The following is a 57,671-nucleotide window of genomic DNA, read 5'->3' on the forward strand; positions in this document are numbered from 1 at the left end:
CCAGAGTTTACTGCTCTAGAAAATGTATGTATTCCAGCTTATATAGCAAATACAGATAAAACAGTAGCAGAGAAAAGAGCAAAAGAACTTCTCTCCTATCTCAAATTATCAGACAGAATAAATCACAAACCAGGAACACTTTCTGGTGGTGAACAGCAGCGCGTTGCTGTTGCTAGAGCATTAATTAACAATCCTAAAGTCATTTATGCAGATGAGCCTACTGGAAATCTAGACAGTGCAACAGCAAACGATTTACACGAACTTATTTTTCAATTGAGAGAAGAATTTAATCAGACATTTGTTATCGTTACACACAATGAAGAACTGGCTAATCTTGCAGACCGCAAGCTGGTTATGAGTGATGGAAAATTCCTGTAAATGAACCGTAAAGAACTTAAGGAGTTTCTGGATGCAAAAGTGGTGCAATACAACACACCAGATTTTATTCCTCACGATCCTATACAAATTCCACATTTGTTTACCGACAAAGAAGATATTGAAATAGCTAGTTTTCTCGTAGCCACCATTGCCTGGGGAAATCGTAAATCTATCATTAATAACTCAAATAAATTAATGGATTTAATGGATAACGCACCTTCAGACTTTATTAAAAATCATGAAGAACAGGATCTTGATCGTTTTGACGGTTTTGTACACCGCACTTTTAATAGTGAAGATTGCAAGACATTCATGCGTTCATTACAATATTTAGATAGTAATTATGGTGGATTAGAGCACGCTTTCGCGAAAGCGTACAAAGAAAAAACAGACCTTCAAGAAGCCATTTCATTGTTCAAAACCATGTTTTTTGCAATAGATCACATGCCAAGAACCCAAAAACACGTTAGCGATCCAATGAAAAATAGTAGTGCAAAACGGATCAATATGTTTTTGCGATGGATGGTGAGAAAAGACAATGCTGGAGTAGATTTTGGGATATGGGAATCGATACCCATGAGTGCGCTGTCTTTACCGCTAGATGTTCACACAGGAAATGTTGCTAGAAAACTTAAATTACTGAAACGCAAACAAAATGATGCAAAAGCTGTGGCAGAATTAGGCAAAGTATTACGCAAGTTTGATGCAATCGATCCGATCAAATATGATTTTGCTCTTTTTGGGCTAGGTGCATTTAAAGAACTGTAATCCATCTATTCTTCTTTTAGAAATTATTAATATAAGTGCAAAACATAAGTAGAATCTATATTAATTACTTGATAATTAAATTAAAATAATAGAGGCATAAATATTGTCTGCAATGAGTCTTATTAATTTAAAAGTATAGAGAAAACAACTTGTAGATTTAAAACATAAAACAACTCATTTTTTTAAGCAAAGGCAGTATCTTTGAAAGGTAAATGTGATAGATGTTATTTAAAAACCCAATAATTCTTTACGGTCTATTCTTCTTGATAGTTCCTATTATTGTACATCTTTTTCAGTTAAGAAAATTTAGTAAAGTTGCTTTTACAAATGTTGCTTTTCTTAAACCATTAATTAATCAAACTAGAAAAAGTCGCCAGCTCAAAAAATGGTTGACTTTATTAGCGCGATGTCTAACTGTGGCTTGTATTGTATTTGCGTTTGCACAACCTTTTTTGCCAGGTAGTAATACCGCCACTCAAGAAAAACAAACTGCTATTTACCTGGATAATTCCTATTCGATGGAATTGAATGGTAAAAATGGACCCTTATATAAAAACGCAACTAGCCAACTATTAGAAAAATTACCGGCAGACAGAGTTTTTACACTTTTTACCAATGACAAGGTCTTTGCAAATACCAATAGACAGCAAATTACCAATGATTTACTAGCAAATACGTATTCAACAGAGTCACTTTCGTTTAACCAAATACAGCTCAAAGCCTCTTCCCTATTAGATGATAAAAATGCGGCAAAAGAGATCATAATCATATCAGATTTTCAGAATACAACAGGAGTAAATTTTCCAGATACATTGCAAAATATAAAAAGAGAACTGGTAAAATTAGAGCCTCAAGAAATGAATAACATATCTATTGATACTGCTTTTGTAGCAAATCAATCTGGATCGAGCTTAAAATTACAAGTAGATATTAGCGCTAATTACGAAGTCAATGAACCAGTTACTTTGACACTTGAAAACAACACAATCCTACTTGCTAAAACTTCCGTTCTTTTAGAAAACCAAAATGGTACAGCATATTTTGATATAGAAATAGACGAACCTATTATTGGTAAAATATACATTGAAGACAAAGGGATTTCTTTTGATAATGAGCTTTTTATAAGTACTGGTACTAAACAAAAAATTAAAGTTTTAAGTATCAACGGCGCCGATTCTAATTTTCTAGATCGATTGTACAATGAGGATCAGTTTGACTATTTAAGTGTTAAAGAAAGAGACGTTAACTATAATCTGATTAAAGATCAAAATTTAGTAATTATAAATGAAGTGGGAAATATTCCTGCGAGTTTAAGTATCGAATTGAATAAGCTAACTAAAAATGGTGGTTTCTTAGTCGTCATTCCTAGCTCTCCATCTTCTGGATATGAAACTATTGGACTAGCTGGAATAGAGTATAATGATGTTTCAAAAAAAATTACCCAAATTAATTTTAATCATCCTTTATTTAAAGGTGTTTTTAATAAACGTGTTTCCAATTTTCAATATCCTAACGTAAAAAGTGTTTTAAAAAGCACCAATGCCATTGACCCTATTTTAAAATATGAAGATGGAAGCAGCTTTCTATATAAAAATCAAAATACTTACATATTTACAAGTAGTCTTAATCTAGAGAATAGTAATTTTCAAAATTCTCCTTTGATCGTTCCGGTTTTATATAATATGGCAGTTAATGCATTACCTATATCGCAATTGTATTACGAATTAAACAGCAGCAATGCTATAGCTGTCAACACCGATATAAATCAAGATCAAATTGTTAGTTTGTCTAACGGTATTACTGAAGTGATTCCTAGACAACAGGCTTTTGATAATTATGTGCTTATTACTGCTGGACAAGATTTTTCTACTGCAGGTAATTATGATGTCCTATTGAAAGAAGAAAAGATTTCTAATATTAGTTTTAATGCAAAACGTCAAGAAAATAAATTGAATTATTACTCAAATACAGATTTAGGTGGCAATCTTTCAGTGTCAATTGACGATTTACTTTATAAATTAGATCAAGAAGAAAACATTCTTTCTTTTTGGAAATACTTTGTCATGGGAGCGCTATTCTTCCTTATTTGTGAACTATTGATATTAAAGTTTTTAAAATGATCCTACTCAAAAATGCTACTATTGTCGATGACAGTTCAAATTTAAACGGCCAAAAAAGAGATCTACTCATTAAAAATGGGAAGATTGAAAAAATAGGGGTTTCCATAAATGAAGAGAAAGCAAAAATCATAGAACGTGATAACATGCATGTTTCTATAGGCTGGATAGACACTAGTGTAAGTCTAGGAGAACCAGGGTTTGAAGAAAGACAGACCTTAGAAAATGGTGTCAAAGCAGCTGCCGCTGGAGGTTTTACTACAATTATGCTTAACCCTAATAACCAACCTAACCCACAAGATCAATCAGGTATAAAATACTTGAAAAACGTCACTGCAAATCAGGCGGTAACTGTTTTACCTGTTGGTTCTTTTTCTTTAGATCAAAAAGGAGAACATCTTGCAGAATTATATGATATGCAGCGAGCCGGCGCTGTTTCCTTTTATGATTATAAACATGAAATTACAAACGCAAACTTGCTTAAGGTAGGCTTACAATACACTTCTTCATTTAATGGTGTGGTACAGTCGTTCCCTCAAAACAAAGATATTGCAGGAAAAGGAATGGTAAATGAAGATATTATAGGTACTAATTTAGGGCTAAAGTCTATGCCTAGTCTAGCTGAAGAACTTCAAATAGCAAGAGATTTAAGGATTGCTAATTACACAAAAGGAAGATTACATATTCCAACGGTAAGTACCAACGAAGGATTAAACCTGATCAAAAAGTATAAAGAAACAGCTCAAAATGTAACTTGTAGCGTTTCCATACACCATCTGACAATGTCTAGTAACGAGTTAGAATCATTTGATGCAAACTTCAAAGTACAACCACCGTTAAGAGATGAAGAGGAAATGAAACAACTTTACAAACATTTATCTAGTGGAATAATAGATGTGGTTACCAGTGATCATATACCATTAACTATTGAACATAAAGATCTAGAATTTGATAGAGCAACCTCTGGAACTATAGGTTTAGAAAGTGCTTTTGGTGCTCTACATAATTTAATTGAACTAGAGAAAACTATTGAACTACTAACAAATGGGTACCATGTTTTTCATCAAAATAGACCAACGATTGAAGAAGGGCAATTTGCAAACTTGACCCTATTTGAACCTGAAACGTCTTATACGTTTGAACAGAAACATATCGTTTCTACTTCAAAAAATTCTGCTTTTTTAGGAAAGCAAATGAAAGGGAAAGTAATTGGGATCATCAACAATAAAAAAGCCATTTGGAATGAGTAAGAATCCACCAGCAAAGAACCTTGCCATACTTGCTTATGCTAGTTCAATCTTTTTATATATCCATTTAATGATTTTTATCGCTTTGTTCGGTATCTCTATTATTCTCAATTGGAATAAGGGAAATACATTTGCCACCTTTCACATTAGACAAATGTTTGGTATAGCTGTTATAGCTGTTATTATATCGGTCTTTGCAGGAAACATACCAGAAGATCAATTACTACTGCCTTTGATAATCATTACTTTAATGGTGCTACTTGCCTTATTAGGACTGGTTAGCGCACTGCGCAATCAACAAGATTTATTACCATATATAGGAAAACACTTCCAACAATGGTTCACTTTTATTAAATAGCAAATTTGAATACATCACTTACATTACAACATATTACTCGTCCCGCGAGCAAAGAAAATGCACCGTTACTCCTATTGCTTCACGGCTATGGCAGTAATGAAGAAGATCTATTTTCATTTACTCCAGAGATCAGTGAGGATATATTTATCGTTTCTGCTAGAGCTCCTTTTGATTTACAACCTTATGGACATGCCTGGTATGCTATCAATTTTGATGCTGCTGGTGGAAAGTTCAGTGATAATGATCAAGCTAGAGAAAGTATGGTATTGATCTATACTTTCCTCGAAGAACTTAAAGCAACTTATTCCATTGATCCTAATAATTTAAACGTTCTTGGTTTTAGTCAGGGCGCCATTCTTTCCTATGGTTTGAGCCTTTCTCAACCAGGCGTATTCCGTAATGTGGTGGCGATGAGTGGCTATATCAATGAAGATATAATTGCAGGTAGAGATGGATTGTCGGTCCGCTTTCGCGAAAGCGAGATCAAAACCAATTACTTCATATCTCATGGAACGGTAGATCAAGTCGTACCTTATGCATGGGCAAAAAAAGCACCTGCGATCCTAGAAGAAATAGGTGCCGATTATGTTTTTAAAGATTATCCAATAGGTCATGGCGTGGCAAGAGATAATTTTTATGATATGAAAGACTGGTTAGAGAAAAGGATTTTAAATTAATTCTTTGATTTAAATCTCCTTATCTTCAGAACTTGCATCCGACGAGCTTTCGAGAGAAGAATGCATCAGTGGGCAATGTGAATGAAACGAACATAGGTCGGAAAGGTTGAAAAGGTACTAGTGATCTCTAGAAAATTTATAGTTTTAGTAAATATTAAAATCAAATGAACAATTCCATAAAATCACGTCAGCAAATTCTAGATAAATTAGGAATTGTATCATTAAACGACATGCAGCAACAAGCTCATGATGCGATTACTAATCATCGTGATACCGTAATCATCTCTCCTACAGGAACTGGAAAAACATTAGCTTTTTTACTGCCCGTAATTGAACAATTAAATCCAGATCTTATAGAAGTGCAAGCTTTGATTCTTGTTCCTTCTCGAGAGCTTGCCATTCAAATCGAACAAGTGATTAGAGAAATGGGAACTGGTTACAAAGCAAATGCGATTTATGGCGGTCGTGCAGGTGCCAAAGACAAAGAAGACTTAAATCATACGCCTGCTATTCTGGTAGGAACACCAGGAAGAATTGCAGATCATTTACGTAGAGAATCTTTTGACCCTTCTTTTATTAGAACTCTTATTTTAGATGAATTTGATAAATCGCTAGAAACTGGTTTTGAGAAAGAAATGAAAGAGATTGTACACGCGTTGCCCAACATTGAAAGAAACGTTCTTACATCAGCAACCTTTAAAGCTGAAATTCCTTCTTTTGTAGGTTTACAAAATCCTCAAGTGTTGAAATTTGAGAAGAAGACAGATAGTGTACTACAAATCAAGACCATGGCGTCTGATTCTAAGAATAGATTTATAAATCTAGAACAAATCATTGCAAGAACTGGCAACGGCAACGGAATCATCTTCTGTAATTTTAAAGATTCTATAGAAGAAGTAAGTGAGTTTTTGAATAGTAGAAATATCTCGCATTCTGTATTTTATGGAGGTTTAGAACAAAGAGATCGTGAACGTGCTTTAATCAAATTTAGAAATGGCACACATCAGTTATTATTAGCCACAGATCTTGCTGCTCGTGGAATAGATGTACCAGAATTGGATTTTATTATTCACTATGAACTGCCATTTCATAAAGAAGAATTTACTCATAGAAACGGGCGTACCGCAAGAATGCATGCTGATGGAACTGCTTATGTTCTTCACAATAAAAAGCATCCTTTACCAGACTATATAGAAGAAAGCTCACCGCTAGAATATACAGAGCGTTTGAAGGTTGATAAAATACAAAGATGGGAGACCCTTTTTATTTCTGGTGGTCGAAAGGATAAAATCTCCAAAGGTGATATTGCTGGGCTCTTTTTTAAACAAGGGAATCTTGAGAAAAATGAATTAGGGACTATCGAATTAAAACAAGATTGTGCTTTTGTGGCCGTTCCTTTTGAAAAGTCCTATGATTTGTGCAAAGAGCTGAATAATTCTAAGATCAAAAAACGTAAAGTTAGAATTTATAGATTGGATTGATTATTTTCAGTATTTGAATCAAGATAGTATAAGAATGAGTGATAGGAAGATTAAAAAGATCAGAGGACAAAAAAACGCAGCTTTGTTTCTTACCAAAGGTGCTTTTTTGTGCGATGATGACCTATTTAAGGAAAGATACTTTTGATGCACATCAAACTCCGCATTATATAATTTGTGGAGCTTCTATCGCTCTAATGGTTATAGGTATGATGGCCTACAGAAAAAGTTCTCGCAAACTAAAGGATCTTGAAAACTAAATTTAACTAGCTTCTAGATAGTTTGAGAATATTATATTGGTATTATTATCGATCTTTATCAAACAATAAAGCTTTGATCGTTTCCATCTCTACTTGTTTTTCCTTGTTGATGTCGTAACGTATCAACACTTCACCCCAACGATCGTTATCAGTAAAGTTAGCTAGAACCCATTTATGGTTGATAAATTTGGTATCATTAATCCTGAAACCACGACCTTTTCCTACATAAGGAACCAATGGGTTACCACCTTCTTTAATGTTTAACTCTAGAAGTTGATCCTTCACTATACGCTCTACTTCAAAGGCATCTAGACCTAAGTTATAAAGATAATTCTCGGCTTCAGGATTTCCTTTCAGCGAAAAAACAGAATTTTCATAGTCGGCTTTCACTTGAACAGATAAAGCATCTTTCCTTGCTTGATCCGTTTCGTAAAGCTCTGTTCGCAAGCTTTGAACTTGATTCTCTAGCTTTTCATGGTATCTTCTACCATTTACGTAAATGACTAGTGCAATTAAAGCAGCAAAAATAAATAGGTATAAATAAAAACTTTTTCTCACAGGGATGTTATTTCAAGATTATCGTAAGCTAAAAATACGTTTTCAGGAAGTGATTTTTCTACTTCGTCATGAAAACCTAGATGATGACTTATATGTGTAAAGTAAGTACGTTTAGGTTGTAATTCCCTTACTAATTCCAGTGCTTCTTCTAGGTTTAAGTGCGTTGCATGTGGTTCTTCTCGTAACATATTTAGAATAAGTACATCAAGACTTTTAAGTTTCTCTTTTTCGCCTTGAGCTATAGTCTTCACATCTGTCATATAAGCAACATTACCAATTCTAAAACCATGAACAGGTATAAAGCCATGGTCTGCAAGGACAGGTATAACAGTAACACCGTTTACTTCAAAAGACTCGTTTTCAAATTCATGAACATCTAAAGTAGCTACTCCAGGATACTTATTTTTTGTTGTGAAAATATAATTGAATCTTTCCTGAAGTGCTTTATGTACTCTAGAAGTCATGTAACATTGTAAATTTCCCTGACGAAAATAAAACGGACGCAAATCATCTAAACCAGCAGTATGGTCTGCATGTTCATGTGTAAAAAGCATTGCATCGATAGAAGAAATTTGCTGTTTAAGCATCTGCTGACGGAAATCGGGACCACAATCAATAATAAAACGCTTATCATTTACTTCAATCATAGCACTTACTCGCAAACGTTTATCTTTAGGATTATCACTCAAACATACTGGATGTGAGCTTCCTATAACGGGAATACCTTGTGAAGTGCCTGTACCTAAAATTGTAATTTTTACTTCCATAATTGTTTCATAAAAGTATGGAGATTTTTCCATTAAAGTAGTGTTGTTTGCTACCTTTGTGTAAACAGAAAAATAGTTATAATGGGGATAAGTTTGCCAGGAGATCATGATTTTGAATCGGTACCATCAATAAAGAATAAAGTTCTAAGAGTTAATTTGAACCGTAATATTTATGGAACCTTTGCAGAGATAGGTGCTGGACAAGAAACCGTTAGAAACTTTTTTAGAGCTGGTGGCGCATCTGGAACCATTGCAAAAGCAATGAGTGCTTATGATAAAGATTTTTCTGATGCTGTTTACGGTATTCAAGATGATGGGCGCTACGTAACAGAAGGTAGGCTTAAAAAAATGCTAGAGCATGAGTCTAACTTGATTGAGGAAAGACTTTCTAGAGAAAAACATCCTGAGAAACTATTCTTTACTTACGCAAATACGGTAGCTACTATTGATTTTGCAAAACGATATTTAGGTCATGGATGGGTAGGAATTCGTTTTCAAGTATCACCAGAAGAAGCTTATTCAGAGATTATTTTACACGTGCGTTTTAAAGAACGTGATGCTCGTTTACAGCAAATTACTTTAGGTATCTTAGGAACTAACCTAATCTACGGAGCTTTTTACAAACATGATAATCCTAGAAAGTTACTAGAATATTTATACGATCATATTGACAAGGATAAGATTGAGATAGATATGATTAACTTTTCTGGACCTCGATTTGAAGAAGTAGACAATCGATTGATGAGTTTACAACTTTTAAAGCATGGAATGACAGAGGCCGTTATGTTTGGTCCTGATGGAAACAACATCTTAAGCGCTCGTATTCTTTATAAGAAAAACGTTTTGGCACTGCGCGGTAGTTTCCGTCCTGTGACAAAAGTGAATATGGACATGTTTGAAACCGCTCGTCGTAGATTCTTGAAATCTGGAACGGTTAAGGAAGAAAACGTAGAAACTATTTTTGAAATAACACTTTCTAATTTAAGAGCAAGCGGTGAGATAGATGAAGAAGATTTCATGCACCGTGCAGAACTGCTTTGTTCTTTAGGGCAAACGGTGATGATTTCCAACTTCAAGGAATATTATAAACTAGTAGAATATTTTAACAATTATACCAAAGCTAGAATAGGGCTAGTTATGGGAGTTAATAATCTCATTGAGATATTTGACACTAAATATTATACGCATCTTAGTGGTGGGATATTAGAAGCTTTCGGAAAATTATTTTTCAAAGATCTCAGAGTTTATTTATATCCTATGCTAGATCAAGAAACTGGGGAATTAACCACCAGTGAGAACCTAAAAGTACATCCACGTATGAAAGAACTTTATAAGTTCTTTAAATACAATGGTAAATTAAAAGATCTAGAAGATTACAATCCAGACATACTACATATTTTCTCTAGAGAAGTCTTGAGAATGATTGAAGAAGGTGAAGATGGATGGCAGGAAATGTTACCATCAGGTATTCCAGAATTAATGGAAAAAGAAAACTTATTTGGGTGCAATCTTCAAGAAAATGATAATAAAGAAAGTTCCTCTCATGCAGAAGACGCACCTTTATAAAAAGTTACAGAGTATATTAAAAAACTCCAATTACCAGAAATTTTTCTGATTATTGGAGTTTTTTTATGTTCAATAATTGGTGTTGTTATTACAAGATTTGTGCTGCGTGATCTTTAGTTTTCACTTTCTGAATCACGTCAGAAATTATACCATTCTCATCTATAACAAATGTAGTACGGTGAATCCCATCATACTCTTTACCCATAAATTTTTTAGGTCCCCATACTTGAAAAGCATTCAGTAAAGAATGGTCTTCGTCTGCTAGAAGATCATAAGGAAGTTCATATTTAGTCTGAAAGTTCTTTTGCCTCTTAGGACTGTCTGCACTTGCTCCTAGTATTTCGTATCCGCCTGCGCGAAAACGATCTACATTATCCCTTAAATTACATGCCTCTGCAGTGCAGCCTGGTGTACTTGCTTTAGGATAAAAAAATAAAACCAATTTCTTACCTGTGAAATCTGACAAAGAAACTGTTTGTTCATCTTGATTAAGAACCGAAAAATCTGGAGCCTTATCTCCTACTTTTAATGATGTCATATCGTATTTTTGTTTAAAGCATAAAATTAAAACATGAACAAACAGGAAAAGGTCAATTTTATCATAAATAAATTACAAGAATTGTATCCCACAATTCCTATTCCGTTAGATCATACAGATCCGTATACTTTATTGATCGCTGTTTTAATGAGTGCGCAAAGTACCGATGTACGTGTGAATCAGATCACTCCGCTCCTATTTGACCGAGCAGATAATCCTTATGACATGGTAAAATTAAGCGTTGATGAAATACGCGAAATCATTAAACCTGTTGGACTTTCACCCATGAAAGCAAAAGGCATACATGGACTTTCTCAAATGCTTATAGATCATCATAACGGTATTGTTCCACAAACTTATGAAGAGTTAGAAGCTTTTCCAGGCGTAGGTCATAAAACAGCGGCTGTAGTCATGGCACAATCCTTTGGTATTCCCACGTTTCCTGTGGATACTCATATTCACAGATTAATGTACCGCTGGAATTTGACCAACGGTAAAAACGTAGTACAAACGGAGAAGGATGCCAAACGTCTTTTTCCAGAGGAAACATGGAACGACTTGCACCTTCAGATTATTTGGTATGGACGTGAATACAGCCCTGCACGTGGTTGGGATCTAGAAAAAGATATTATTACAAAAACTGTAGGAAGAAAATCTGTACTTAACGAATATTATAAGAAGTTGAAGAAGTGATGAAGTTTTGAAAATTTTTATTGAATTTTTACACTAGTTGTATTATTAATAAGAATGCTATATCAGAATTAGATACATATAAACAGATTGCTGGGTTTCTTAAAAAGAATATGGACGAAAACTATTCATTTAAAGATGAAATTAGAAGTTAATTGAATTAGTGTTTAACCAATTATCATCTCCATGGAAAATTATAATTTCCTTTTGGAAAGAGCTTATCCTATTTAAGTTACTTAGGTAAAGTTTTATCAAATTTGAGAAAAATGAAAAGCGTTACAGATCCGCACAGTAATTATCATAAAAGTACAAAGTATTTCCCTTTTTAAAGGAAAAACAGGTTGGCGACGAATATAGCGCAGCCACATGAGCAACCAAAAGGGTTTAGCGGTTGAGAGATCTACAAACACTCAAAACAAACTCTAATAGATTCCGCTCTTCAGTGAATTGTCAATTAAGTTTAGATGAATTTTATACTTTTTTGTATCTCACTTTAGCGAAAGCGTAATTAAAACTAAATTCATTACACCATTAAAAAGAAAATCCATTCTCAGTAGCTTTGAGAATGGATTTTCAAATTGAAAACAAAGTATTGATATTAGGCTGATTATATCAATTGTTAAGTGTTTCAAACGTCATGTTCTTGTATCGTGTAACACTTAATGCTTTTGAAAAGTTGAGAAGAGATTTTACCGTCTCATCTTTGGGACCTGTAGGTTTCACTGGTTCAGGAAATGATTCATTGTAAAGTTTAGCCATGTTAGAGGTATGTTTAGTTTTGATATAAACGTACTTTTTTGGACTATATTATAAGAATCGATTGAAATAATTAAATTATCTAGTTAATATGATATTATTTTTATCAATAATCTTGCGTAAGTTGATCAAAGCATAACGCATTCTACCTAGTGCGGTGTTAATACTAACATCAGTTGAATCTGCTATTTCTTTAAAAGACATCTCTTTAAAAATGCGCATGATCAATACCTCTTTTTGATCAGTAGGAAGTTCATCTACTAGTTTACGTACATCTTCATGCATCTGACTAGTAATCATTTCATATTCCATACTTTCTTCTCCGTCGCTTATAACATCAAAGATATCAAAGTCGTTACGGGACTGAAACTTAGGCATACGTTTATTACGGCGAAAGTGATCAATAACAAGATTGTGTGCAATACGCATTACCCAAGGAAGAAACTTACCTTCTTCATTGTATTTTCCTTTCTTAAGGGTACGAATCACTTTAATGAAGGTATCCTGAAAAATATCTTCTGTAATGTCGCGGTCCATTACTTTTGAAAAAATAAAACTGTAGATTCTTTGTTTGTGACGTGTAATAAGAATTTCTATACCTCTTTCATTACCATCAATGTACTGCCTAACCAATGCAGCATCTTGAACATTTTTCATTTCCATAATATAACAACTTAGTTGACCTCAGATAAGAGTCCTTGATCGATTTTTAAAGTAATATTATAGTATAGGCGTTGTGTTTAAAAAATGTTAACGGTATAAATATACCAACATTTATTCCACAAATGCAAAATTTAATAACATATTTTAACATTTAAATTACAATATTCCATTCTTTGAAGGGCAATGACACTCTTATCTTTGTACTTATGCCTGAAACAAAATTGTTTGCCAATATAGACCAGTTAAGCCCTAAGAACAATATTCTAATCAAAGGTGCTGAGCTTCATAACCTTAAAAGTTTAGATGCTGTTATCCCTAGAAATAAGCTTGTTGTTATCACTGGCTTATCAGGAAGTGGTAAGTCTTCCCTAGCCTTTGACACACTTTATGCAGAAGGACAACGACGCTATGTAGAAAGCCTATCTTCTTATGCAAGACAGTTTTTAGGACGTTTAAACAAACCAAAAGTAGAATACATCAAAGGTATTGCTCCAGCTATAGCCATTGAACAAAAAGTAAATAGTACAAATCCACGATCTACTATAGGAACCACTACAGAGATTTATGATTATTTAAAATTATTATTTGCTCGTATAGGTCGCACCTACTCGCCTCTTTCTGGTGACCAAGTGAAAAAAGATACTGTTACCGATGTTGTCAATTACGTAAAAGAACAAAAAGAAGGTTCTAAATTATTATTGACTACTAGACTTATAGTTAAAGGGAAACGTGACATTGAAGAGCAGCTACAGGTATTACAACAACAAGGTTACACACGTATCAAAATTAATGAATCAGTTCATAGAATTGATGAAGAAAACTTGACCTATTCTAAAAAAGACGAAGTTAAAATAGTCGTAGACCGTATCATTGTGCGTGATGATGAAGATTTTTACAATCGCCTTGCAGATGCCATTGACACCGCTTTTTTTGAAGGAAAAGGTGTTGCTTTTATAGAATATATGGATGGCAGCAAAGTACGAGAGTTTACTAACAAATTTGAACTGGATGGTATTGAATTTCTCGAGCCTAATCCACATTTGTTTAGTTTTAATAATCCTTACGGTGCGTGTCCTAAATGTGAAGGTTATGGCGATGTCATAGGAATTGATGAAGATTTAGTAATTCCTAACACCGCTCTTTCTATTTATGAACAGGCGGTTTTCCCATGGCGAGGTGAGAGCATGTCTTACTATAATAATCAACTCATAAAAACTGCTGGTAAATTTGACTTTCCTATTCATAGACCATGGTTTGAATTAACGGATAAACAAAAACAACTAGTTTGGGATGGTAACCAATATTTTGAAGGAATTCACTCCTTTTTTGAAGAGCTAGAGGCAAAAGCTTATAAAATTCAAAACCGTGTCATGCTTTCTAGGTATCGTGGCAAAACAAAATGTAGTAATTGTAATGGTGCTCGGTTAAGAAAAGAAACCAATTATGTAAAGATCGCTGGTGTTACCATTACCGATTTGGTAACGATGCCTATTAAAGAGTTGATTCCGTTTTTTGAACAACTAGAATTGAGTCAAAACGATCAAGATATTGCTAAAAGGTTACTAATTGAAATCAACAATAGATTGGCTTTTTTATCGGATGTAGGATTAGATTACTTGACTTTAAATCGTAAGTCTAACAGCCTTTCTGGTGGAGAATCACAGCGTATCAATCTGGCTACATCATTAGGCAGTAGCCTTGTAGGTAGTATGTATATTTTAGATGAGCCTAGTATAGGGCTGCATCCTCGTGATACTAAGAGATTGATAAAAGTTCTCAAAAACCTCCGTGATTTAGGAAATACTGTAATCGTAGTAGAACATGATGAAGAGATCATGCAGGCCGCAGATGAAATTATAGATATAGGTCCTGAAGCAGGAACACACGGTGGTGAAGTTGTTGCCGCAGGAAACTTAGACGAGATTTTAAAATCCACTAGTCTTACTGCACAATATTTGAATGGGTCTATGGAGATTCCGCTTCCGCGAAAGCGAAGATTACACAAATATTATATTGATATTAAAGGAGCGAGACAAAATAATCTTAAAAATATAGACGTAAGGTTTCCATTAGGCGTCTTAACCATGGTTACCGGTGTTTCTGGTAGTGGAAAATCTACCTTAATCAAACAAATTTTATATCCAGCCATCTTAAAAACATTAGGTGGTTATGGTAAAAAAGCTGGTCAGTATACCGAGATTTCTGGAAAATTCGAAAACATAAAAACAGTCGAATTTATTGATCAAAACCCAATAGGAAGAAGTTCGCGTTCAAATCCTGTCACATACATTAAAGCTTATGATGACATACGTAATCTATTTGCAAATGAGAAAGTTGCAAAAATAAGAAACTATAAACCCAAACATTTTTCTTTTAATGTTGATGGTGGACGATGTGACACTTGTAAAGGTGATGGAGAAGTAACTATCGAGATGCAATTCATGGCAGATGTTACACTAACGTGCGAAACTTGTAACGGCAAAAGATTCAAAAAAGATATACTTGAAATCAAGTTTCATGATCATAACATTGATGACATCTTAAACCTGACAATTAATGATGCTATTGACTTTTTTGACACTAATAAAGAAGCAAAAATAACGAGAAAATTAAAACCTTTACAAGACGTAGGTTTAGGTTATGTGACCTTAGGACAAAGCTCTTCTACCCTTTCTGGTGGTGAGGCACAACGTATTAAATTAGCTAGTTTTTTAGTTAAAGGAACCACTAGCGATAAAACACTATTTATTTTTGACGAACCTACAACTGGTTTACACTTTCACGATATCAATAAATTATTAGACAGCTTTAATGCTTTAATTGAAAAAGGCCACTCTGTAATTGTTATAGAACACAATATGGATCTGGTTAAATGTGCTGATTATGTGATTGATCTAGGACCTGAAGGCGGTAAATCTGGAGGTAATTTAATTGCAACTGGAACGCCAGAAGAAGTGGCTAAAATAAAAGACAGTTATACAGCGCCTTACATTGCAGAGAAGTTGAAGTAAATTCCTAGTTTAAGTTTAAACTTATTACTTTTGATTGTGAAGCAATTCACTTAACCAGCCGTTCTATGAAAAAAATAAATCTTAGACTAAGACGTAAAGCAACGCCTAAATCTACCAGCACAGTTTTTCAACCGCCAGGAACCATATCCTACGTAGGTGAAGAAAGGTCTGGTGAGGTTACTACAGAGACCATTCTTTACGATGTCGATCATTATTCTAAACAAGACGGAATCTTTCTAGATCAACTTAAGGAAGATCGCGTCAACTGGTTCAATATTGACGGAGTTCATGATATAGATCTATTAGAGAAAGTAGGTGATAAATTTCATTTACACCATCTACTTTTAGAGGATATTGCAAACACAACACAACGTCCCAAAACAGAATTTTACGGCGACTACATTTATCAGTGTATCAAAATGATATCTTATGATGCAGAGAATCATGAATTGAATGAAGAACAGGTTAGTATCATACTTACTGAAGATGCAGTAATTTCCTTTCAAGAAAAAACTGGTGATGTTTTTGAAAACATGAGAGATCGAATTGAAAACAGTCGTGGTCGTATAAGAGGAGTTAAAAGCGATTATTTATTCTATGCTCTGATTGATAGTATTATTGATCATTACTTTTTGGTTATAGAACAAATAGGTGAATATCTAGATCAGTTAGAAGATGAAATTTTTGATAATCCACAAAAAGACTCGCTTAATCAAGCTCAAAAGAATAAAAGAATGCTTTTAAAATTACGTCGAGCCATATTTCCTTTACGTGAGTCCATTTCTAGATTATTAAAAGAAAATAGCAATTTGATTGAATCAAAAACCCATGCCTATCTACAAGATGCTTATGATCATTGTATTCAAATTATAGAAAGTGTAGAGACCTACCGAGAAATAAACGCTGGCTTACGTGACATGTATTTATCCAGTGTGAGTCACAAAATGAATCAGATCATGCAAGTTCTCACTATTGTATCCTCTCTTTTTATACCCATGACATTTGTAGCTGGTATTTATGGGATGAATTTTGAACATATTCCAGAATTGACCTGGGAACATGGCTACGAGTATTTTTGGATTATTAATGCGGTTATCTTCTTTGCTCTACTCGGTTTTTTCAGATGGAAAAAATGGATATAGCTATATGACAACCATTTTAAGAATAAGTCTTCTCATAATAATTCTTTCCAGCTTGATGGGCTGCAAGAACTCTTCAGAAATAGATAAAACTTCATCTATAGAATCAAAAATTAAAAAGGATACCATTCTTTCCACTACTTCACAAATAAAAGACACAAAAGCAAAACCACATTCTAACAACACGTTTGAAAACGCTTTAGTTTACAAATATGTAGATGCGCCATCTGGTCTTAATTTTAGAGACGTTCCAAAAGGAAAAATCTTAGGTAAACTTCCTGATAATTTAAGAATACAAATACTAGAAGTTACCGATGTTACCAGTGATATTGAAGATTCAGGTAAAAGTATCTCTGGAAACTGGGTTAAAATAAAAGCTGAAAGAGCGGTAGGTTATGTTTTTGACGCATTTCTAAAAGATGAATATAGAGAAATAGAATACAAAGATACCATCAATGAACTCTCCATCTTTTCATTAAGTATGTATTATGATGAAGAAAACAACTACTACCCTTTTGTCTCATTGACTGATGATTTTTGGAATATGAGATTTCCTGAAGTTGCAAAAGAGTATGAAGAAAATGATTATCAAGAAACTAATAAAGAATACTCCTACCCAGTAAGAGATAAAGAAAGAAGCAAGTTTTTAAACAATCGAGAAATTAAAGAAACAGATTACTTATTTATTTATAATTTCAGAAAGAATCAATTGAAAACATTCAAAGTAAAGAACTTGTTGCTTTTTTCTCATGAAAGTATTTATGGTGGATCCTATCTTACAGGTTTTGATTTAAAAGATTTGATCGATACTAGTGAAATCTCTTATGAGAATACATTTGCCCATATAGGAAAAGAAAATCCTTTTGAAATAGGAAAAGTAAAATCAATCCAGTGGAAACTTATTGATAATAAAAAAGTTCCTAAAATAGAACTTGTGTACAATAGCTTTTATAAAAGCTCAAATTATATAGTAGAACTAGCTTATCATGATACACAAGAAGAGAATGATTATTACTATGTAAATCTTAAATTTTTAGATAACGATTATAAAGGTACCTTTTTGTTTGTAACCTCACCATTTAAAAAGTTGTTATATGAAACTGAAATAACATCTGGTGAAAGCCGCAGCGCCAAATTTTATATGGATGATCTTAAAAGTGACAACATAAATGTAGGTCATTATACTGGTCAACTCTTCAAGAATAAAGCACCGGTAATATATGGGTTATATGATATTAGTTTTGGTTGTCCAGGTATTGATTTCATAGATAAAGACGAAAAGACTATATACATTCAATGTGACAATCGTCATTAGTGACATTATGGCATTTATTATATTCTTAGTTAAGAAACTATTGGAATTTTAAAATAAAAGCTTGTTGAATCTCAAATTCGTTTTTTTTATGGAATACAACAAAATTACTGTGCGTGCACAATAATTTGGCACATGTATTGCTATTCATTATATGAAAATTATAGAGAGTAATTTTCATAAAGTTTTTTGGTTGGTTAGTAAGAAATCCTGAGATGTCATTTTTGACTACTTGGGATTTCTTCATTTATAATGGTTTGTTATCTCGCTTTCGCGAAAGCGAAACAAATAAATGCTATTTTTGAAATATGAGAAATAGTATATTATTAGGCTTACTATTGATTACAATAGGATGCAGACAAGAAAAGCAACAAACATTAGTTGAAGAAGTTCCTCCAATCAAACAAACAGAAAACGTTAAAAAGGATCTAATTTTTCCCACAGATTTTTTAGGTGTTTATAAAGGGAATTTGCAGATAACATCAAGCAATGGAACAGAAGAAATACCGATGGAGTTTCATTTACTAGCAACAAACGAAAGTTTTAAATTTGATTATAAAATATTTTATGGAGATGAAAGATCTGAAAGAGCCTATACTTTAATTCAAACCAAAAATCCTAATATTTATGAATTGGATGAAAACAATGGTATCATCTTACCTATTGCCTGTTCTAATCATACCCTATTTAGTACTTATGAAGTTGCAGGCAACTTACTAAATAATAGTGAAGTGTTTTATGAGGACCGAATGGAGTTTATGATAACGATGTCCACTTTAGCCAATAAGGAGGAGACTGGAGAATCGGCTGGATATAAGGTTAATAGTTATCCTATTAGTGTGATGCAACAGGCTACTTTATTAAAGCAATAAAATATAACATTACTTGATCCATCAAAAATATTTCAATTTACAAACTTGATAAAGGGTAGATATCAAGGTAAACTTGCAAATATTTGCAATCATTCTGTCAGCAATCAATTACTGATTTTTAATAAAAAAAGCTCCCAATAAGGGAGCTTTTTTTTATAGTAATTAATGAATAGTTTAAGCAAAAGCCGCAGCAACGCTAGCGCTTAATCTTTTATAAACACCACCATCTAATCTTTCACGTATTCCTTCAAAGGCTGTCAAAGTTTCTTCTATGTCTTCCATTGTGTGTGAAGCAGTAGGAATTAACCTTAGCAAAATTAGACCTTTAGGAATCACAGGATACACTACGATAGAACAAAATATTCCAAAGTTTTCACGTAAGTCTTTTACAAGAGCCATTGCTTCAGGAATACTACCTTTTAAATATACAGGTGTTACACAAGATTGTGTTGTTCCTATATCAAATCCTCGCTCTTTCAAACCATTTTGCAATGCGTTTACGTTTTTCCATAACTTTTCTTTAAGTTCTGGCATACTACGTAGCATATCAAGACGTTTTAAAGCACCTAATACAAGTTGCGACTGCAGGGACTTAGCAAACATTTGAGATCGTAAATTATATTTTAGATAATCCATGATCTCTTTATCTGCAGCGATAAAAGCACCAGTGCTTGCTAGAGACTTTGCAAACGTTGCAAAGTATACATCGATCTGATCTTGCACGCCTTGCTCTTCACCTGCTCCAGCACCAGTTTTACCTAATGTACCAAAGCCATGTGCATCATCAACAAAAAGCCTGAAGTTATATTTCTCTTTGAGGGCTACAATTTCTTTCAATCTTCCTTGCTCACCACGCATTCCAAAAACTCCTTCAGAAATCAATAGAATTCCTCCACCGGTTTGCTCAGCTAATTTTGTAGCACGCTGTAAATTTTTCTCTATGCTTTCAAGGTCATTATGCTTGTAAGTAAAACGCTTTCCTTGATGCAAACGAACTCCATCAATGATACATGCATGAGTATCTACATCATAAACAATCACATCATCTTTAGATACTAATGCATCAATAGTAGACATACAACCTTGATAACCAAAGTTCAATAAGTAAGCAGCCTCTTTATTTACAAATGCAGCAAGTTCATTTTCTAATTGCTCGTGTAATGAAGTATGACCACTCATCATACGAGCACCCATTGGGTATGCACTTCCGTATTCGGCAGCAGCTTCAGCATCTACTTTTCTTACCTCTGGATGATTTGCTAATCCTAAATAATCATTTACGCTCCAGGTAATTACTTCTCTACCATTAAAACGCATACGATTAGAAATCGGTCCTTCCAGCTTTGGGAATACAAAATATCCTTCAGCAACACTAGCCCACTTTCCTAGAGGTCCTTTGTCTTTATAAATTTTATCAAATAAATCTTTCATAAGAATAATCTAAGCTGCAAATATACAAATCTCCTGATAAACTGCCTATTCATTATGCGTGCACAGCAAATAAGTTCATAACAATAATCTGTTGATAAATAGATAGTTAGTATTATCAGGAATCTAATTTTTTAAATAGGAAAAGAAAAAGCCACTATCTATTTCAAAGACAGTGGCTTAAAGTATGTTAAATCTTTCTTTATACTATTTTATATACTCAATATGCGGTTGGTCTGCCACTGTTTTAGAATCAAAAAAGCCTTGATCCTGCATCCATTCATCATTATAGATTTTACTCATATAACGAGATCCGTGGTCAGGAAAAATTACGACAACTTTAGAATTCTTATCAAATTCACCAGAAGCAACTAATTGTTTTACTGCTTGCATAGCTGCACCACTAGTATATCCTACAAATAATCCTTCTGTCTGGGATACTTTTCTAGCCATATGTGCTGCGTCCTCATCTTTCACTTTGGTAAAACTATCAATAACATCAAAATCTGTTGCTGTAGGAATCAAATTCTTACCCAATCCTTCTATGCGATAAGGATATATTTCATCTTTATCAAATTCTTGCGTTTCATGGTACTTTTTCAAAACACTGCCATAAGCGTCTACTCCCAAAATTTTAATGTTAGGGTTTTGTTCCTTTAAGAATCGAGCAGTTCCAGAAATGGTACCACCAGTTCCACTACAGGCTACCAAATGCGTAATCTCTCCTGCAGTTTGATTCCATATTTCCGGACCTGTAGAAAGATAATGTGCTTCTGTATTTAGGTCATTAAAATATTGGTTAATGTAGATGCTGTTTTTAATCTCGTCATGTAATCTTTTTGCCACTTGATAATAACTGCGTGGATCGTCAGCACTAACATTTGCTGGACATACATAGACTTTTGCACCCATAGATTTTAGCATGTCTATTTTATCTGCACTGGATTTAGAACTCACAGCAAGAATACAATCGTAACCTTTGATACGGCTTACCATTGCAATACTAAAACCAGTATTTCCTGATGTTGTTTCTATTATAGTATCACCAGGTTTTAATATGCCCTTACGCTCTGCCTCTTCAATAATATGAAGAGCAATACGATCTTTTGAAGAATGTCCAGGATTAAAAGACTCTACTTTGGCGTAATAATTACCAGGAAAATCTTCAACCGTTTTAGATAGTTGAATTAAAGGTGTTTCTCCTATTAATTCCAATACATTACTATACGCTTTAATGTTGTCGCTCATATTTAGATATTTGCTTTAAATACCTTTCCACATTAACTTAAAGTCTTATCGAGGTTTCAAGCTAGAGAGAGGTATTACTGTGCACGTTAAATTTTAGCACAAAACAATGCAAATCTACATAAAATAATCTATCCGTTAATATTTTCAAGGTCTAACAAGAAAGCGAAATCGATTGCGACTTCTTTAAGTGCATCATACCTTCCTGATGCGCCACTGTGACCGCTTGACAAATCTGTTTTAAACAATAACAAATTGTTATCTTTTTTCAACTCTCTCAATTTTGCGACCCATTTTGCAGGTTCCCAGTATTGAACTTGTGAATCATGATAACCTGTAGTGACTAACATATTAGGGTATTCATGTGCTTTAACTTGATCATAAGGAGAGTAGCTTAGCATATACTCATAGCTATCTTTATTATTGGGGTTTCCCCATTCATCATATTCTCCAGTGGTTAATGGTATACTATCATCTAACATTGTAGTAACCACATCTACAAAAGGTACAGCACTCAATATACCATTATATAATTGCGGTGCCATGTTAATAATGGCACCCATTAATAATCCACCAGCACTGCCACCTGATGCATAAAGGCTATTTGATGTTGTATATTTTTCTTGAATTAAATACTCGCTACAAGCGATAAAATCTGTAAACGTATTTCTCTTTGAAAACATTTTACCATTTTCATACCATTCTCGACCCAAATACTCGCCACCTCTTATATGCGCTATAGCAAATACAAATCCCCTATCTAATAAACTTAATCTAGATATGGAAAAATATGGATCTATCGTGCTACCATAACTACCGTAACCATATTGTAATAAAGGATTTCCCTTAGGTTTTTTTAAATTCTTTCTATAAACTATACTGATAGGAACTTTTGCGCCATCCTTTGCCGTTGCCCAAACTCGTTCTGAAGTATAATTAGCAGGATCAAAATTAGCGTCCTCAATAGGTTGAGTTTTTAAGATCACCTCTTCCCTAGTTTCCATATCAAATTCTATAACTGATGGTGGCATTGTCATCGAGTTATAATTGTAACGCAATTTATTGGTCTTAAATTGAAAATTTGCACTGGTAAAAGCCGTGTAGGTTTCATTATCAAAAGGCAAGAAATAATCAACCGTATTATCCCAGGCTTTGATTCTAATTCGATTCAAACCATTGAATCGATCAGAAATAACAAAATAATTTTCAAAAAGATCAAAATCCTCTAATAAAACTTCTGGATCATGCGCTATAAAGTCTACCCAATTTTCCATTTCTGGCGTTTCTATGGCCGTTTTCATGATTTTAAAGTTGGTAGCTTTATCTTTATTGGTCATGATATAAAAACTATCCTTATAGTGGGATACACAATACTCCAATTCTGGTTGTCTTTCTTGTATCATTTTAAACTCACTATGAGGCAAGTCTGCATCAATGAACATTACTTCATCAGATAATGTTGCAGAAGATTTGATCATTATAAAACGCTCTGACATAGTTTTATAAACAAAGCAATTAAAAATCTCGTCTTTTTCCTCATAAACCAGTTGGTTAGAAGCTGCAGGTTGCCCTAACTCATATTTGTATATCTTATCTGCTCTTAAAGTTTGAGGATCCTTTCTAGTAAAAAAAAGAGTTTTATTGTCATTTGCCCATACAGAACCACCAGTAGTTAATTCTAGATGGTTAGAGAGCAACTCGCCAGTTTTTAAGTTTTTAATATAAATACTATACTCTCTGCGTCCTTTAGTATCTACTCCATAAGCTACCAGATTATTATCTGGCGATATATTCATAGAGGTTAACTTGAAAAAGTCATGGCCTATTGCCATTTCGTTTACGTTAAAAAGCAATTCTATCTTATCAGTACCATCCTTACGTCTGTAGTAATAAGGATAGCTCTCACCTGTTTCCATCTTGCTTATGTACCAATATCCATTTAATAAATAAGGTACGGACTCATCATCTTCTTTAATACGACTTTTTATTTCTTCAAAAAGATCGTTCTTTAATCCATCAGTATGCTTTGTTGTTGCATCGTAATAATCATTCTCTTTTTTCAGATAATCAATTACTTCTGGAGCATCGCGTTCTGTCATCCAGTGGTAATTATCAATTCTTTGATGACCATGCATATCATGTACATGAGGTATTTTTTTTGCAATTGGAGCTTTGAGAGCCATAGATATCTTTACATTTAAAAGCGCCGCAAGATATAAAATAGCGATCCATTTGTTACTATTTGAATGAGATAGTTATTTTTGTTCTCGCTTTCGCGAAAGCGGAATCACTATTAACAATTAAAAGCAAAACTATGTTTGGAGATATTTCAGGAATGATGGGAAAACTTAAAGAAACCCAACAGAAAGTAGAGGACACAAAAAAGAGAATGGATACGGTTTTAATCGATGAACAGTCTAGCGATGGCCTATTGAAAGTAACCGTTACTGCTAGCCGTACTATTAAAAACATTGCTGTTGCAGACGAGCTTCTTGAGGATAAAGAACAATTAGAAGATTACCTTGTAATGGTCACCAATAAAGCACTTACAAAAGCAGAAACTATTTATGAGGCCGAAGTTGCTGCGGTTACAAAAGATGGTATGCCCAACATTCCAGGAATGGATATGTTTAAATAATAATAGTATTAAATTATAGGCTGCATCATTTACAAATGAAGTATTTCATCAGTTGATATAAAAAAAGCCTCGCAAATTGTGAGGCTTTTTTTATATCAAAATCTAATCTGATTACATATTGGGAATTACTAACTCCTGTCCAGGATGAATCAAATCTGGATTTTTTAATTGATCTATATTTGCTACAAAGATTTGTTTATACTTCATTGGATCTTTGAAATAATGCTTTGCAATAAGACTTAATGATTCACCACTTTTCACCGTATGCTTTGCATAAATAGATTCGTCTGCAACTTTAATGTCTGCCATTAAATCAGCTGGATGATCACCACCTACTTTTTTAATCTCATCCCACAACAAGTCCTTGTGATATGGTGTAGCTGCTGTACCTCTTATTTCTAATTTATCACCATTAACCTGAACATCACCATTTTGAATACTCAATTTCTCTCCTAAGTCTAGAACGCTTTGATATTTTGCTTTTACCATTTTATTGTTAGATTTTATATTAATAATAGAAAGTTAAGAATATTAATAAGGTTTCTAGAATTTGAAATTTGATTTCAGGTTAAATCGATAAAAGGTTAATAAATGCTCTGTTTTGATAGCTATTACTACATTTTCAATTAAAACATTCTGCTATTTCTATCGAGAAATTATTCCTCTTCTTTCATCGTCGTATAAACGTTATTTACATCATCGTCCTCATCCAGTTTTTCAAGTAGTTTTTCAACATCTTCTCTTTGCTCTGAAGTAACTTCTTTTTGAATAGTAGGTATATACTCAAAGTCAGAACTTAAAATTTCTAGTCCCATTTCCTCAAGTCCTTTCTGAAGTGTTCCGTAATTTTGAAACTCTGCATAAATCATGATTCCGTCTACAGAGTTATCGTCATCATCATCCTTCTCATCTAGAAACAATTCTTCTGCACCAAAATCAATTAATTCTAGTTCTAATTCTTCTAGGTCCAAACCACCTGCCGGAACTCTAAAATGACATTTATGATCAAACATAAATTCCACAGATCCAGAAGTACCTAAATTACCATCGCATTTATTGAAGTAACTGCGCACATTTGCTACAGTTCTATTATTATTATCTGTAGAGGTTTCTACTAAAACAGCAATACCATGAGGAGCATAACCTTCAAAAAGTACGGTTTCAAAATTTGCTGTATCCTTATCTGTTGCTTTTTTAATCGCACGCTCCACATTTGCTTTGGGCATGTTAACCGATTTTGCGTTTTGGATCACCGCTCTTAATCTAGAGTTAGAATCAGGATCTGGTCCACCTTCTTTTACCGCTATAACTATGTCCTTACCTATTCTTGTAAAAGCTTTAGACATAGCGCTCCATCTCTTCATTTTACGCGCCTTGCGAAATTCAAATGCTCTACCCATTTCTAATTTTCTTTTTTTATATGCTGTAAAGATAAAATCTTGAATCTAGCCTCACAACTAGAAACAAAAAAAGCCACTTTAAAGTGGCTTTTTTTACTATTTCAGAATTACAAATAAGGGATCGTATTTGCTTCTGTATTGTACATATAGGTCAAATTGTGGTGGTGTTAATATTTCTTTCATTTCATTTGCCTGTTCTTGATAAAGTGCCAAAAGAATACCATTTATTTCTTTCTTAGAACGTTCACTATTTAAAACAGCTTCATTTGCGTAAACAAATTCTGCCTGTTTATTTTTAAACAACAATTCCTGTTTTTCCGTTAATGATAACACATCATCAAATTTTAAAACTATATCATCAGCTTTTTTTTCTTGTGCTGGCGTTGCCTTGTTAGTAGTATATCCTTGTGCAAAAGCGTTTGTTGTTATCAGGAGTGAAAAGGCAACGGTAATGAGTTGTATAAAGTTCTTCATGTTATATATTTTTATAGTTCACCTTTAATTTAAGATTAAAGGCAAGAATGAAGGCTTAAGAATTTGATAAGCTTTGTTAAAGGATCTTAAATAGAATTGATATGGTTTTTTAAAAATATAGGATAAATACTATTCCACTTTTGATAAATGAGCTGTCTATTCTGATTGGACCATTGTACAGCATCGTTGTAATTTTTAGTTTTGGTCATGATCTGTTCTCTATTTCCTATTTCTTGATCCTTTTTAATAATAAGAATAGCATTCAATCGGTTTTCCAAAGCTTCTTTAATGTGATCGTTCATTAACCTCAATACCTCAATTAAGGAGATATCGTCTTTGAATGAACCCAATTCATCAATAGCTTTTTCGGTTAACAATCGCTGTTGTGCATCTGCCATACTAGAATATAAAGTTGAAAGAGTTTTTTCATTCATTCCATTCCATAAATTATTTTCCATAGCCTGTAATTTGCTGAACTCTATTTGAATTAAATGGTAATAATCATATAATGCGATAGTATTTGCCATCTGTTTTGCTAGCAAACTATCGTTTGATGTTAGCTTGAGGTTATGAGTATGTCCATAGTCTTTAATAGCAAGATCATAGTCTTTTCTCAATTGTGCCATGGCTTTTCTTATCTTCTGCTTTAAAACTATTTGATCGACACTAACTTCTTTTTCATTTTTGATATTAATCAATTACACCAATAGATTTTTAATCATGATCAAATTACCTTCTAAATAATCTATCGCTGCTGTTTGTAATTTTTGATCATGCGCTTTGGCTTTATTGATTTTTCTTAGCGAAAACTTTAAAATATTCTCTAATCTTTTACGTTGCCCTTTAATTTTAAATTGATCATCACTAGTGGTGTAAGACTCCATATAATACCACGTTTGTTCTACGATTTTAGCATTATGGGAATCGATAAAACTAAAATAGGATCTGGCATTTTCAAACTGTTGGGCATTTGAAGAGTGCGGTATAAAAATGAAAAATAACAACAGAAGAATTGGGATGCTTTTATATCTTAAAATAAACATTGTGATGTTTAGTTAACATTTATTAATAAAAATAATTATAATTTTTAATTTTTAGTACCGTTCTTTATGCTGTAAAATGAAAGAATTAGATTCCTTTTTGGAACTAATTAAATATTGTATTGCTATTCCGCTTTCGCGAAAGCGAGAACAAACCAAAATCAAAATTAATCTAAAAACCAATACCAATGAAAAAAGTCTGGATTCCTTATTTAGGAGCACTTGCACTATTAGTGGCAGCCTGTGGTCCTAAAGTAACAAATAACAGTAAAACACCACCATTACCACCCAAGACGCCTACCGTTGTAGAAGCACCGATGGCAGCGTCAATGAATGAAGCGATTCCTATGGATCCTTCTGTACGTATGGGAAAATTATCTAACGGGCTTACCTATTATGTGAAAAACAATGGTAAACCAGAAGATAAAGTAGAATTAAGACTTGCTATCAACGCAGGTTCCATACTTGAAGATGACGACCAGCAAGGACTTGCTCACATGATGGAGCACATGAATTTTAATGGAACTACAAATTTCCAAAAAAATGAACTAGTAGATTATCTTCAAGGAATAGGTGTGAAATTTGGAGCCGATCTAAATGCTTATACAAGTTTTGATGAGACTGTTTATATCTTACCTATACCTAGTGACGATCCAGAAAAACTAGACAAAGGGTTTACGATTCTTTCTGATTGGGCTGGTGGAGCGTTATTAGAAACAGATGCTATTAATGATGAGCGTGGTGTTATCCTTGAAGAATCTCGTACAGGTAAAGGAGCAAATGACCGTATGAATAAAATCACTTTTCCAGTAATTTTTGCTAACTCTAGATATGCAGAACGTTTACCAATAGGAAAAGACGATATTATTGCAAACTTTGATCCTGAAGCAATACGACGCTATCAAAAAGACTGGTACCGTCCAGACTTAATGGCAGTAGTCGCTGTAGGAGATTTAGATCTTGATACATTAGAGGCTAAAATCATAGAACATTTTGGTGATATCCCTGCTTCTGTAAATCCTAGAAAACGTAAGGAATATGGAATGCCTAACCATGAAGAAACGTTGATTGCTATTGCACAAGATCCTGAAGCTAGTTTTGCACAAGTTCAAATTCAATACAAAGATCCTAAAATGGCAACACCTACAACAACAGTTGCTGATTTAAGAGAAGATCTAGTACACGGTTTATTCTCACAAATGATGAATGAGCGTTTACAAGAATTAACTACAAAACCAAATCCTCCATTCATTTTTGGATCTTCTAATTATGGCGGTACAGGAATAAGAGGTAAAAACGCATATTCCTCTTTTGCAGGTACCGCACCAGATGGTCAACTTAAAGCATTTAGAACCTTACTAGAAGAAAATAAGAGAGTTCAGTTATACGGTTTTCAACAAGGAGAATTTGAAAGAGCAAAAACAAACTATAAGTCATATTACGAGACCTTTTATAAGGATCGTGATAAGAGAGAAAGCAATCGTATAGTAGGTTCTTATGTCAACCAGTTTCTTGAAGGAAATATTGTTCCTAGTGTGGAATACAGCTATAATAAGGCTATGGAGTTAATGCCAACTATCACACTTGAAGAGATCAACGCAAAAATTCAAGATTATATAAGAGAAGATAATCGTACAGTGGTATTAACAGGACCAGAAACAGATGAGAAACCTACTAAAGAGCAGATTCTTAAAATCATGGATGAAGTATCCAGTAGTAAGGTAGCTGCTTATATAGATACTGAAGTTCGTGAAAATCTTATTGAAAAACTACCAGCTCCTGGATCTATTTCTAAAACAGAGACCAACGATAAACTAGGCACAACAACGTATACGTTAAGTAATGGTGCCAAAATCACCACAAAGAAAACTGAATTCAAAAATGATGAGATTTTGATGAGCGCTTTTTCTTATGGAGGAACCAGTCTATTTTCTGATGAAGATTATGCGGCTGTAAATCAAGCTATGGGTGGTGTTACAGAAGGTGGAATTGCAGGTATGGATCAAACTGAAATGGGTAAATATATGTCAGGTAAACTGGTTAGAGTAAGCCCACGAGTAGGTTCTATAAGTGAAAACTTTAGCGGTAGCGCGACACCAGATGATCTAGAAACAATGTTTCAATTGATTCATTTGTATTTTACAGATATTAATAAAGACACTGAAGCATACCAATCTTTTATAGATAAGCAAAAATCATTTTTAGGTAGTTATCTTTCAAGACCAGAGGCATATTTTAGCAACGAGGTTAATAAAATGAGATATGGTTCTAGTCCACGTTATACTGGTTTCCCTACACCAGAAATGATGGATGCGGCAGATTATAATCGCGCTTATGAATTGTTTAAAGAACGTTTTTCTGATGCTGGTGACTTTAACTTTTATCTAGTAGGTAATATTGACCCAACTCAAGTTCAAGACTTTGCAAAGAAATATATTGCAAGTTTACCTTCAACTGGTAAAAAAGAAATGTATAAAGTTAATCCATGGAGAGAAGATTCTAGTAAGCCACGCAAAAAATATGTAAAGAAAGGACTTGAAGAAAAAAGTACCGTTCAGATCGTTTGGACAGGTGAAGCAGATGCTTATAGCTCAAAGGAGAATATGGCGCTAGATGCTCTAGGAGAAATAGCTACCATAAAAATCATTGAAACACTTCGTGAACAAGAAGGTGGTATTTACGGCGGTGGCGCTCGTGGTTCTTTAAGTAAAATTACTTATCCACGCTACAACTTCAGTATCTCTTTTCCATGTGGTCCTGATAATGTAGATAAGCTAGTTGCAGCAGCACTTAATGAATTGGAACTTATTAAAAATAATGGTCCTACAGATAAAGACATGAATAAAGTAAAGGAAGCTTATTTACTAGAACATAAAGAAAGTCTAGAAAGCAATCGATACTGGTTAAACACTTTATATACTGCAGACTATGAGCAAAAAGATCCTAATAAGATGTTAGAATTTGAAGCAGCAGTTGCAAAATTGAGTAATGCAGATGTTCAAGCAGCTGCAAAAAAATACATTGACGAGAATTATTTATTAGCAGTTTTGTTACCAGAAGATAAATAAGAATCATATTCTTAAATTTAAAGTCCATTTCAAATTATTGAAATGGACTTTTTTTATTTCAACATATTGAAATACGGTATAATTAAAATCAGCCTATTTTTGATTTATTGTAAATTCAATTTGGAACCTATAAATACCTACCATTGTATAAATTAATTTTCTTTTTACTATCTCTACTCCTGCTTTCAGGTTGCAAAAACACAAAGATTAAAAAGGTTGAAATAATTCCAGTCACTAAAATAATTGACTCTTTAAATTATTCTAAAAGCGAGCTAACCCTATTAATTGACAAAAGTGATTACCAATTATCTGTTTTATCTGGGAAGAATGTAGTTAAAGTTAATCCTGTTGTTTTTGGAACAGATCCTGTAAAAGATAAGTTAATGGAAGGCGATCGTCGCATACCAGAAGGAAGTTTTAAGGTAAGAGATTTCTATCCACATAAAAGCTGGTCAAAATTTATTTGGATCAACTATCCTACTGAAGAGTCTTTTGAAAAACATAATGCCGCTAAAGAATCCAACATGATTGATGAATTAGCAAGTATAGGCGGCGAGATAGGGATTCATGGAACACCTTTAGGAAAGGAATCACTTGTACTTTCAAAAATTAATTGGACTTGGGGTTGTATCTCCATGACTAATAAAGATATTAATGATTTATATCAAATTATATATAAAGACATGATTATAAAATTTAAAAAATAAAATTAATGACCTTACTTACATTTTTACATGAATCAAGTAGTAATTATTCTACAGGAGTTTCTGCTGGTTCTGCTTTATTTTGTTCTCTTGCAGTGGTTTGCTCATGGACTAGAAATAGAAGCCTAATTTGGGCTGTTATAGCAGGTGTGTTCAATATCTTCTATGTGATTTACTGGTATTTAACACGTACAGAAGAAGAACAACGTAAACAATAACTTTTAAGCTTCTTTATGAATCAATTCCCATAATTCTACTTCTTCTTTATCTCTCCAGTGTGGATTTCGTTTTGTCTTCTCAGATGCGGCATTGACGCGTTTTTTAAAGCTTCTTCTTAATTGAAATCTGCCACCAGAAGCGATTTCATTTTCAATAGGATGCTCTTTTGTAACAGCTGTTATTTGAGCTAAATTAGAGAACAAAATAACTAGCTTACCTTCAGGCAATAAACGTTCTTTTGCACCTTTAAAGAATGATGTGAATAAATCTTCAGGATAATAAATTGCTTTGTCAATACCATCTACATCATGACCTGCAGGTAACCACGGCGGATTAAAAACAATCAATTCCACTTGTTTATCAAAACTTCCAAAAAGAGAGGCATGTTCCAGTTCTATCTTGCGCGACAGTTTAGTTTCTCCCATATAATCTACTAGGCCAGCAATAGCATTAGGATTAACATCAGTTCCATACACCTTTTGAAAACCAGACTGTACCATTTGAAGAGATAATACGCCAGAACCTATACCTACATCGATAGCGCCTTTTTTAGGACCTACATACTTTTTAAGATAGGTATCAAAAACCTCTAAATGATCAAATCGTGTAGGGAAATAAACACCGTAATATGGATGTATTTTATTGCGTAAAACCGGTACTTTTATTCCTTTTTTAAACCATTGCCAGGAACTATTAAGTCCTTGCACTTGAGGTAAGGGCAAATGAAACTCACTAACATCTGGATATAGCTTTTCTAACCAGCCTATGGATGGTGCTTTCTTAACCTCTAGGTCATTTTGAACAATCTCTAATAAGATTAAATTAGATAACTTTCTGAAAGTAGAACGATAAATCTGTTGCTCTTGATACGTATTATTGCGTAATTTCTTTGTAAGATGGACATGCAATTCTTTAAGCAAGTTCAGACCATTACTATAGTAGGATCTGATCAAAACTACCTTTCCTTCTTCCAGATTATTCATGGTCGTTACCAGATTAGAATTCTCATCAAAAAAAGCGGGACGCTTAGTTAAATCAATAGGAGTTGGTCTAGTAATCTGAATATTATTGTGCATGTATGAGATTTGAGAGTTGGTAATATAACCTATAAAACAACTAACTTATGATTAATACAGCCTGAAAGAATAGCAATCCCAATAACAGGGTGTTAAATGCTAGATGAAATCTGTGTTTAGCTACCATTGAACAGGTTCCATTCCATGCTCTTGTAAATAACGATTGGTCCTAGAAAAATGCTGATTTCCAAACCAATATCCACGATTAGCGCTTAATGGTGATGGATGCCCAGTTTCAAGAATAAAATGTCTTTTGTGATCAATCAGCTTTGCTTTTCCTTTTGCAAAACCACCCCAAAGCAAAAAAACTACATTTTTACGTTCATCCGATATTTTCCGGATAACGGCATCGGTAAACTTTTCCCATCCTTTTTTTTGATGGCTACCTGCTTTAGATTCTTGAACAGTTAGAACAGTATTTAATAAAAGTACACCTTGATCTGCCCATCGTTCTAGATTTCCGGACTTTGGATAAGGCTTATTCAAATCATTAGATATTTCTTTAAAAATATTTATTAAGCTAGGTGGATGCTTCACACCATCTGCTACTGAAAAGCAAAGGCCATTTGCCTGTCCTGCACCGTGATATGGATCTTGTCCTATAATAACCACTTTAACCTGTTCAAAAGGCGTACGATCAAAAGCAGCAAATATTTTATTCCCTGGTGGATAACAAATTCCTTCTGCATATTCATGCTTTACAAATTCTATTAATGTTTCAAAGTACTCTTGATTAAACTCTTCCCTAAGCACTTCTTTCCAACTGGGTTCTATTTTTACAGGCATTTCTGTTTTTAAACAAATTTAAAGGAACTTAATTAGTTATTACATTTAGGACTATGAACATTTATCTTTTCCTTTATTTTATTTAAGATCAACATGCCTTTTACACTCCTAAAAAAGTCTGTTTTTATGTTGCTTTCGCGAAAGCGAGATCATAATAATTTCATAAAACGACCAACACAAATACCATAAAACTCAAGACTAAAATTGTACTTTTGCAAAAAACAAATAAAACATCATGCTTATATTAGGAATCGCCGGTGGAACTGGTAGCGGTAAAACCACGGTCGTAGAACAAATGGTTCATGAATATCCTGATCATGAAGTGACTGTTATCTCTCAAGATTCTTACTATAAAGATACGAGCGATCTTACTTATGAAGAACGCACAAAAATAAACTTTGATCACCCAGAAAGTATCGATTTTGATCTATTAGAAACACACCTTTTAGAGTTAAAAAAGGGAAATACTATAGATCAACCAGTTTATAGCTTTGTAGATCACAATCGTACAGGAGAAACGATTAAAACGGCTCCTAGTAAAGTGGTAATAGTGGAAGGAATTTTAATTCTTACCATGCCACGTATACGCAAGTTATTTGATATAAAGGTATACATAGATTGTGATAGTGATGAGCGATTAATAAGAAGGTTAAAGCGAGACATTGCAGATCGTGGTCGCAACCTTAATGAAGTTTTAGAACGTTACCAAAACACGTTAAAACCTATGCACCAGCAATTTATTGAGTCGACTAAATTGTACGCAGATGTTATCATTCCTACAAATAGATTCAATACAGTAGGTGTTAAAATCTTACGTACGATTATTGATCAAAAGCTGGGATAATTTCTTAACTTTCCAGTTATGGGATTGAAAAATTTAAAAACAAATCCGTGGTGGAAGTTTTTCAGTAATAAATACACGATCATCACCATATTATTTACCATCTGGATACTGTTTCTGGACGGTAGCGCATGGACTACATCCCATAGAGAAATCAACAAAGACCTTGTAGAAAAACAAGAAAACGCAGATTTCTACAGGAAAGGAATTGCTCGTGATAAGGCAAAAATTGCTGCTCTAAAAGATAGTTTTGGCCTTGAAAAATTTGCTAGAGAACGTTATTTAATGAAACGCGACAATGAAGAAGTATTTATCATTCAACATCCCGATTCTGTAAAAACTGAAAATAATGAGTAAAGAACTTTTTAAAGATTTTGATCCTGTTTCTGAAACACAATGGAAACAAAAAATCCAGATGGACCTTAAAGGTGCCGATTATAACGAAACTCTTTTAACAGCTACACGGGAAGGAATTCACATCAAACCTATTTATCACAATGATACAGCGTCACGAGTAAATATTCCTAATCGATCTACACAAACAAACGACTGGTATATTTCTCAAAAAGTGTATGCAGGAAATGCTGTTGCTGCAAATAAAAAAGCACATGACATTTTAAGCCGCGGTGGTGAAGGTATCATTTTTACTATTCCTAGTAAAGAGATTGAACCTGTTGTTTTATTAAAAGGATTGCCTAAAGTAGGTATTCAAATACATCCACAGTTTTTTGATCTAGAATACATTAAGACTGTTCATGAAATCGCTCCTAAGGCTTATGTCCATTTAGATATTCTACATCAACTAGTAAGTGATGGTAACTGGTTCAAGAACAAAGATCAAGATCACAAGAATCTAGATCATTTTATCAACGATTTTGATGGTTATTTTTCTAATATTTCAGTAAACACAAGTATATATCAGGAAGCTGGAGCAACGGTTACCCAAGAATTAGCTTATTTTACAGCTCATTTAAATGAGTACTTAAATCATCTAAATGAAGCTGGTAATTTAACCGCTTTCGCGAAAGCGGAAAAAAGAATCAACATAGACACTACAATAGGCAACAACTACTTTTTTGAAATCGCAAAATATCGTGCCTATCGCATTTTAACCAAAACCTTAGGTGATGTTTACGAAATCAATTTAGGTTGCTATATAACGGCTACTCCTAGCCTACGTAATAAATCTTTGATGGATTATAATGTAAATATGTTACGCACAACAACCGAATGTATGAGCGCAATTTTAGGCGGCGCAGATACGTTGTGTAACATACCTTACGATACCTTTTTCAATAAAGAAAATGAATTTGGCGATCGTATTGCACGGAATCAATTACGTATTTTAAAAGATGAAGCTTATCTCAATAAAGTGGGCAACGCTGCAGATGGTTCTTATTATATCGATTCTATTACGCAACAACTAGTTGAAAAGGCATTAGGTATTTTTAAAGACATAGAAAATGCTGGTGGTTTTGTACAATCTCTTTTTGATGGAACCATACAACGCAAGATCAAAGAAAGTGCGCAACAAGAACAAGAAGATTTCAATTCTGGTAAACGAGTTCTTATAGGAGCAAATAAGCATGTAAATGCAGATCTTCCATTGCAAAAAGAGTATGAAATATTACCGTTTGTAAAGGTAAATCCGCGTAAGACTTTAGTACAACCCATTGTTCCTAAAAGAATTACAGAAGAGTTAGAGAAAGCAGAAATTAAGAAGCTGTAATGACATCTAAAGATTCCATATCTAGTCACAGTTGCGGACTTAAATCTGCACCTGTGAATAGATCACAAGCTGTTTTTCTTAAAAGTGGAATTAATTCTGCACATGGTAAAGCAATATTTCTATTTTTTTTGGTGTTAACTTCTTGCTCAAAACCATTAAACAAAGAAACTATAGTTGGAAAATGGGTAGTTAATCAAGTAACTTCAACTAAGTCCGAATCAATACCAGATGGACTTTGGGTAAATAAAAGCAACTATCAAATCACTAATTATTTCAGAGAAAATGATCATTGGGTATTTAATGAAGATAAATCATTAGAGCATCAAGGTGAAGTTGGAATCTGGCCTCGACCTAGAAGTTTTAGAGTAGAAAAAGATCAGCTTTACTTTTATCTAGGTAATTTAGAAGAATCGCCCGATTTAAAACAATTGGTTCAATTTGCCATTGTAAATATGAATGAAGAGAAAATGACGCTGCAGTCCATAAGTGATGAGAAACAAGAAAATGCGCAGGTAACTTTAACAAGACTTGAAAATGAGTGAAACTGATCCTTTTTCATATAATCATAGTTGCGAACTTAAGGCCGCAACTATGAATAGATCACAAGCTATTTTTCCAAAGGGCAGAATTAATTCTGCTCTCGGGAAAGTATCTTTGATTTTATTTCTCACATTGACGTCATGTTCATACAGTATTGATAGGAAAGAATTGATTGGTAATTGGAATATAGAAATAGAAAGGAAATTAGAAAATGGCAATTGGGAAAGTGACGAAATCACATTTTTCAAAATGTCTACCATCCCAAATGTTTTTAAATACAGTAAATTCCTTTCATTTCATGATGATGGAGTTATTGAATTGAATAGCTTATCTACTGATCGTTTTCCTGAGTATTATCTTCTTGATGAAAGTTCGCAAACTATTTATATGTCATTAGATCCTATTGAAGGTATACCAACACAAATAGATAGAAGTCTATTTGTTTTTCATATGAAAGTAAATAATAACACAAATTTCAGTTTAACAACCAATACTGATTCAGATGTGAGGTTAGTTTTGAATAAGCAATAGCACCATGAAAAGAAAAGACATCACAAACATAAAACCCAACTACGATTTTCATACAAAGCGACCAGAAACCGCAGATTATGAAACATCTGAAGGGATTGCTATAAAAAAAGAATACACAAAAGAAGATGTTGCAGGTTTAGAACACCTTGATTTTGTGGCAGGAATAGCACCTAATTTACGTGGTCCTTACTCGACTATGTACGTGCTTAGGCCGTGGACAGTAAGACAGTACGCTGGCTTTTCTAGTGCCACAGAGTCTAACGCTTTTTACAGAAGAAATCTAGCCGCGGGACAGAAAGGTCTTTCTGTTGCTTTTGATCTTGCAACCCATAGAGGTTATGACAGTGACCATGAACGTGTAGAAGGTGATGTCGGTAAAGCTGGTGTTGCCATCGATAGCGTTGAGGATATGAAAATCCTTTTTGACTCCATACCATTAGATAAAATGTCGGTTTCTATGACTATGAATGGTGCTGTGTTGCCTATCATGGCGTTTTACATAGTTGCTGCCATGGAACAAGGCGTTGATCCTAAATTATTGAGCGGTACGATCCAGAATGATATTCTTAAAGAGTTCATGGTGCGTAATACGTATATCTATCCGCCTACGCCTAGTATGCAGATTATTTCAGATATATTTGAATATACCAGCCAGAACATGCCAAAATTCAACTCGATTTCTATTTCTGGTTACCACATGTATGAAGCTGGAGCTACCAGTGATATAGAACTCGCTTACACACTAGCCGATGGACTTGAGTATGTAAGAAAAGGTCTAGCTGCTGGAATGGACATCGACACCTTTGCTCCTCGCCTATCTTTCTTTTGGGCAATAGGAATGAATCATTTTATGGAAATTGCAAAAATGCGCGCTGCACGTATGCTTTGGGCAAAAATGATCAAACAATTTGATCCAAAAAATGCCAAATCACTTGCTTTAAGAACCCATTGCCAGACTTCAGGATGGTCACTTACAGAGCAAGATCCTTTTAATAATGTAGCAAGAACAACCATAGAAGCTGCAGCTGCGGCCTTCGGTGGCACTCAAAGTTTACACACTAATGCATTGGATGAAGCCATTGCGTTACCAACAGATTTTAGTGCGCGTATTGCAAGAAACACGCAGCTTTTCCTTCAAGAAGAGACTGGAATCACAAAAACGGTAGATCCATGGGCAGGCTCTTATTATGTAGAATCACTTACCGATCAAATAGCCGATAAAGCTTGGGAACTGATTCAAGAAGTAGAAGAATTGGGAGGAATGACCAAAGCTATTGAAGCAGGAATTCCTAAAATGCGCATAGAAGAAGCTGCTGCAAAAAAACAAGCACGTATTGATTCTGGAATCGATACGATTGTAGGCGTCAATAAATACCCAAGTCCGGACGAAGATCTAATCGATACGCTAGAGGTGGATAATGCTGCCGTAAGAATCGAACAAATCGACCGATTAAAAGAGATTAAAAAGAATCGAGATAATCAAAAGGTTGAAGATGCCTTAAAAGCTTTGACTAATTGTGCAAAAACTAAACAAGGAAATCTTCTAGAATTGGCGGTTAATGCTGCAAAGGAACGAGCTACTTTAGGTGAAATTTCAGATGCTTTAGAAGAAGTTTATGGCCGTTATCGAGCGACTATAAAAAGTGTTCAAGGAGTTTATAAAAAAGAGATTATGAATGATCCCGCTTTCGCGAAAGCGCAACAATTAGCCGATCAATTTGCTAAAACAGAAGGCCGCAGACCTAGAATCATGATCGCAAAAATGGGACAAGACGGTCACGATAGAGGTGCCAAAGTAGTCGCAACAGGCTATGCAGACGTAGGATTTGATGTAGACATAGGTCCATTATTTCAAACACCTGCTGAAGCCGCTAAGCAAGCTGTAGAAAATGACGTGCACGTTTTAGGCGTTTCTTCACTCGCCGCAGGACACAAAACACTTGTCCCACAAGTAATGGAAGAGTTAAAAAAATATGGCCGTGAAGATATCATGATCGTTGTAGGTGGCGTGATTCCTAGAAAAGATTATCAATATTTATTTGATGCTGGTGTTGCTGCTGTTTTTGGTCCAGGAACTAAAATTAGTGAGGCTGCGATTGATATATTGGGATTATTGATGAATGAAGAATAAGGAATACCTTAGAATGATATAATTCAATAGGTTTGAAAATAGAGAAAGTTGATAATTAATTTTAAGTATTATAATTATTCATGCATTTTAATTCTAGTACATGAATCTAGACAGCAAAAACGTAGAAAAAGTAGACAAAATAGTTGCTAGCATTTACATTGCACTAGGACTTTTACTAATTATTATATTTAATTATCAATTACTTGAGATCGAATTGATTCAAAGCCTTATATTATTTTTTGGAATATGGGTTTCCTTAATGCTTTATGCTGGTTATTATAAACGTTTGAGAAGTTTAAAAGTAACTCTAGTGTGGAGTGTTATTTCAATTGTTCAGATTTTGATTTATTTTATTTTTAAAGATGAAATCTCTTTATTTGATAAAATAGGTGGCACTTACTTGAACAGTATGTTTTACCTTCCAACGATGTTAATTTGTTTTCATAGTTGTAATTTCTTAAATCTTGCTATACACAAAGATCATTACATTATTACTACTGGTGTTTTAGATTTTGTAGGATCTAGAAATTATGATCAACAAAGAAGACTAAGAGCTACAGACTTCGTTTTTAGCTTTCTAGGAGCTTTTGGTACATTATTTTTAGCGACATTTTTATTTTGATTAATGGAATACAATTCTTTAAAGCTTTGAAGCGTTACAGCTTTAATCTGATTTAATTAGACTCACAAAATATTCCTCTTGAAAAATCTACTTTATCTTATTTTATTACTTGCGCTATCCACCAGTCACGCACAAAACCTTGTTTTTAATGGAAGTTTTGAGAAAACAGATGAATGTGTTTCCTACATAGGTGGTTTTGATAAAGTGAAATATTGGTCTAAACCGACTTGGGGAACAATAGATCTTTTCAATGAATGCGCAAATTCAGAAAGTGGAATTCCTAATAATTATAACGGCAAACAAGAAGCCAAAGACGGAAATAAATATATAGGTATGTATTGCTATGCAAATGATAACTGACGAGAGTATATCCAAGGACAACTAAAACACACGTTAGTTGAGAGTGAAAAATATATACTACGATTTTATATAAGTCTAGCCGAGACTTCGGATTTTGAATTGAATGAGTTTCATGTATTATTTACGGAAAAGCCTATTAAATCATCCCATGATCGCGAATTATCTTCTAGATTTTTGAAAAAGTACAAAGTCACTAATTACAGGAATTATGTAATAAAATATGACAGATATTATTCAGATACAGATAGATGGGCTTTAATGGAACTAGAATTTATTGCAACTGGTAACGAGAATTATTTCACTATTGGTAATACAAATAAAAATTCTAAAACAGATAAACGATTACGAACTATGAAGAATAGACAGAATATGTCCTATTATTATATCGATAATGTATCACTAATTGATCTAAATCAAGTTATTGAAATTGAAAAGCCAAAAGCTATAATTCAAGAAACACAGATAACAGAATCTAATTTTAATCTCAATTCCATTTACACACTAAAATCCATTCAATTTGATTTTGATAAAGCCACTTTGATTGAAAAAACTACTGAAGAATTAGATGAGCTGGCAACTTACCTTCACAAAAATCCTGAACGCAAAATACAAATAAACGGCCATACCGACTATCTAGGTAAAACAGCCTACAATCAAAAGCTATCTGAGGAGCGAGCAAAAAGTGTTGCTGATTATTTAATCTTAAAAGGAATTCCTAAAAAAAGAATAATTTCAAAAGGATACGGAGAATCCCAGCCCATAGATCCAAATGAGCCAGAAGATGCGCAGGCAAAAAACAGACGTGTAGAGTTTATTTTGAGTAAATGAGTTTAAAAATAGATCTTGATCTATACTAAAGTAATGCTAAAGGTGGCATGTTCCGTAAGTCAAAGAATTTAGAAACGTCTTAATATATATGGTACGTATTATTTTAATATTAAGTTTATTTGTAATATTTAATTCGGATTACATGATTTTTGATTTTAATAAAAATGCTGATATTTCCAACTGGCAAATAGAAGATGATCGTGTGATGGGTGGAATTTCACAAGGAAAATTTGAATTGAACAATAATGGTCATGGACATTTTCACGGAATTGTGACTGTAGAAAGTAATGGTGGTTTTAGTTCTGTTCAAAATAACAGTTATGATCTAGATGTAACACCACAAGATCAAATAAACATAAGATTGAAAGGTGACGGACACGATTACCAATTAAGAGTAAAAGACGACCCATCCACTTATTATAGTTATCAAAAGAACTTTAAAACGACTGGTGAATGGCAAACGATAAGTATTAAACTATCTGATATGACACCTACTTATCGAGGTAGAACGCCTAACAAGCCCAATTTTAATAAAAATCATTTGAGTCAGGTGCGCTTTATGATTGGCACAAAAAAAGTGAAAGAATCATTTGAACTGTTGATTGATAAAATTGAAATTAAAAAGCATTAGTTGATTGAATCAAATCAAATAATTAATTGCGCCTTCTACGTTCTCTGCGCAATCTTCTTTCCTCTTTCTTCTTAAGAAAATATAATCGTCTCTTTTCTTTGATACTCAAATCATCTCTATCACGACCTTGTAATTCTTTTAAATCTTCATTTTCTGATCCTTTAATTTCTATATCCCTATAATCTCTAGAACTTAATCGTATTCCAAAGGCGATATTAAAATAATTACCGTTTTCAAAGTCATCACTTAAAGCCGTAGGCGTTTTTATATTGTAGGATACCATTTCAAAGCTAGGACTCATAAAAAATGAAATAGAATTATTTAAATGATATTCTATACTAGTCGTGATTCTGAAAACATTTCCTGAGTCTCTAAATTTACCACTACCTTGAGAAGAGTTTTGTCTATTCTTGTTTTGACTGTAACCATATCCTACATCTCCTAAAATACTAAAGTTATCGTTGATACGGTAATCATATCCAGCAAATAGATAGGCATTAAATTTTGTAGCTCTTGAATACTCACCTACTACAGCAGTATTAGATACAGACATATAGTCCTGAGTCAATGATCCACCTATATAAATATTTTTAGGTAAATAGAATTGCATTCTTATCCCAAAACCTGCGCCACCTTTTAATCCATTTCCTGCAAAATTATCACCAGAAGGATTTCCTCTTTGTAAATAAAGATCGGTAAGGAAAAGTCGTTTAGGTATTTCAATTTTATCTTCTTTAGAATTTTGAGAAACCGAATCCGCAGAAGATTCTTGGGCTTGTAGCAAACCATTCGTCATAAATAGAATGATGCATAGTAATTTAATAAGTAATCTCATAGCGCTCTTGAGGATTAAGTATATCAAAAGTTCTCATCGTTTCTACTCCAGAACCATCTGTAAATATTACTTGTATTGTAGATGGATAAAAGACATTTAGTTCAAAGTTTCCGTCATTTGCATTAGAATTAAAAACTCGAGGCTGTTCTTCAAAAAAAGCACATTCTTCATCTTGAGATAACATATTGTTACTATAAATTAAATCACAATTTAATGACTCATAGTCAAAAGTAACACTGTAAGAATCAGTCGTTCCAGAAGTATTTATAAAGTCTATTTCTACTATTGCTGCTTCTTTCAGAATAGTCTCTGGTATATTCAAAAATAAGTCGTCACCTAGCTCTCGTCTAGAAACACTTATCTTATTTGAGAAGAAATTTTGAGAATTAAAGTTGACAAAAAAACCACCATCCACTAGCATTAAAAAATCTACCTCACCATTTGCGTTAGTTACTCCTTGACCTAAAAGAAAATCTTCATCTGGTTCAGATAATTTAGGAATATCTTGTCCTATAATTAGATCAAAACTTCTAAATGTGGTCGCCGTAACTAACATATTTTCAATTGGACTACCAGATGCATCTACTACTCTAGTTTTAAAAAGAGCACGTACATCGTTTTCTAATCTAGGCTCACAAGATATGAGTGCACAGACTAGTAACAGGAATAGTATTTTTTTCATGAATGAGTTATTTGATTACTAGATGCAGAAAAGGAATAAAGGTTGCTTGAAAAACAATACCTATTATAACTATTTAGTAATAACATCAGTACCTAGGTATTGATCATCTTTATTGTAATACCATTTGCGTGTTTTAGGCATATTTATATCATTGACTACATGATTATCAGATAATAATATATACTCTCCAGAATTTAAATTGATTTTGCCAGACTCATCTGTTTTAAAGAATTGATAGATCTCCATTTTAAAAGTCGCAGGATCAAAGTAAAAGAACCAGACATCACTTCCTACGTTTTGGTCATAAGTTGCCTTTAACACAAGGTATTCTTTACCTTTGAAGGTTTTGCGATCTACTTTAGAATCAATGTTAGTACCTTGATCTTTTAGCTTCATAGGCAACCCATAGAGATAGGTGTAATAGTCACGCATAAAAATTGCTTTTCCATTATCTCTTTCGATACTTACAATACTAGCTTTTGATGCTTTCAAATTTACCTTTTCTATCTTAGCTTTATCCTTTTCGACTTTATAGGTAGACATCATACTATCATTTTTTACTACTAACTGAAAATGTTGTGAATTTAAATTAATATAAATATGACTTAATCTTGACGACTCATTAGGAGTTTGCATAACAATATTCAATTGACCTTTAAAAGATTCCCAATTCCCATTTGGATCATGAACTTGAATCGCTTTATCTAGTAATTCCTGTCCTGTTAGTTCTTGCGCAACTCCCGTAATACATAATAAAAATAAAAGTGTGGATAGAATAATTTTCATGAAGCTTTTTTTAATAATGATTTGTGTTTTAAGAAGTGACAAGATATCCTTTTAAACGAGCTCTAAGAAATATTCAAATGAGATGCTGAAATAAATTCAGCATGACAGACTTCAAAAAATAAAAAATCCCAACAGCGCAAACTGTTGGGATTTTGTATAAAATTTAAATTAGATAATTTAAGACTTATGCATAAAGGCTTGCTTAGCTAGCAACTCTTCTTTAGTTTCTACCACATCATCATCTGGCACACAGCAGTCTACTGGACATACCGCAGCACATTGTGGCTCTTCATGAAAACCTACACATTCTGTACATTTATCTGGAGAAATGTAATAAAACTCGTCACTAATAGGCTGTTGCGTTTCATTTGCATCAACTTCTTTTCCTCCAGGTAGGACAACTTTTCCATCCAGATCAGTTCCATCTGCATAGCGCCAGTCATCTGCTGCTTCATAAATTGCTGTATTTGGACACTCCGGTTCACACGCACCGCAATTAATACATTCGTCTGTTATGATGATTGCCATAGCTTTTATTTACTTTTGTGCAAAAATAACGACTAGTGAAGACATTGTCAATTAATACCACGTTAAATGATCGTATTTGCGCTTTCGCGAAAGCGGGATCACTACTATCCTCCTTTCTAGAGGGAACATTAGAGTCACTTGAGGATGATAGTTCCAGCTGGCAGGGTCGCATACAACAGGGACTGGAACTGGCAGAACGCAAAAACTCTTGGTTTACAAAAGAAACTTTAGATTTTGCTTTCTTGCAGTGGTCAAAGGCTCTTACTATTGAAAATTTAAAAGAGTGGACAAAAACTTATCATCTAGATAAAATAACAGCCAAAAATATTGCCATAATAACAGCAGGAAATTTACCATTAGTAGGTTTTCATGATGTGCTTTGTGTGATTATTTCTGGTCATCACGCAATGATTAAGAATTCTAGTAATGACGACGTGTTAACACCTCTATTATTGGAAATAGCAACTTCCTTTTGTGCCGAATTAGCAGAATCCTACTCTTATGTAGATGGAAAACTAAAAAATTATGATGCTGTCATTGCTACAGGAAGTAATAATACCGCACGTTATTTTGAACACTACTTTGGCGATAAACCAAATATAATACGCAAAAATCGCAATAGTGTTGCCGTTTTAACTGGATCAGAAACATTGGAACAAATGGAATCCTTAAGTAATGATGTATTTCTTTACTTTGGTCTAGGTTGTAGAAGTGTCAGTCATTTAAAAGTACCTAAAGGTTATAATTTTGACCTATTTTTTAATGGCATGTTTGCTAAGAAAGACTTGATTAAAAACGAAAAATACTTAAACAACTACGATTATAATAAGGCTGTTTATCTGATGAGTGAATTTGATTTACTGGATAATGAGTTTTTATTAATTAAAGAAGAAGCAAATAGTTATTCTTCTCCTATAGCGAGTTTAGGTTATAGTTATTATGATAAAATTGAAGAGGTTGCAGAAGAGTTTCATCAAAATGCTGATCAGCTGCAATGTGTTGTTGTGGAAGGTGATGCTGCTATAAAGATAGTAGAAAAATTAGAAGATCTCACCGCGCCTCAAATAGTAGATTTTGGAACGACACAAACGCCTCGTTTACAAGATTATGCAGATGGTGTAGATATCATTCAATTTTTGTTGACATTATCTTAAAAACCTTATTGATTTCCTAACATATTTTGGTTATTGATTTTGCATTTTTGTAACTAAGTTAATTAAGACCATTATGTTGAAACACAATTTTAGTGCAGGACCTTGTATCCTGCCGCAAGAAGTATTTAAAAAGGCAGCGGCAGCTGTTTTAAATTTCAACGACCTCAGTATCTTAGAGATTTCACACCGAAGCAAAGATTTTGTTGCGGTAATGGAAAAAGCACAAGCACTAGCGTTAGAGCATTTAGGGCTTACAGATAAGGGTTACAAAGCTTTATTTTTAGGTGGTGGCGCAAGTATGCAATTTTTAATGGTGGCTTATAATTTGTTAGAAAATAAGGCTGCTTACTTAAATACTGGAACCTGGTCTGATAAAGCGATTAAAGAAGCTAAAATATTTGGAGAGGTTGTAGAAGTGGCTTCATCAAAAGCAGATAATTACAATCACATCCCAAAAGATTATACTGTTCCTAGTGATGTAGATTATTTCCACTTTCAAACAAATAATACGATTTTTGGTACACAATTACAGTCTACACCAGATGTTTCTGTACCACTTATCTGTGATATGAGTAGTGATATATTTTCAAGACAACGCGATTTTGAAAAGTACGATTTGATCTATGCAGGAGCACAAAAAAATATGGGTCCGGCTGGTGCAACATTAATTATCGTAAAAGAAGAGATTTTAGGAAAGGTCTCTAGACAAATTCCATCGATGTTAAGTTATAAAACGCATATATCAAAGGACTCAATGTTCAACACGCCTCCAGTGTTTCCTATTTACGTAAGTATGTTAACTCTTGAGTGGTTGAAAAATAATGGCGGAATTGATTCTATTGAGAAGTTGAATAATCAAAAAGCAGAATTGATTTATAACGAGATTGATAGAAACCCATTGTTTCAAGGTTTTGTAACTCAAAAAGAGGATCGTTCAAAAATGAATGCTACTTTTATGTTACATGATGCCGCTCACACAGCAGCGTTTGATTCCTTATGGAAAGAAGCTGGAATAAATGGATTAAATGGTCACAGGTCTGTAGGTGGATACCGTGCAAGTATGTACAACGCCTTATCTTTAGAAAGCGTTCAATCACTTGTGGATACCATGCAACATCTTGAGAAAAAAGCCTAACTATTAACAATCTTAAGATAAAATGTGACAAAATCTTTCTCAAATCTTAAAGATAGGTTTGTAAACAAATAAACTTTGTTTCCGCTATATTTAGTATTTAAATAATGGAAACCAAAAGAAATAAAAAATGAAAATATTAGCAAACGACGGTGTTTCACAAAGCGGTATAGATAAACTTACAGCCGCAGGACATGAAGTGATTACTACAAATGTAGCGCAAGATCAACTTCAAGATTATATCAATAAACATGACATTGCTGTTCTTTTAGTGCGATCTGCAACAACTGCAAGACAAGAATTAATTGATAACTGTCCTAGTTTGAAAATTATAGGTCGTGGTGGTGTAGGAATGGACAATATTGATGTAGAGTATGCACGTAATAAAGGCTTAAAAGTAATTAATACTCCTGCAGCAAGTAGTGCCAGTGTTTCTGAATTGGTTTTTGCACACCTTTATGGAGGTGTTCGATTTTTATACGATGCTAACCGTAACATGCCTCTTGAAGGAGATAGTAACTTCAAAGGCCTTAAGAAAGCTTATGCAAAAGGTTCTGAATTGCGAGGTAAAACTATTGGTATCATAGGAATAGGTCGCATAGGACAGGAAGTGGCAAAAATAGCTGCTGGTGTAGGGATGAATGTTATTGCTCACGATAGTTATGCAGAAAAATCACCTAGCGTTTCTTGGAATCTTTTTGATGGTCAAACTATTAGTGTTGAAATACCATTAGTAAGCAAAGAGGATCTTTTAAAAACAGCAGACTTTGTAACTATTCATGTTCCTGCACAAAAGGAATACGTAATAGGTGCTGATGAACTAGCGCAAATGAAAAAAGGAGCTGCCATTGTAAATGCAGCACGTGGTGGTGTTCTTGATGAAGTGGCGCTTGTAAATGCTTTAGAGACAGAACATATTTCTTTTGCAGCTTTAGATGTTTTTGAAAAAGAACCGCAACCAGAAGTCGTATTGCTCATGAATGATAAGCTATCATTAAGCCCACACATAGGTGCTGCTACAAATGAAGCTCAAGACAGAATAGGAACTGAACTGGCAGATCAAATTATTGATATTTTAGGATAGTCTTATTGCTTCAAATCAAATAAAAACCGCAACCTATCAAGGTTGCGTTTTTTTTGAACCTATTAACAACCTAATGCTTGTATATACAATAAATTTGCATACATGAAAACAACTTTATATAAATCAGATTCTAGAGGCCATGCAAATCATGGTTGGTTAAATAGTTATCATACCTTTAGCTTTGCAGGATACCACAATCCGCAAAGAATGAGTTTTGGTGTTTTACGCGTTTTAAATGATGACACCGTTACTGGCGGAATGGGTTTTGGAGCACATCCACATTCTAATATGGAAATCATAAGCATACCACTTTCTGGTGATTTAGAACATCAAGATAGTACTGGTAGAACTGCCATTATTAAAAATGGAGATATACAAGTTATGAGCGCAGGAACTGGTATTACTCATTCTGAAAAAAATGCAAGTCAAAACGATGAAGTTAAGTTTCTTCAAATATGGGTAATTCCTAATAAAGAAAACGTGACGCCACGTTATGATCAGATTACATTAGATCCAGAAAACAGGAAAAATCAATTAGAACAAATTTTATCTCCATCTCCTGATGATGCTGGTGTCTGGATTCATCAAGATGCGTGGTTTCATTTAGGCAATTTTGATAAAGACATCAATAGTAATTATGAAATTAAAAAGAAATCAAATGGTGTTTATGCATTTGTTCTCAAAGGCTCTTTTAAATTAGATAATCAAGAGTTACATACACGCGATGGTTTAGGAATTTGGGATACAGAATCGTTTAATTTAGTTGCTTTAGAACATGATTCAGAGATTTTGTTAATGGAAGTGCCACTATAACAGTAAGAGTGATTAAAAGGTTATTATTTTATAGATGCTTTAAAAAATTGAGGGTTATGTAAAAAACTTGTAACAATTATACTAGTATTTGCGTCCAATCATGGTGTCCAAAACTGACCAAATGCTCAAAAAAATTATAATAGGAATGGTCCTCATTCTTTTGCTAGCCATTGCAGCTGGTGGTTATGCCATGTATTCCTTTTTTCCAGAAGATGATTTTGTCGCTCGATTTGCACTAGAGAATCCAGAGAAATCTGCTATCATAATTGTTAGAAATGATACCGTACTTCTACAGCAAAACATTGATAAACAAATGCCACTTGCTAGCACTTTGAAATTAATCATCGCCATAGAATTTGCAGAACAGGCAGCACATGGTATTCTTAATCCAAAAGAAAAAATAGCTAAAGAAGAATTGCTTAACTATTATGTACCGAATACAGATGGAAACGCTCATATGAACTGGGCAGACAGTGATGAAACTCTAGAGTATGGAGACAGCATTCCACTAAAAAATATTGCAAAAGGAATGATACAATACAGTTCTAATGCAAATACAGAGTGGCTTATGGAACGATTAGGTCTGGAAAACATCAATAATCAACTTAAAAAACTAGATCTAAAGAATCATACTCCTATTTATCCTATAGTTTCTGCTTTATTTATAAGTAATACCTTTTTGAAAAACACATCAAATGAAGATTTGATTACTAAACTAAATGATTTGAGTCAGGAGCAGTACATTCAGTATACTTTAGATATTCATGAAAAGATGAAACAAAATCCAGAATTCAGAAAGCAAACACTTGATTTAAATGAAAATATCCAACGTGTATGGTCGGATAGATTGCCTGCTGCTAGTGCAAATGATTATTACGCCTTAATGCAAAAACTTAATTCAAAGACTTATTTCAGTAAGAAAACTCAAGAAGTTCTTGATGACATTATCGAGACTAGTATGAAATACAATTCTGTGAAAGAATTCTATGAACACCTTGGATCTAAAGGTGGTTCTACCCTATTTATTATGACAAAAGCGCTTTATGCTAAGGATAAAAAAGGTAATCGCACTGAAATAGTATATTTCTTCAACAACTTAGAACCTCAAGAGCGTAAGAAAATGACTATGTCCATGAACGATTTTGAGAGAGCTGTTTTAAGAAATCCTAAAATGGCTGAAAGAGTTCATCAAATTTATCTGGATCATAAAATGGTTGATGTTCGATAATAATTGCGCTTTCGCGAAAGCAGAACAAAAAACTTTCCTTTTTGCTTTAGAATCATAAAAAATGCAGATGGAACCTTCATTGAAATAACAGAATGGCTTCCATACTAGCCTTACTACAATCTGAAATGGGACAAACCTTGATCAAAGGTGTTTCCAAAAAATCAGTACAATCTTCTGATAAAACTACAAACGTACTTTCACAAAGATGCCAGTTATTTTGGGCGCTATGCAACGTAATGCAACGACTCCTGAAGGTGCACAATCTTTAAATAAAGCTTTAAATGATCCACGTTATTCTGGTGGTGACGTTATGGATAACCTGTGTGGTATTTTTGGCGATGGCGCAGGAAGTGCAGAACAATTAAAGCAAGATGGCGCTGGAATTTTAGGACATGTTTTAGGAGTAAAACAAAAACAAGCAACAGCCACCGAAAGTAATGGAATCGGTGATCTTTTAGGTTCTGTTTTAGGTCAATCAGGCACACACGACCAATCTTTTATCGAGCAAATTCTTGATGCAGATGGTGATGGTAGTATCATTGATAACGTCGCAGGAATGGTACTAGGCGGCGATAAGAAAAAAAGTGGTCTAGGTGGTATGCTAGGAGGACTTTTCGGTAAGTAAGATTTTAATTATTATATTTCAAGCGATCACCTACATAGTGATCGCTTTTTTTATATACTAAGGTTTCACTCATTGATCAAGGTCCTTTACTCATTATAAGTTTTACAACCTTGATCTTAATTTTACTTTTATCCTATGAAAAATTTATTATACAGTATTTTTATAATAGCAGCTATTGTAGGATGCAGCACGGTCAACACAGATAAAGTAAATAAAAAAGAAACATCTCAAATTAAAAATGATACCATACGCATTGCAAACGATAGCCTAGAGTATGAAATAATTATTTTTGAACCAGGTTTTAACGCATGGCTAGCCACACAACCTGCCAGAGGATTTTATTCACAATCTACTATGGAAATCAGTAATAATTTTAAAGTCACCGAATATAATTTGAGAGTTCAAAATCCTATTAGGTATGGTGCTTTCTTGTATCCAATGCGCATCGATTATGATCGTAACATCGATTATGGATATGAAGTAAATTTTATGCTATACAACTATTTTCTTTTCTTTGAAAAAACCTATAATCAGAAGTTAAGGTAACTTATTTTTGCAGCATGCAAAAATTAAAGAAGAATTGGGAGATTACCCAAAACTGGCAGCTTATTTATATTTTTTTAGGAATCATAGGACTTCTTGCAAGTGGCTTTTTTATTGCCATACGCGTCTTACCAAGTAAATTTGAAGATATTATGTACGAATACCTTTTTACCGGTATCGTTACTCTTGTTCTTGCCTTTATTTTCTACAAAATATCCATATGGCTATTTAAAAAATTACGAACACGATGGCAAGTGACCTATAGATGGGAATTAATAGCCATTTTTATAGTTTTTGCTATTACCGGATCTTTATCTGCTAGATTATCAGGTCCACTTTTAGATTGGATAGGTTTGAATCAAGAATCTACATCTGCGTGGATTTTCTGGCCGTTAAGAATCCTTATCATTTTCCCTATTTATCAAATTGTACTAGTTTGTATGGGATGGATTTTTGGTCAGCATGAATTCTTTTGGGAGTTTGAAAAGAAGATGCTAGCTCGGTTTGGAATTAAATTGTAGGTGTAACTAACAGCTTTCTGAAGGTACTAGTTTTATATACTGTGGATGAGTATATGTTGACTTTTCTCGCTTTCGCGAAAGCGTAACTTACCGAAATGCAATTATCTTAAAAACAATCAGAATCGTACCTTTGTATTTTTGAAATAGACTATAATCAAACTCATGGATAATAACGATATACTACGTAGACTGCGATTTACTCTTAACCTAAGCGATGACTCCATGATGGATATGTATGCAAAAGGTGGTGAACCAGTTTCTAGAGCAGAAATAAGCAACTGGCTCAAAAAAGAAGAGGATGAAGATTTTGATGTAGTAATCGATGAAAATCTAGCCACTTTTTTAAACGGCCTTATTGTCAATTATCGCGGTAAAAAAGATGGTAAAACACCTGTTGCAGAAACAGAACTGGATAACGTAATTGTATTGCGCAAACTTAAAATCGCTTTCAATTTTACATCTGATGAATTAATTTACATCTGGAAAAAAGCTGGTGTAGAGATCAGTGAAACAGAATTAAGTGCCTTTTTTAGAAAAAGAACACATCCCAAGTTCAAATACCTCAACGATCAATACCTGCGTAAGTTCCTTAAAGGATTTCAAATACAACGTAAAACACAACGGGAGAAAGAAGCTTTTAGAAATCAATTTAAAAACTAACTGTAACCTTAAAAGAAAGCGAGTGGTCTTTTTGGGTTCATTTTACATAGCCTCTATTTAATGGTGTTTCTATAACACTAAGATTTTAGTGTATCGCTATTTTAGGACGGGACAAACAAATGAATAAAAAAACCGATATGTGAAAAACATATCGGTTTTTTTATTGGTAGAACAGGAATATCATTTCTAATTTTCCTTCCTTCTTCTATGTATTTTAAATTCTTTATATCTAGCAGCAACTGCAATTACAAGTATTACAGCCAGGCTGATTCCTGCAAATTGATAAGAGATAATTTGATCACCACTTGCATAACTATGTAAACCAGATAAGTAGAAATTCACACCAAAATAAGTCATTAATACACTCGCAAATGCAAGTACAGACCATAAGTTAAACGTCCATCTTCCTTTTAATCCTGGCACTAATCTTAGGTGTAAAACAAAAGCATAAATAAATATAGTTATCAATGCCCAAGTTTCTTTGGGATCCCAACCCCAGTAACGACCCCAAGATTCATTTGCCCACATACCACCTAAAAAGTTTCCTATAGTTAACATGATTAAACCTACTGTAAGTGCTACTTCATTAATGTAAGTGAGCTCCTTAATGTTTAAATCCATGATTTTCTTATTTTTCTTAGTTGAGAAAATCATTAGAATCATGGTTACTAAGCCTAGAATCATCCCTAGTGCAAATGGTCCATAACTACCTACAATAATAGAAACGTGAATCATTAACCAGTAGGAATCTAATACTGGCTGTAAGTTTCCTATCGCTGGATCCAGCCAGTTCAATTGTGCCACCCATAAAATAATAGCAACTACAAAAGCGGTACTAGCAACAGTCATATCACTCTTTCTACCGAACATTAAACCAAAAGCCATCGTCGCCCATGCAACGTAGATTAAGGATTCATAAGCATCTGACCATGGTGCATGACCACTTAAATACCACCTAATGATTAATGCAGCTGTGTGAACTAAAAACAAAATTCCTATAATTGTAAAATGGAATTTTATGGTCCATCGTATCTGCTTCATGGGTCTTATGATCTCTACTATGAGAAGTGTCAACATTATGATACCGAACCATGCATACCATTTGTAGAGATTTTTGAAAATGTCGTATTTATTATAAAATATTTCTGCATCGATCCTATCCTCGCTAGGGATGATTTCTGCACCGTGATAGCGTTGGAATTCAAAAAGACTATTTAAGGCTGCATTTGCATTTAAATAATTACCACTTTGCTTTCCGGATCTTAATAATGAAGTATAGGCAGGAAAAAAGTCTCTAACAAAATTGATATCCCTTTCTTCGGTAAAACCTGCTTCTTCCAGATCTGCAGATGCGTACCATTTATTATTCTCTGCACCTTGTCTAGGAAAAATCTTAAATATGGTTCCAGAAAGAACTTGATCTAGAATACCAACACTGTAATTAATATCAATAAAACCGTTATGAATACTAGTTTTAACGTCAGCAGCATTTGCTTCATCTAGATAAGGGCTTAATTTATAGCTTCCTAAAGTGCTGTCTTTTCTTCTTATAAAATCCATTCCACGAGCATAAGATGTACTCTTATCTACTCCTAAAATAGTTTTAAGTGAATCATTTTTATAATTCAATTTTATAAGAGGTACATCAAACCAAAGATCTCTAAATTGAATCATACTTAGCATCGTTTGCTCTGGCGTTAACCTAACAATACTATCGCCTACTTTGGCTTCATAATAATCACGTTCAGAGATTCTACGCAAGACTTCACTGGCAAGTGTTGAAATAGGCTTCATACGGCCTTCATCTTGAACCACTACTCTACCAAAGCGCTCTGCTTGCGGCAGTGGTATCATATTTGCCACGATAATACTATCTGCTAATTTAACTGGAATAGGTGCCATCACGACCGGTGCAGCTATATCTTCTCCAGTAACAGATGTGTCTACCACACTTGCATCACGATTAGTACTTTCTGCATCTCTACTCTCGATGGCTGTTGAATGTTCACCTGGGGCATGGTTATGTCCTGTGTGGTCCTCTTGTGTAGTTTGTGCTCCTGCAAAACTTGCCATAAATAACACAGCAATCATAGCAAGATGCTTTGCTTTACGTTTTTTCACTCTTTCTATCAATCTTCTTAATTCGCCAAAACGTGTATTAGGATCAAAAATCAGTGCCATCAAACCTATGTATAATAAAAAATATCCTATATAAGTAACCGTTTTACCCCAAAAATCATGGTTTACAGAAAGATGTGTTCCTAATTCATCAGGATCAAAACCAGCTTGAAAAAAACGATAACCTTCTTTATCGAGTACATTGTTCATATAAATGTGTGCTGGTGTTCTTCCTGCGCTATCTATTACGGTCACTTTACTTTCAAAAGCAGAATAGGACTTCTCGGTACCAGGTTGCTTTTTTGCAATAAAATCATTCAATTTTATTCCAAAAGGTAATTTTCTTTCAATAGAACCGTATTTAATATAAAACTTCAAACCATCGATCTCTATATCTTGATAATCAGAAATAATTCCTTTACCACCTAACAATTCGATTTTTTTTGATTCACTTCCACTAGTTACTGTAGCCAGAATACCATGAGCTTGTGCTTTTGTAGGTTCAGGACTTTTGATGATACCAACTTCTCCTTGAGTAACCGGATCTGGAATCACAAATTGTAATCCTGCCATGGTATATAAAGAACGTAATTGTAATGGTTGAATAGAATCTTTAATCACACCACCTTTCAACTGGTCTGCCATTCTTAAGAATTCTCCTTCATAAGGAGTTTGAATGGTATAGCCGTTCCAGTTTTCTGTAATATTAATTAGACCTTTTTTGGCTGCTTCCTCAGGATCGATATTAACACCAAAAAGTACATTGTGGATACTAGCCTCTTCACCATCTTTAATTAAATGATCATGTCGTGTTCCTTCACCTGCTTCTACAATTTTTAAGTAACGATCACTGTTTTCGTCGCCAGGTTTTAATCCTTCTACTGCATCAAATATGAGACTATCTATAGTTACTGTTATTTTTTTATCATAAAAATCAAAACTACGTGAGGTGTTGTAATCATATTGAGAAACAAGTAATTGTTCTTTTACAGATCGCTGCATAGGATTGCCGTTTGCATCTTCACCTTGTATAATGGCACTAAAATAGGTCTCATCACTAAAAAATGAATTGGAAGTTTGTCCCTCACGGATCAACATCATTCCTTCAAAAGAAACGTAACGTGTGATTCCAGCACCTATAATAATAAGAACCCATGAAAGGTGTAAAGTAAGTGTCGCCCATTTTTTCCATTGTAACAGTTGATACCTTTTTATATTGAATATAAAGTTGAGCATAAGCCACAACATTATTAAAGAAAACCACCACTCGTTATACACCCAAAGTTTTGAAGTAGGAGTATCATAGGAGTTCTCAATAAAGGTTCCAGCAGCCATACTTGCAGCAAACGCAAGTAATAAAACTGTCATTGTACGTGTACCGAAAAGCAAAGCAATTAATCTGTCTTTCATAGGACTTTTTTACTGGCTGCAAAGATACTTTACAAAAGCCATATCACCATGTATTGTGGGTCGGTTTGAAGTGTGTATTTTTACACCATGATTAAGATAATTGTAATAGGAACTGGTAATGTAGGAATGCATCTTTGTAAAGCTTTTGAAAAAGTAGGTCCCACTTCCAGTTTAAAGCTCGTTGCCTATTATAATAGAGCGCAAAAAAAACTACCAAATATTAATGCTACCTTAGCACAAAATCTAAACAATTTACCTAACGCAGACCTAATTTTATTAGCAGTTCCAGACGATGCGGTTCTATCCGTTGCTCAAGAACTAGTTGGTCAAGAAGCTATCATTGCGCATACCAGCGGCAGTGTAGGTATGCAAACCTTAAGCATGCATAAAAAATACGGCGTTTTCTATTTACCACAAAGTTTTAGCATATCTCGCATACCTAATTGGAGTGATATTACTATATGTCTAGAATCTAGCGATATGTTTGTTAATAAGGTTTTAGAGAATGTGGCTGTTACGCTTTCGCGAAAGCGAGAACAAATCAATTCTCAACAACGCAAAAGACTTCATCTGGCAGCTGTTTATATGAATAATTTTGTCAATCACTGTTATTTCAAAGCAGGAAAAATTATGGAAGATGCCTCTATGGATAGGAGTTTACTAGATGCGTTAATGCAAGAAACATTAGAAAAAGCACTTGATATCACGCCAGAAAATGCACAGACAGGTCCTGCCGTTAGAAACGACAGAAAAACAATAGATAAGCATCTCAAGATGCTACATAAGGAAGATCAGGAAATGTACCGATCTATAACAAAATCCATACAAAAAACCCATGGCAAAAAGCTATAAAGAATTACTTCACGACATTACTACCTTTATCCTAGATGTGGATGGAGTACTTACAGACGGTAGATTACTCATTTCAGAAAGTGGTGAGTTGCTACGTACCATGAATGCAAAAGATGGTTATGCCATGAAAACTGCTTTGAATAATGGTTATAATGTGTGCATTATCACTGGTGGAACTAATGAAGGCGTTAAAACCAGACTGGTAGGATTAGGCATTGAAGATGTATTTTTAAATGCGAGTGATAAAATGATCCAAATGCATGAGTACGTTGCAAAACATAATTTAAAACCAGAAAACATTGTATACATGGGCGATGATATGCCTGATGTTCCTGCCTTAGAATTTGCCAGTGTAGCCTGCTGTCCTCAAGATGCTATTCCAGAAGTTAAAGCTGTGAGCCAGTATATTTCTCATAAAAATGGTGGTGATGGATGTGTACGTGACATAATTGAACAAGTAATGAAAGTTCATGGTAAATGGAATGTTCTAGATGGAAAAAATGCGAAATCTAATTGATTTTGAAACTGAATTCAACATGGGTTTTGAACTTAAAATAGAATTTACCAACAAACATTCGGACATCGTTATAACATAGCGTGGCAAAATCATTTAGTTTTATAATCTTAGCTTGTTAATTTTTGTTCCTATAGAAATGACTGTTTTCTTTAAAATCATACGCTGGCCCAATGTTCTAATGACTGTTCTTACCCAGCTAGTTATAATTTATGGGCTGTTAATCCCATCTAATGTTGTTCCCTCACTTAACCTATGGCAGTTAGTACTATTAATTGTTGCCACTGCATTACTAACTGCAAGTGGTAATGTAATCAATGATATTTTTGACGTAGAGATTGATAAAGTCAATAAACCAGAAAAATTATTAGTGTCTAAAAGCATATCAGAAAAGAACGCCTATAACCTGTATTTTGTACTTACCATTCTTGCTGTAGGTTGCGGTTTTATATTATCTAATAGTATTGACCGACCTATTTTTTCTAGTGTATTTATTGTTGTAGCGTTTCTATTATATTTATATGCAAGTTCACTGAAAGCCATGCTGTTAGTAGGTAATGTGGTCATCTCTATTTTAGTTGCCTTAGTGATTTTAATTACTGGTGTTTTTGAATTATTCCCATCTATAACACCAGAAACACAAACTACTTATAGGTTTCTTATGGAACGATTGTTAGAATTTGCTCTTATGGCATTTTTAATTAATCTAATTAGAGAATGGGTAAAAGATTGTGAAGATG

At 33.8% G+C, this 57,671-nt stretch carries 59 protein-coding genes (2 of these 59 cut by a window edge); 39 read left to right on the forward strand and 20 right to left on the reverse strand.

The genetic code is table 11. The annotated features are described in order from the left end of the window. The 7 genes from ACTF54_RS06555 to ACTF54_RS06585 form a co-directional block, all read left to right on the forward strand. On the forward strand, positions 1-378 hold the 3' portion of the coding sequence (locus tag ACTF54_RS06555) for an ABC transporter ATP-binding protein (RefSeq protein ID WP_347195855.1). It extends 282 nt beyond the left edge of the window; only the last 378 of its 660 coding nucleotides appear in the window; its start codon lies beyond the left edge, outside the window; its stop codon occupies positions 376-378. Beyond that, positions 379-1,146 (forward strand): TIGR02757 family protein, encoded by a 768-nt coding sequence (locus tag ACTF54_RS06560; protein WP_347195854.1) that lies wholly within the window; start codon positions 379-381, stop codon positions 1,144-1,146. 221 nt (positions 1,147-1,367) lie between these two features. Beyond that, a complete protein-coding gene (locus tag ACTF54_RS06565; RefSeq protein ID WP_438969000.1) occupies positions 1,368-3,266 on the forward strand; it encodes a BatA domain-containing protein in 1,899 nt (632 codons plus the stop codon). Next, positions 3,263-4,513, forward strand: a complete 1,251-nt coding sequence (locus ACTF54_RS06570; RefSeq protein ID WP_347195852.1) for a dihydroorotase — start codon at positions 3,263-3,265, stop codon at positions 4,511-4,513. The genes ACTF54_RS06565 and ACTF54_RS06570 overlap by 4 nt, the downstream gene beginning before the upstream one ends. Next, entirely contained in the window at positions 4,506-4,868 is a 363-nt protein-coding gene (locus ACTF54_RS06575; RefSeq protein WP_438969001.1) for a hypothetical protein, read from the forward strand. The genes ACTF54_RS06570 and ACTF54_RS06575 overlap by 8 nt, the downstream gene beginning before the upstream one ends. A 5-nt stretch (positions 4,869-4,873) precedes the next feature. Further along, the gene (locus tag ACTF54_RS06580) at positions 4,874-5,545 is read left to right on the forward strand and encodes an alpha/beta hydrolase (RefSeq protein WP_438969002.1); all 672 of its coding nucleotides are present in this window, start codon (positions 4,874-4,876) and stop codon (positions 5,543-5,545) included. A 164-nt stretch (positions 5,546-5,709) separates the two neighbouring features. Continuing rightward, on the forward strand, positions 5,710-7,026 hold the full coding sequence (locus ACTF54_RS06585) for a DEAD/DEAH box helicase (protein WP_438969003.1): 1,317 nt from the start codon (positions 5,710-5,712) through the stop codon (positions 7,024-7,026). Positions 7,027-7,328: 302 nt separating this feature from the next. Here ACTF54_RS06585 and ACTF54_RS06590 read toward each other — a convergent pair whose 3' ends face one another. Together ACTF54_RS06590 and ACTF54_RS06595 are read right to left on the reverse strand one after the other, a co-directional pair. Further along, a complete protein-coding gene (locus tag ACTF54_RS06590; protein ID WP_438969004.1) occupies positions 7,329-7,841 on the reverse strand; it encodes a hypothetical protein in 513 nt (170 codons plus the stop codon). Continuing rightward, positions 7,838-8,641 carry an MBL fold metallo-hydrolase gene (locus tag ACTF54_RS06595; protein WP_347195846.1) on the reverse strand — a complete coding sequence of 268 codons (804 nt, stop codon included), beginning with the start codon at positions 8,639-8,641 and terminating at the stop codon, positions 7,838-7,840. Before ACTF54_RS06595 ends, ACTF54_RS06590 begins: the two co-directional genes overlap by 4 nt. A gap of 48 nt (positions 8,642-8,689) precedes the next feature. On the opposite strand from ACTF54_RS06595, the gene ACTF54_RS06600 reads away from it, so the two are divergent. Next, the gene (locus tag ACTF54_RS06600; RefSeq protein ID WP_347195845.1) at positions 8,690-10,174 is read left to right on the forward strand and encodes a TonB-dependent receptor; all 1,485 of its coding nucleotides are present in this window, start codon (positions 8,690-8,692) and stop codon (positions 10,172-10,174) included. A gap of 88 nt (positions 10,175-10,262) precedes the next feature. Here the strand turns inward: ACTF54_RS06600 and bcp are convergent, their stop codons facing one another. After that, entirely contained in the window at positions 10,263-10,712 is a 450-nt protein-coding gene (bcp, locus tag ACTF54_RS06605) for a thioredoxin-dependent thiol peroxidase (protein WP_347195844.1), read from the reverse strand. Between the two features lie 33 nt (positions 10,713-10,745). Between bcp and ACTF54_RS06610 the strand changes: the two genes are divergently transcribed. Next, the gene (locus ACTF54_RS06610) at positions 10,746-11,405 is read left to right on the forward strand and encodes an endonuclease III domain-containing protein (protein ID WP_438969005.1); all 660 of its coding nucleotides are present in this window, start codon (positions 10,746-10,748) and stop codon (positions 11,403-11,405) included. A gap of 609 nt (positions 11,406-12,014) precedes the next feature. Here the strand turns inward: ACTF54_RS06610 and ACTF54_RS06615 are convergent. Further along, positions 12,015-12,161, reverse strand: a complete 147-nt coding sequence (locus ACTF54_RS06615; RefSeq protein ID WP_347195842.1) for a hypothetical protein — start codon at positions 12,159-12,161, stop codon at positions 12,015-12,017. 75 nt (positions 12,162-12,236) lie between these two features. Continuing rightward, complete coding sequence (locus ACTF54_RS06620; RefSeq protein ID WP_347195841.1) at positions 12,237-12,821, reverse strand: sigma-70 family RNA polymerase sigma factor; 585 nt, start codon at positions 12,819-12,821, stop codon at positions 12,237-12,239. Between the two features lie 206 nt (positions 12,822-13,027). On the opposite strand from ACTF54_RS06620, the gene uvrA reads away from it, so the two are divergent. From uvrA to ACTF54_RS06640, 4 genes are all read left to right on the forward strand, one after another. Continuing rightward, positions 13,028-15,832, forward strand: a complete 2,805-nt coding sequence (gene uvrA, locus ACTF54_RS06625) for an excinuclease ABC subunit UvrA (protein ID WP_347195840.1) — start codon at positions 13,028-13,030, stop codon at positions 15,830-15,832. A 65-nt stretch (positions 15,833-15,897) separates the two neighbouring features. Then, positions 15,898-16,974, forward strand: a complete 1,077-nt coding sequence (gene corA / locus ACTF54_RS06630) for a magnesium/cobalt transporter CorA (protein ID WP_347195839.1) — start codon at positions 15,898-15,900, stop codon at positions 16,972-16,974. A gap of 4 nt (positions 16,975-16,978) precedes the next feature. Then, entirely contained in the window at positions 16,979-18,286 is a 1,308-nt protein-coding gene (locus tag ACTF54_RS06635) for a hypothetical protein (RefSeq protein ID WP_347202098.1), read from the forward strand. A 305-nt stretch (positions 18,287-18,591) separates the two neighbouring features. Beyond that, a complete protein-coding gene (locus tag ACTF54_RS06640; protein WP_438969006.1) occupies positions 18,592-19,155 on the forward strand; it encodes a hypothetical protein in 564 nt (187 codons plus the stop codon). Positions 19,156-19,329: 174 nt separating this feature from the next. Here ACTF54_RS06640 and ACTF54_RS06645 read toward each other — a convergent pair whose 3' ends face one another. The 3 genes from ACTF54_RS06645 to ACTF54_RS06655 form a co-directional block, all read right to left on the reverse strand. Continuing rightward, complete coding sequence (locus ACTF54_RS06645; RefSeq protein WP_347195835.1) at positions 19,330-20,586, reverse strand: aminotransferase class I/II-fold pyridoxal phosphate-dependent enzyme; 1,257 nt, start codon at positions 20,584-20,586, stop codon at positions 19,330-19,332. 204 nt (positions 20,587-20,790) lie between these two features. Beyond that, positions 20,791-21,831 (reverse strand): PLP-dependent cysteine synthase family protein, encoded by a 1,041-nt coding sequence (locus ACTF54_RS06650; protein WP_347195834.1) that lies wholly within the window; start codon positions 21,829-21,831, stop codon positions 20,791-20,793. 128 nt (positions 21,832-21,959) lie between these two features. After that, entirely contained in the window at positions 21,960-24,011 is a 2,052-nt protein-coding gene (locus tag ACTF54_RS06655; protein WP_438969007.1) for a S9 family peptidase, read from the reverse strand. Between the two features lie 131 nt (positions 24,012-24,142). On the opposite strand from ACTF54_RS06655, the gene ACTF54_RS06660 reads away from it, so the two are divergent. Beyond that, positions 24,143-24,466, forward strand: coding sequence for a YbaB/EbfC family nucleoid-associated protein (locus ACTF54_RS06660; RefSeq protein ID WP_438969063.1), 324 nt, complete (start codon positions 24,143-24,145; stop codon positions 24,464-24,466). A 111-nt stretch (positions 24,467-24,577) separates the two neighbouring features. On the opposite strand, the gene ACTF54_RS06665 is transcribed toward ACTF54_RS06660, so the two are convergent. From ACTF54_RS06665 to ACTF54_RS06685, 5 genes are all read right to left on the reverse strand, one after another. Beyond that, positions 24,578-24,955 carry a LysM peptidoglycan-binding domain-containing protein gene (locus tag ACTF54_RS06665; RefSeq protein WP_438969008.1) on the reverse strand — a complete coding sequence of 126 codons (378 nt, stop codon included), beginning with the start codon at positions 24,953-24,955 and terminating at the stop codon, positions 24,578-24,580. A 167-nt stretch (positions 24,956-25,122) separates the two neighbouring features. Then, entirely contained in the window at positions 25,123-25,866 is a 744-nt protein-coding gene (locus ACTF54_RS06670) for a YebC/PmpR family DNA-binding transcriptional regulator (RefSeq protein WP_347195831.1), read from the reverse strand. 96 nt (positions 25,867-25,962) lie between these two features. Further along, the gene (locus tag ACTF54_RS06675; RefSeq protein WP_438969009.1) at positions 25,963-26,340 is read right to left on the reverse strand and encodes a hypothetical protein; all 378 of its coding nucleotides are present in this window, start codon (positions 26,338-26,340) and stop codon (positions 25,963-25,965) included. A gap of 86 nt (positions 26,341-26,426) precedes the next feature. Beyond that, a complete protein-coding gene (locus ACTF54_RS06680) occupies positions 26,427-26,966 on the reverse strand; it encodes a hypothetical protein (RefSeq protein WP_438969010.1) in 540 nt (179 codons plus the stop codon). Between the two features lie 72 nt (positions 26,967-27,038). Then, positions 27,039-27,383, reverse strand: a complete 345-nt coding sequence (locus ACTF54_RS06685; protein WP_347195828.1) for a hypothetical protein — start codon at positions 27,381-27,383, stop codon at positions 27,039-27,041. 185 nt (positions 27,384-27,568) lie between these two features. Here ACTF54_RS06685 and ACTF54_RS06690 point away from each other — a divergent pair, with 185 nt between their 5' ends. The 3 genes from ACTF54_RS06690 (at position 27,569) to ACTF54_RS06700 (ending at position 31,370) form a co-directional block, all read left to right on the forward strand. Then, complete coding sequence (locus ACTF54_RS06690) at positions 27,569-30,448, forward strand: M16 family metallopeptidase (RefSeq protein WP_347195827.1); 2,880 nt, start codon at positions 27,569-27,571, stop codon at positions 30,446-30,448. 143 nt (positions 30,449-30,591) lie between these two features. Next, entirely contained in the window at positions 30,592-31,155 is a 564-nt protein-coding gene (locus ACTF54_RS06695; protein WP_347202099.1) for a L,D-transpeptidase family protein, read from the forward strand. A gap of 5 nt (positions 31,156-31,160) precedes the next feature. After that, positions 31,161-31,370 carry a hypothetical protein gene (locus ACTF54_RS06700; RefSeq protein WP_347195825.1) on the forward strand — a complete coding sequence of 70 codons (210 nt, stop codon included), beginning with the start codon at positions 31,161-31,163 and terminating at the stop codon, positions 31,368-31,370. 3 nt (positions 31,371-31,373) lie between these two features. Here the strand turns inward: ACTF54_RS06700 and ACTF54_RS06705 are convergent, their stop codons facing one another. Both ACTF54_RS06705 and ung read right to left on the reverse strand, forming a co-directional pair. Further along, a complete protein-coding gene (locus ACTF54_RS06705) occupies positions 31,374-32,447 on the reverse strand; it encodes a methyltransferase (protein ID WP_347195824.1) in 1,074 nt (357 codons plus the stop codon). A gap of 120 nt (positions 32,448-32,567) precedes the next feature. Next, the gene (ung, locus tag ACTF54_RS06710; protein ID WP_438969011.1) at positions 32,568-33,233 is read right to left on the reverse strand and encodes a uracil-DNA glycosylase; all 666 of its coding nucleotides are present in this window, start codon (positions 33,231-33,233) and stop codon (positions 32,568-32,570) included. 235 nt (positions 33,234-33,468) lie between these two features. Between ung and udk the strand changes: the two genes are divergently transcribed. From udk to ACTF54_RS06760, 10 genes are all read left to right on the forward strand, one after another. Then, positions 33,469-34,077 (forward strand): uridine kinase, encoded by a 609-nt coding sequence (udk, locus tag ACTF54_RS06715; protein WP_438969012.1) that lies wholly within the window; start codon positions 33,469-33,471, stop codon positions 34,075-34,077. Positions 34,078-34,095: 18 nt separating this feature from the next. Then, entirely contained in the window at positions 34,096-34,431 is a 336-nt protein-coding gene (locus ACTF54_RS06720) for an FtsB family cell division protein (RefSeq protein WP_347195821.1), read from the forward strand. Beyond that, on the forward strand, positions 34,424-35,803 hold the full coding sequence (locus ACTF54_RS06725) for a methylmalonyl-CoA mutase subunit beta (protein WP_438969013.1): 1,380 nt from the start codon (positions 34,424-34,426) through the stop codon (positions 35,801-35,803). Before ACTF54_RS06720 ends, ACTF54_RS06725 begins: the two co-directional genes overlap by 8 nt. Further along, positions 35,803-36,345, forward strand: coding sequence for a hypothetical protein (locus ACTF54_RS06730; RefSeq protein WP_347195819.1), 543 nt, complete (start codon positions 35,803-35,805; stop codon positions 36,343-36,345). Before ACTF54_RS06725 ends, ACTF54_RS06730 begins: the two co-directional genes overlap by 1 nt. 49 nt (positions 36,346-36,394) lie before the next feature. After that, entirely contained in the window at positions 36,395-36,874 is a 480-nt protein-coding gene (locus ACTF54_RS06735; protein WP_438969014.1) for a hypothetical protein, read from the forward strand. A 4-nt stretch (positions 36,875-36,878) separates the two neighbouring features. Next, entirely contained in the window at positions 36,879-39,005 is a 2,127-nt protein-coding gene (gene scpA, locus ACTF54_RS06740) for a methylmalonyl-CoA mutase (RefSeq protein WP_438969015.1), read from the forward strand. Positions 39,006-39,105: 100 nt separating this feature from the next. After that, positions 39,106-39,627, forward strand: coding sequence for a hypothetical protein (locus tag ACTF54_RS06745; RefSeq protein WP_438969016.1), 522 nt, complete (start codon positions 39,106-39,108; stop codon positions 39,625-39,627). Between the two features lie 78 nt (positions 39,628-39,705). Beyond that, positions 39,706-39,987, forward strand: a complete 282-nt coding sequence (locus ACTF54_RS06750; RefSeq protein ID WP_347196180.1) for a hypothetical protein — start codon at positions 39,706-39,708, stop codon at positions 39,985-39,987. Between the two features lie 174 nt (positions 39,988-40,161). After that, positions 40,162-40,815, forward strand: coding sequence for an OmpA family protein (locus ACTF54_RS06755; protein WP_347196181.1), 654 nt, complete (start codon positions 40,162-40,164; stop codon positions 40,813-40,815). Between the two features lie 142 nt (positions 40,816-40,957). Continuing rightward, the gene (locus tag ACTF54_RS06760) at positions 40,958-41,446 is read left to right on the forward strand and encodes a CIA30 family protein (RefSeq protein WP_347196182.1); all 489 of its coding nucleotides are present in this window, start codon (positions 40,958-40,960) and stop codon (positions 41,444-41,446) included. Positions 41,447-41,468: 22 nt separating this feature from the next. Here the strand turns inward: ACTF54_RS06760 and ACTF54_RS06765 are convergent, their stop codons facing one another. The 4 genes from ACTF54_RS06765 to ACTF54_RS06780 form a co-directional block, all read right to left on the reverse strand. Further along, the gene (locus ACTF54_RS06765) at positions 41,469-42,281 is read right to left on the reverse strand and encodes an outer membrane protein (protein WP_438969017.1); all 813 of its coding nucleotides are present in this window, start codon (positions 42,279-42,281) and stop codon (positions 41,469-41,471) included. Then, positions 42,265-42,963 carry a hypothetical protein gene (locus tag ACTF54_RS06770; RefSeq protein ID WP_438969018.1) on the reverse strand — a complete coding sequence of 233 codons (699 nt, stop codon included), beginning with the start codon at positions 42,961-42,963 and terminating at the stop codon, positions 42,265-42,267. Before ACTF54_RS06770 ends, ACTF54_RS06765 begins: the two co-directional genes overlap by 17 nt. A gap of 69 nt (positions 42,964-43,032) precedes the next feature. Next, a complete protein-coding gene (locus tag ACTF54_RS06775) occupies positions 43,033-43,749 on the reverse strand; it encodes a DUF6503 family protein (RefSeq protein WP_438969019.1) in 717 nt (238 codons plus the stop codon). Positions 43,750-43,926: 177 nt separating this feature from the next. Then, positions 43,927-44,277, reverse strand: coding sequence for a 4Fe-4S dicluster domain-containing protein (locus tag ACTF54_RS06780; protein WP_347196583.1), 351 nt, complete (start codon positions 44,275-44,277; stop codon positions 43,927-43,929). Positions 44,278-44,312: 35 nt separating this feature from the next. Here ACTF54_RS06780 and ACTF54_RS06785 point away from each other — a divergent pair, with 35 nt between their 5' ends. The 9 genes from ACTF54_RS06785 to ACTF54_RS06825 all read left to right on the forward strand — a co-directional run bounded on the left by ACTF54_RS06785 (position 44,313) and on the right by ACTF54_RS06825 (position 52,037). Next, positions 44,313-45,431, forward strand: coding sequence for an acyl-CoA reductase (locus ACTF54_RS06785; RefSeq protein WP_438969020.1), 1,119 nt, complete (start codon positions 44,313-44,315; stop codon positions 45,429-45,431). Between the two features lie 73 nt (positions 45,432-45,504). After that, entirely contained in the window at positions 45,505-46,566 is a 1,062-nt protein-coding gene (gene serC / locus ACTF54_RS06790; protein WP_438969021.1) for a 3-phosphoserine/phosphohydroxythreonine transaminase, read from the forward strand. Between the two features lie 127 nt (positions 46,567-46,693). Beyond that, entirely contained in the window at positions 46,694-47,647 is a 954-nt protein-coding gene (locus ACTF54_RS06795) for an NAD(P)-dependent oxidoreductase (RefSeq protein ID WP_438969022.1), read from the forward strand. A gap of 102 nt (positions 47,648-47,749) precedes the next feature. Beyond that, positions 47,750-48,460 (forward strand): pirin family protein, encoded by a 711-nt coding sequence (locus ACTF54_RS06800; RefSeq protein ID WP_347196579.1) that lies wholly within the window; start codon positions 47,750-47,752, stop codon positions 48,458-48,460. A 121-nt stretch (positions 48,461-48,581) separates the two neighbouring features. Then, on the forward strand, positions 48,582-49,688 hold the full coding sequence (locus tag ACTF54_RS06805; RefSeq protein WP_347203574.1) for a serine hydrolase: 1,107 nt from the start codon (positions 48,582-48,584) through the stop codon (positions 49,686-49,688). A gap of 205 nt (positions 49,689-49,893) precedes the next feature. Then, positions 49,894-50,313, forward strand: coding sequence for a DUF937 domain-containing protein (locus tag ACTF54_RS06810; protein WP_347202328.1), 420 nt, complete (start codon positions 49,894-49,896; stop codon positions 50,311-50,313). 135 nt (positions 50,314-50,448) lie between these two features. After that, a complete protein-coding gene (locus ACTF54_RS06815; protein ID WP_347196576.1) occupies positions 50,449-50,859 on the forward strand; it encodes a DUF6146 family protein in 411 nt (136 codons plus the stop codon). Positions 50,860-50,873: 14 nt separating this feature from the next. Continuing rightward, positions 50,874-51,377 carry a DUF6787 family protein gene (locus ACTF54_RS06820; RefSeq protein WP_347196575.1) on the forward strand — a complete coding sequence of 168 codons (504 nt, stop codon included), beginning with the start codon at positions 50,874-50,876 and terminating at the stop codon, positions 51,375-51,377. A 162-nt stretch (positions 51,378-51,539) separates the two neighbouring features. Further along, entirely contained in the window at positions 51,540-52,037 is a 498-nt protein-coding gene (locus tag ACTF54_RS06825) for a DUF1456 family protein (protein WP_347196574.1), read from the forward strand. Positions 52,038-52,223: 186 nt separating this feature from the next. Here ACTF54_RS06825 and ccsA read toward each other — a convergent pair whose 3' ends face one another. Next, a complete protein-coding gene (gene ccsA, locus ACTF54_RS06830) occupies positions 52,224-55,565 on the reverse strand; it encodes a cytochrome c biogenesis protein CcsA (RefSeq protein ID WP_438969023.1) in 3,342 nt (1,113 codons plus the stop codon). 87 nt (positions 55,566-55,652) lie between these two features. On the opposite strand from ccsA, the gene ACTF54_RS06835 reads away from it, so the two are divergent. The 3 genes from ACTF54_RS06835 to ACTF54_RS06845 form a co-directional block, all read left to right on the forward strand. Continuing rightward, entirely contained in the window at positions 55,653-56,417 is a 765-nt protein-coding gene (locus tag ACTF54_RS06835) for a Rossmann-like and DUF2520 domain-containing protein (protein ID WP_347196572.1), read from the forward strand. After that, positions 56,401-56,934, forward strand: coding sequence for a KdsC family phosphatase (locus tag ACTF54_RS06840; RefSeq protein WP_438969024.1), 534 nt, complete (start codon positions 56,401-56,403; stop codon positions 56,932-56,934). The genes ACTF54_RS06835 and ACTF54_RS06840 overlap by 17 nt, the downstream gene beginning before the upstream one ends. A 136-nt stretch (positions 56,935-57,070) precedes the next feature. Then, positions 57,071-57,671: the 5' portion of a geranylgeranylglycerol-phosphate geranylgeranyltransferase gene (locus tag ACTF54_RS06845; protein ID WP_438969025.1), read on the forward strand. It continues 320 nt past the right edge of the window; the window shows 601 of its 921 coding nt (coding positions 1-601); the start codon lies at positions 57,071-57,073; its stop codon lies off the right edge, out of view.

The organism is Nonlabens sp. (assembly GCF_965657255.1).
GTDB lineage: Bacteria > Bacteroidota > Bacteroidia > Flavobacteriales > Flavobacteriaceae > Nonlabens.

Bases quoted from the DNA above. Each gene is read 5' to 3' on its own strand.
- ACTF54_RS06560 (WP_347195854.1), top strand. From the start codon at position 379: ATGAACCGTAAAGAACTTAAGGAGTTTCTGGATGCAAAAGTGGTGCAA.
- ACTF54_RS06565 (WP_438969000.1), top strand. From the start codon at position 1,368: ATGTTATTTAAAAACCCAATAATTCTTTACGGTCTATTCTTCTTGATA.
- ACTF54_RS06570 (WP_347195852.1), top strand. From the start codon at position 3,263: ATGATCCTACTCAAAAATGCTACTATTGTCGATGACAGTTCAAATTTA.
- ACTF54_RS06575 (WP_438969001.1), top strand. From the start codon at position 4,506: ATGAGTAAGAATCCACCAGCAAAGAACCTTGCCATACTTGCTTATGCT.
- ACTF54_RS06585 (WP_438969003.1), top strand. From the start codon at position 5,710: ATGAACAATTCCATAAAATCACGTCAGCAAATTCTAGATAAATTAGGA.
- ACTF54_RS06595 (WP_347195846.1), bottom strand. From the start codon at position 8,641: ATGGAAAAATCTCCATACTTTTATGAAACAATTATGGAAGTAAAAATT.
- ACTF54_RS06600 (WP_347195845.1), top strand. From the start codon at position 8,690: ATGGGGATAAGTTTGCCAGGAGATCATGATTTTGAATCGGTACCATCA.
- bcp (WP_347195844.1), bottom strand. From the start codon at position 10,712: ATGACATCATTAAAAGTAGGAGATAAGGCTCCAGATTTTTCGGTTCTT.
- ACTF54_RS06610 (WP_438969005.1), top strand. From the start codon at position 10,746: ATGAACAAACAGGAAAAGGTCAATTTTATCATAAATAAATTACAAGAA.
- ACTF54_RS06615 (WP_347195842.1), bottom strand. From the start codon at position 12,161: ATGGCTAAACTTTACAATGAATCATTTCCTGAACCAGTGAAACCTACA.
- ACTF54_RS06620 (WP_347195841.1), bottom strand. From the start codon at position 12,821: ATGGAAATGAAAAATGTTCAAGATGCTGCATTGGTTAGGCAGTACATT.
- uvrA (WP_347195840.1), top strand. From the start codon at position 13,028: ATGCCTGAAACAAAATTGTTTGCCAATATAGACCAGTTAAGCCCTAAG.
- corA (WP_347195839.1), top strand. From the start codon at position 15,898: ATGAAAAAAATAAATCTTAGACTAAGACGTAAAGCAACGCCTAAATCT.
- ACTF54_RS06635 (WP_347202098.1), top strand. From the start codon at position 16,979: ATGACAACCATTTTAAGAATAAGTCTTCTCATAATAATTCTTTCCAGC.
- ACTF54_RS06640 (WP_438969006.1), top strand. From the start codon at position 18,592: ATGAGAAATAGTATATTATTAGGCTTACTATTGATTACAATAGGATGC.
- ACTF54_RS06645 (WP_347195835.1), bottom strand. From the start codon at position 20,586: ATGAAAGATTTATTTGATAAAATTTATAAAGACAAAGGACCTCTAGGA.
- ACTF54_RS06650 (WP_347195834.1), bottom strand. From the start codon at position 21,831: ATGAGCGACAACATTAAAGCGTATAGTAATGTATTGGAATTAATAGGA.
- ACTF54_RS06655 (WP_438969007.1), bottom strand. From the start codon at position 24,011: ATGGCTCTCAAAGCTCCAATTGCAAAAAAAATACCTCATGTACATGAT.
- ACTF54_RS06660 (WP_438969063.1), top strand. From the start codon at position 24,143: ATGTTTGGAGATATTTCAGGAATGATGGGAAAACTTAAAGAAACCCAA.
- ACTF54_RS06665 (WP_438969008.1), bottom strand. From the start codon at position 24,955: ATGGTAAAAGCAAAATATCAAAGCGTTCTAGACTTAGGAGAGAAATTG.
- ACTF54_RS06670 (WP_347195831.1), bottom strand. From the start codon at position 25,866: ATGGGTAGAGCATTTGAATTTCGCAAGGCGCGTAAAATGAAGAGATGG.
- ACTF54_RS06675 (WP_438969009.1), bottom strand. From the start codon at position 26,340: ATGAAGAACTTTATACAACTCATTACCGTTGCCTTTTCACTCCTGATA.
- ACTF54_RS06680 (WP_438969010.1), bottom strand. From the start codon at position 26,966: ATGGCACAATTGAGAAAAGACTATGATCTTGCTATTAAAGACTATGGA.
- ACTF54_RS06685 (WP_347195828.1), bottom strand. From the start codon at position 27,383: ATGTTTATTTTAAGATATAAAAGCATCCCAATTCTTCTGTTGTTATTT.
- ACTF54_RS06690 (WP_347195827.1), top strand. From the start codon at position 27,569: ATGAAAAAAGTCTGGATTCCTTATTTAGGAGCACTTGCACTATTAGTG.
- ACTF54_RS06700 (WP_347195825.1), top strand. From the start codon at position 31,161: ATGACCTTACTTACATTTTTACATGAATCAAGTAGTAATTATTCTACA.
- ACTF54_RS06705 (WP_347195824.1), bottom strand. From the start codon at position 32,447: ATGCACAATAATATTCAGATTACTAGACCAACTCCTATTGATTTAACT.
- ung (WP_438969011.1), bottom strand. From the start codon at position 33,233: ATGCCTGTAAAAATAGAACCCAGTTGGAAAGAAGTGCTTAGGGAAGAG.
- udk (WP_438969012.1), top strand. From the start codon at position 33,469: ATGCTTATATTAGGAATCGCCGGTGGAACTGGTAGCGGTAAAACCACG.
- ACTF54_RS06720 (WP_347195821.1), top strand. From the start codon at position 34,096: ATGGGATTGAAAAATTTAAAAACAAATCCGTGGTGGAAGTTTTTCAGT.
- ACTF54_RS06725 (WP_438969013.1), top strand. From the start codon at position 34,424: ATGAGTAAAGAACTTTTTAAAGATTTTGATCCTGTTTCTGAAACACAA.
- ACTF54_RS06730 (WP_347195819.1), top strand. From the start codon at position 35,803: ATGACATCTAAAGATTCCATATCTAGTCACAGTTGCGGACTTAAATCT.
- ACTF54_RS06735 (WP_438969014.1), top strand. From the start codon at position 36,395: ATGAATAGATCACAAGCTATTTTTCCAAAGGGCAGAATTAATTCTGCT.
- scpA (WP_438969015.1), top strand. From the start codon at position 36,879: ATGAAAAGAAAAGACATCACAAACATAAAACCCAACTACGATTTTCAT.
- ACTF54_RS06745 (WP_438969016.1), top strand. From the start codon at position 39,106: ATGAATCTAGACAGCAAAAACGTAGAAAAAGTAGACAAAATAGTTGCT.
- ACTF54_RS06760 (WP_347196182.1), top strand. From the start codon at position 40,958: ATGATTTTTGATTTTAATAAAAATGCTGATATTTCCAACTGGCAAATA.
- ACTF54_RS06765 (WP_438969017.1), bottom strand. From the start codon at position 42,281: ATGAGATTACTTATTAAATTACTATGCATCATTCTATTTATGACGAAT.
- ACTF54_RS06770 (WP_438969018.1), bottom strand. From the start codon at position 42,963: ATGAAAAAAATACTATTCCTGTTACTAGTCTGTGCACTCATATCTTGT.
- ACTF54_RS06775 (WP_438969019.1), bottom strand. From the start codon at position 43,749: ATGAAAATTATTCTATCCACACTTTTATTTTTATTATGTATTACGGGA.
- ACTF54_RS06780 (WP_347196583.1), bottom strand. From the start codon at position 44,277: ATGGCAATCATCATAACAGACGAATGTATTAATTGCGGTGCGTGTGAA.
- serC (WP_438969021.1), top strand. From the start codon at position 45,505: ATGTTGAAACACAATTTTAGTGCAGGACCTTGTATCCTGCCGCAAGAA.
- ACTF54_RS06795 (WP_438969022.1), top strand. From the start codon at position 46,694: ATGAAAATATTAGCAAACGACGGTGTTTCACAAAGCGGTATAGATAAA.
- ACTF54_RS06800 (WP_347196579.1), top strand. From the start codon at position 47,750: ATGAAAACAACTTTATATAAATCAGATTCTAGAGGCCATGCAAATCAT.
- ACTF54_RS06805 (WP_347203574.1), top strand. From the start codon at position 48,582: ATGCTCAAAAAAATTATAATAGGAATGGTCCTCATTCTTTTGCTAGCC.
- ACTF54_RS06810 (WP_347202328.1), top strand. From the start codon at position 49,894: ATGCCAGTTATTTTGGGCGCTATGCAACGTAATGCAACGACTCCTGAA.
- ACTF54_RS06815 (WP_347196576.1), top strand. From the start codon at position 50,449: ATGAAAAATTTATTATACAGTATTTTTATAATAGCAGCTATTGTAGGA.
- ACTF54_RS06820 (WP_347196575.1), top strand. From the start codon at position 50,874: ATGCAAAAATTAAAGAAGAATTGGGAGATTACCCAAAACTGGCAGCTT.
- ACTF54_RS06825 (WP_347196574.1), top strand. From the start codon at position 51,540: ATGGATAATAACGATATACTACGTAGACTGCGATTTACTCTTAACCTA.
- ccsA (WP_438969023.1), bottom strand. From the start codon at position 55,565: ATGAAAGACAGATTAATTGCTTTGCTTTTCGGTACACGTACAATGACA.
- ACTF54_RS06835 (WP_347196572.1), top strand. From the start codon at position 55,653: ATGATTAAGATAATTGTAATAGGAACTGGTAATGTAGGAATGCATCTT.
- ACTF54_RS06840 (WP_438969024.1), top strand. From the start codon at position 56,401: ATGGCAAAAAGCTATAAAGAATTACTTCACGACATTACTACCTTTATC.